Origin of the sequence: Thermodesulfobacterium sp. (assembly GCF_030445475.1) — a bacterium.
Taxonomy (GTDB): Bacteria; Desulfobacterota; Thermodesulfobacteria; order Thermodesulfobacteriales; family Thermodesulfobacteriaceae; genus Thermodesulfobacterium; species Thermodesulfobacterium commune.
Map to the genome: position 1 here is coordinate 56,874 of NZ_JASUTP010000002.1, position 55,090 is coordinate 111,963.

Here is a 55,090-nt window from a genome sequence, read left to right on the forward strand (position 1 = left end):
AACTTACGATGTTTATAGTTCCTTTTATGTCTTGTGGAGCAAGACTGCCAGTTTATGCTTTGTTTGTGGCAGCTTTTTTTGCAACCCACTCAGCAGAGGTGCTTCTTTTCCTCTATCTGTTGGGTATAGCTGTAGCTCTTAGCCTTGCTGTTATTCTTCACAAAACCTATTTTAAAGGGATTAGCGGACCTTTTATCATGGAGCTACCGCCTTATCGTATCCCTACTTTTAAAAATCTTGCCGTCCACACCTGGCTTAAGCTAAAACATTTTGTGATCAAAGCAGGGACTTTGGTTTTGGCCTTTAATGTTCTCATATGGATGGCACTAAACCTTCCCTGGAAGCCTGAAAAACCTGAAGACTCAATCTTAGGCAAAACAGGACATCTGATAGCCCCTATTTTTAAACCCTTAGGTTTTGGAGATTGGGCAAGTAGTGCCAGCCTTTTGGCAGGGTTTCCTGCAAAAGAGGTTATAGTTTCAACGATGGCACAAATTTATGGTGGAGATGTTGAAGATAATCCCCAAGAGGAACTTTCTTTTAAAGAAGACCTTAAAGAATTGATTTTGCTTTTTGCTGAAAAAACAAAAGAAGTAGGGGTTAATCTGATCTCTACTTTTAGGATCGTTACCCTCACGGCAGAGGTATCAGAAGAAGGTACAGGTATTTTATCTGAACTTCAAAATAGGTTTACCCCTGCTTCAGCTCTTTCTTTTATGGTTTTTGTACTCCTATATTTTCCATGCATGGTTTATGCAGCAACCGTGAGGATAGAAGCAGGATCCTTTAAGTTCGTTTGTCAGATAATTTTGGTTACCTTTATCGTTGCCTGGATAGTATCTTTTGTAGTTTATCATCTTGCAAGGTTAATTTTATAAAAATTATTTTTATAATAAAGGTGGCACAATTTTAAAGGTTATGTTAAAATTGTAAAAACATGTAGCTAAAACTAAATCAGGGGGGAGATTATGATAAGAAAGGTTTTTACGACCTTGTCCTTAGGTCTTTTGGTTTTTGGAGTTCCTGTTAAGGCTAAGGCTTATGAGGTAAACGAAAAACTCTCTATCGAGGCAAATTTGACAGGGGTTTACCAGTGGTTAGATAAGAGAAAGGGAGATTTTAAGGACGAGGAAAAAGGGTCTGTGGTTCTTGACGCAAGGGTTACGTTTAAACCTACAGAAAAGGATGAATTTTCTGTAAGAGGTAGTTTTGCCAAAGGAAATGGATTAAAAAAGGTTAGTCCTTTTAAACTCTCCCCTAATTCAGATGACCTCAGGGATGACCTTCACAACATCAACAACCGTTCAAGAGACCATTTGCAAGAACTTTGGTATGCAAGAACCTTTGATCTACCAGGCAACTCAACCCTTAAAACAACCTTGGGAATCATAGACGCAACCGCTTTCATCGACCAAAACCGGTTTGCAAACGATGAATTGACCCAGTTTATGAATGAGGCCTTTGTAAACAACCCGTTGACTAACCTTGTAAGTTATGACTACGGGGTAGCTGTAGAGTGGTCTAAAGGGCCTTTTAGTTTAGCCTTATTGGGGATGCAAAGTAAAACTGACGAGAATGAGGACCCGAGGTTTGACAAGAAAACTTATAATTATTATGCTGCTCAGGTAGGGTATAAATTAGAAACCTCTCTTGGAGAAGGAAACTATCGGGTTTTTGTCTTTACTACCAACAAGCGTTTCCCTGATTGGGATGGAGAAAAGAAAAAGGCCTTAAAAGGCTGGGGTATTTCTATAGACCAGGATATAATCAAAGATACCCTTGGGGTTTTTGCAAGAGCTGGTTTTCAGGATGATGACGCAGAAATAGACTACAAAAGCATGTATTCCTTAGGGTTGAACTATAAGTTTAAACCCTTTGGTGTAAAAAACGTTGAATTAGGGGTAGGTTACGCTTACCTTAAAGCCTCTTCCAAAAACGAAGAACTAAAACATACACAAGCTGTAGAAGCCTATCTTTCTGTTCCTATATACGAAAAAGAAAAACTCTTTGCCTCACATCTCACCTTTGACTGGCAATGGATGAAAGATAGGCTTAAGTACGAGGAAAACCCAGAAAATAAAGGTCATATCTTCGGGGTAAGGCTAAACTTAACTTTTTAAGCTTTGTAAGACAAATAGTACAAAGGGATAACCCCTCAAGGTTATCCCTCTTAACTTTTAAATATTAACCATATTTAAGTTGATGTTCAGTAAAAAAAAATTTCCCTCAGATAAAAACAGGTAGAAAATTTCGTATTAAAGGTCTTGAAATTTTTCTAAAATGAGTATTAATAAAAGTTAAGTTTTATATTATTTTGAGGAGGAGGTGGACTATGGGGTTGTGGAAATGTAGTAACTGCGGAGAAACAAAAGAATCAAGGTGTAAGCCTAAAAAATGCCCTAAATGTGGAGAGATGAACACGATGGTTAAAGAAGGGACAGAAGCTAATTCATCCTCTTCTTGTGAGCCTAAGAAAAGAGGATGTAAGAAAAAAGCTGGGTAATTCTATTTATCATGGTAGTTGCTACCTGGAATGTTAACTCTATAAAAGTTAGAAAAGAACAGGTTTTAGAATTTTTAAAGGAGGTCGGTCCAGACCTCCTTGCTCTACAAGAAACCAAATTAAAGACCGAAGATTTTCCTTTTCAACCCTATCAAGAAATAGGTTATCATGTAGTTCATTCTGGAGGGAAGGGGAGAAATGGAGTGGCTTTACTTTCAAAGGTGGCTCCAAAGATTATAAAACGGGGTTTCGAAAATACTTCAGAGCCTGAGAGTTTTCCTGATGCAGAAGAAAGGCTTATTGGGATAGAGGTTGAGGGCTTTGGTTTCGCTTCTCTTTGGGTTTTTTCGGTGTATATACCAAACGGAGGTCAACCTGAGTCAGATTACTATTACTACAAAATAAGTTTTTTATGGCAGCTCAAAGAGTTTTTTGAGAAAAACTTTTCTCCTGAGGCCCCTATCATCCTTATGGGAGACTTTAACGTAGCCCCAGAAGATAAGGATGTGTTTGCCCCAGGTTTGTTAGAAGGACATATCTGTTTTACTGAAAAGGAAAGAAGAGCTTTTTTTGACCTTCTTTCTTTTGGTTTTTATGATACTTTGCGAGAGAAGTATCCCGATGCCCGAGGGGTTTTTACCTGGTGGGATTATCAGTTTGGGGCTTTTAAGAAAAATCAGGGGATGCGTCTTGACCATATTCTTATCACTAGGCCTTTGTTAGAAAAGTTAGGAGACGTTTATGTAGAAAAAAGTTTTCGAACTAAACCTAAGCCGTCAGACCATGCCCCTTTAATAGCTAAATTTTTAGTCTAAAGAGTTTCCCAGTTAAGGCAAGAAGGACAAACCCAGGTTACCCCACTTCTGGTAAACATTCTCTGATTTTCTATAAAACAAGTTTGACAAATGGTAAGACCGCAGTGGGTACAGAGATAACAAAAGGACTGGGATTTTCCGCAAAAATCACAGACCCCAGCCCCAACCTTTTTCTTTAAGCTTTTTTCCTTTACTAAAGGGAGGTAACACTCCCTTTTTTGGTCTTCCATTAATGTTTTCCTACAGGAGAAAATTTTACTTTGAAAGAACCGTCAAGCCTTACAGTCTTTCTTTCGTTAAACTCTTGCTGTTTACCTTTATTCCAGTTCTGTACCGGTCTAAAATATCCAACCACTCTACTATAAACCTCACAAGGCACCACTTTTACCTTTTGAGTCTTTTCTTCTTTCATCCTACACCTCCTTGGGTTGGAGTTTTAACTTATAGCTGTATTAACAAAATTTTTAGCCAGACTAATCGGAAGCTCCATTTCTACCCCAAACCTGTTTAAGTCAGCTTCAGAATGAGGATAGGGGCAGAAGTCATGTCTCCCAGGTAGATAGCCATGTACAGGACAGACAGAAAAGGTAGGTGTGATGGAAAAATAGGGAAGCCTAAAGTTTTCTACCACGGTTTTTACCAGGTCCTTTACCACGTTGGTATCATGGATTTCTTCTCCGATAAAAAGATGAACGACCGTTCCACCAGTAAAAAGTATCTGTAGGTCATCTTGATGGGTAAGTATCTCAAAAATATCGTCTGTATAGTTAACAGGGAGATGGCAAGAATTAGTGTAGTAAGGAGCTTCTTCAGTACCTGCGGTTTTGATCCTGGGGAATTTTTTCTTGTCAATTTTTGCCAGTCTGTAGCTTGTTCCTTCTGCTGGAGTGGCCTCAAGGTTGTAAAGATTTCCTGTTTCCTCTTGAAAAAGACTTATCTTTTCTCTCATAAATCTTAAAACTTTTATCGCAAACTCTTTAGCCTCAGGATCATAGATGGGTTTCCCTAAGAAGTTTACGCACATCTCATTCAACCCTACAAGTCCTATAGTAGAAAAATGGTTAGCCCAGTAAGCACCTCTCGCCTCTTTTACCGAGCTTAGGTAAACTTTACAATATGGATAAAGTCCTTTTTCAGTAAAATCCTCGATCACTTTTCTTTTGATCTCAAGGGATACCTTAGCAAGTTCCATCAACCTTTCTAACCTTTCAAAAAGATCCTCTTCACAGGTAGCAAGATATCCAAGCCTTGGCATGTTGATGGTAACCACCCCTATACTTCCGGTCAAAGGGTTAGCCCCAAACAACCCTCCTCCTCTTTTCTTTAATTCTCTTTTATCGAGACGGAGCCTGCAACACATACTAAAAGCATCCTCTGGGTCCATGTCTGAGTTGACAAAGTTTGCAAAATAAGGTATCCCGTATTTTCTGGTCATCTCCCAAAGAGGTTCATACTCAGGATTATCCCAGTCAAAATCCCTAGTGATGTTATAAGTAGGAATAGGAAAGGTAAAAATCCTTCCCTTAGCATCTCCTGCCATCATTAACTCACAAAAAGCCCTGTTTATCATAGACATTTCTTTGTGAAACTCCTCATAGGTTTCTTCTTGAGGTTTTCCACCTATTATGACATTTGCCTTGGCATAAAGCTTTGAAGGCTTAAGATCAAAGGTAAGATTGGTAAAAGGTGTATTTCCAGTTATAAACACCTGCCCAGCTCTTCTTGCAATTACAGTTTCATTTTCGGTATGAACTGACCAGATGATACCACAGTAAGGAACCTTATCTATTTGTTGGATATAATCAGTTTTAGTCTGAGTAAAGGTTAGCTCATATCTTAATTTTTTATTATTTATTTCGGGTTTGCGTTCTCTTATGGAAACATTGTATCCTGCGAGAACTCCCACTGCCATAAGTCCATCAGTAAAATCTTTATTAGTAGTTATAATTCTTATCCTCCCTCCATCAATCCATCCATCACCCTTAGCATAAGTTTCAAGGAAAAGACGAGCCTGTCTTTTACTTAACTGATAAAGATAAAAAGGGAATATCTTTTTTGGATTTCCCATTACCGCATGAACAAACTTGCTTGACTCTGGAGAAAGTCTTATATGGATACATTTCCCCCAGGATTCCTGTTCTCTTTCCGTATATTCAAGGTTCAATTTTTCAAGTAAAGCCTTGATTTCTTCGTAATTTTCAGGATGTTTTTCCTTAGACTGATAAATACTAACTCTTTTAGATCCGTCTTTTTCTATTGAACCCTCTGAAAGAACCCAGGCACAAAGCTTTAATTCCTCATCTGAAATGGGATAATCTTCTTTTGAGTTTTCTCCTGTAACAGGTATTGGAATAGGAGATTTAAACCCAAGTATCTCCTCAATAGGCTGAAGGATAAATTTATCTGTATTAAATATTTGTCTTACAACTCTATGGCCAGGTGAGATAAGCTGATCCTGGTTGCGATTTTTTAAGTTATACATTATGCCTTCATACTTCCTTCTAAACACATAAGTAACCTTTGCAGGTTCTATAGTCCCCTTTTCAAGATTAAAAGTATAGATAAAATCTCCTTCATTAACTTCATTCCACCTCTTCCAACCATTTGGAGTTAAAATTTCTGTATCTTCAGAAAGGCATTGAAAACCTACTCTGGTTGGCACATTTACATTAAACAAAAACTCCTGCATACATTGTTTTACTTCAGGGTAGGTTAGTTTGTCATACCTTACAAAAGGAGCAAGGAGGGTATCAAAGTTAGAAAAGGCTTGAGCCCCAGCCCCTTCTCCTTGAAGGGTATAAAAGAAGTTTACTATCTGTCCAAGGGCAGACCTAAAATGCTTAGGAGGGGCACTTTCAACCTTACCACTCACCCCTCCAAATCCTCTTAAAAGAAGGTCATATAGGTCCCATCCCATGCAATAGGCTGAAAGACAGCCAAGGTCATGAATATGAAAATCTCCTTCTCTATGAGCTTCAGCTATTTCCTTAGGATAAAGCTTTTCTAACCAATAACGGGCAACGATAGAAGAACTTACATGAAAATTGAGCCCTTGAAGGCTAAAACTCATGTTAGAATTTTCCTTTACCCTCCAGTCTTCATTGCCTATATACTCCTCTATAAGGTTAATACCGTCAACTAAGGCTTGCCCGATTTCTCTTGCCTGACGCCTTTTTTCACGATAAAGAATATAAGCCTTAGCTACCTCAGGGAACCCTCTTTCCATCAAAGTTCTTTCTATGATGTCCTGGATGGTTTCCACATGAGGAATGTCTCCCTTTTTAAAATAATTTCTGTAAAGAAAGATAGACACAGCATCAGCTATTTTTTCAGCATCAGCTTTGGTTCCTATTTGGGTAGCCTTCATAGCCTTATGGATAGCGTTTATGATCCTAAAACGAGAAAAAGGAACAACTTTGCCGTTTCTTTTTCTGACTAACGGCTCCATCAAGACCTCCTGTTAGTTTAACTACAATATATTGTGTTTTTTCTTTGAAAATACCACAATATTTAGTTAATTTTAAATTTACAGCTTCTATCCTTTTTTGTCAAGTTTGTTTTTGTTAAAAAGATTTTAAGCTTTGAATTTTTTTAATGAGTTTTTTTGATACTATTTGGACTTCTCTTTTGTGGTATAATAATTTTGTATGGTTTTATATAGACCGTCAAGTCTTGAAGAATTTATAGGTCAAACAAGAATAAAAGAAGAGCTTAAGATATACATTCCTTCTGTAAAAAGCAGACAAGAAGTTTTTCCTCATACGTTTTTTATAGGTGCTCCAGGTCTTGGGAAAACAACCTTAGCAAGGATTATAGCTTTTGAGTTAAGAAGAGACCTTAAGATTACCTCAGGTCCTGTCCTCGATAAAACAGGCACCTTAGCCGCAGTCCTTACAAACCTTAAGGAAGGGGATATACTTTTTATAGATGAGATACATCGTATGCCTAAGGTATGTCAAGAGGTGCTTTATGCAGCCATGGAAGACTTTGCGTTAGACATCGTGATCGGTAAAGGTCAGGTGGCCAAAACCATCAGGTTAAGCCTTCCTAAGTTTACGCTGATTGCCGCAACCAATAAACCTAATCTTTGCTTGGCACCACTAAGAGACAGGTTTCAGCTTATTTTTAAACTTAATTTTTATACTGACGAAGAATTAAAAGAGATTATCATTAAAGTAGGTAAAGCTTACGGTCTTTACATAGACGAAAAGCCAGCCTTAAGTTTAGCCAAGGCTTCAAAGGGCATCCCCAGGCAGGCTATAAACTTATTAAGGAGGTTAAAAGATTTTGCCTGGTTAACTCGTAGCCAGTCAGAAGAACCTATAAAAGTAGACGAAGGCTTGGTAAAAGAGTTTTTAGAGCTTTTAGACATAGACGAATGGGGACTTACTCCTGAGGACAGAAAGTGCCTTTTAACATTATATAAAGAGTTTAAGGGTGGTCCGGTGGGTTTAGGGTCCCTTGCTTTATCTTCAGGTATAAGTGTTGAAGAGTTAGAAAGTATCTATGAACCAGCCCTCATCAGGTTAGGGATGCTTGCTCGCACAAGAAAAGGAAGGGTGCTTACCCAAAAAGGCTATCTTTATCTTAAAGAAAGGTTTGGTATAAATCCCTTGGAGGAAGGTTTATGTCTCTTTTCAAAATAAGCCCTTATGGTCTTAGGGAAAAAAAGGGAAAAGAGGTTATCGTGGCCTCAACTGCTTATGACTATACCTCTGCTCAGATTGCTGAGGCTGCAGGAGTAGATTTTATCCTTGTTGGTGATTCGGCGGCGATGGTGATGTTGGGGCACGAAGATACCTTTTCTATCGGAATGGAAGAGATGCTACTTTTTTGCAAGACAGTGAGTAGAGGTGCTCCTAATACGATAAGGATAGGTGATTTGCCGTTTTTAAGCTATCAGGTTTCAAAGGAACAGGCAGTTTATAATGCAGGGTTGATGATTAAGGAAGGACGGTGTCATGGAGTTAAGGTAGAGGGTGGAGAAGAGGTAGCTGAGGTGGTTGAAGCTATCGTCAGGGCAGGGATACCTGTGCTTGGGCATATAGGCCTTACCCCTCAAAGGGCGGCGGAGTTAGGTGGCCTTAAGGTTCAGGGTAAAACCATAGAAAGTGCCAGAAAGTTGATAAAGGATGCCCAGGTTTTAGAGGAGGCAGGAGTTTTTGCTATAGTTATAGAATGTGTGCCTGCAGAGCTTTCTAAGGTGATAACCGAAAAAGTAAACGTTCCTACCATAGGTATAGGTGCAGGTCCCTTTGTGGACGGACAAATCTTGGTTTTTCATGATATAGTAGGTCTTTTTAAAAGGTTCAGACCTAAGTTTGTTAAGGCTTATTTTGATGGATTTGGTGCTTTTAAAAAGGCTTTAGAGCAATATATAAAGGAATGTAAAGAAAAAGTGTTCCCTTCTGAAAATGAAAGTTTTTCCCTTTCTCAAGAGATTCTTAAAGAATTGTTAGAAGATTAAGGGGTTGTTTTTATAAAAAATTGGTGTAAAGTTTTCAAATTATAAAAATTTTATAAGGGAGTGTTGTCTTATGGCTAAGGTTAAGATGAAGACTAACCGTTCAGCTGCCAAAAGGTTTAAGGTTACTGCTAATGGTAAGATTATGCATAAAAAAGCCGGCAAAAGTCACCTTCTTAGGAAAAAGAGCAGAAAAACCAAAAGGCACCTTAAAAAATACAAAGAGATTTTTGCTGGGTTTTATGATCACGTGGCTAAGATTATCCCATATAAATTTTAGTTTGAATCTTTAAATTACAGGAGGTAAAAGTTTATGCCAAGGGCTAAAGGTGGTTTTAAGACCAGAAGAAGGCATAAAAAACTTTTAAAATTAGCCAAAGGCTACTGGGGACAGAGGAAAAACGTCTACAGAAGAGCTAAGGAAACCGTAGAAAGGGCTTTGGTTTATGCTTATAGGGATAGACGCCAAAAGAAAAGAGATTTTAGAAGACTTTGGCAGATAAGAATTAATGCTGCTGTAAGACCTTATGGTTTGAATTACAGCAAGTTTATGGGAGGTCTTAAGAAGGCAGGGGTTGACCTTAACAGAAAAGTGCTTGCCTATCTTGCGGTAACTGAGCCTGAAACCTTTGCGAAGCTGGTTGAAGTGGCTAAAGCTCAGTGGCAATGATGGTAATCGAGGAACTGGAACAACTTAAACAAGAAGCTTTAAAAAATGTTGAAACCCTTTCTACTCTTGAAGAACTTAACGCTTTTCGTCTAAAATATTTAGGAAAAAAAGGGGTCCTTACCAGCTATCTTAAAAAGCTTAAGGACCTCCCTTTGGAAGAAAAAAAACAAGTTGGAACCATCTTAAACGAACTCAAAGATCTCTTAGAAGAAATTTTAGTCAAAAAAGAGCAGGAAATTCTTTTTAAACAGGAAGATATTCTTCCAGGCTTAGACCTTACGCTTCCTGGAAGAAGGCCTGTAGTAGGGGGTCTTCATCCATTAACCCAGGTTATTAAGGAAATCTGTGAGGTTTTTGGGCGTTTAGGCTTTGATATGGTTCAGGGCCCTGAGGTAGAGACAGAATATTATAACTTTACCGCTTTGAACATCCCAGAATGGCATCCAGCAAGGGATATGCAAGCAACCTTTTATCTTAAAAACGGAAGTATCCTCAGAACCCACACCTCCCCTATTCAAATAAGGACTATGCTTGAGAGAAAGCCTCCTTTAAGGATCATCGCTCCTGGTAAAGTCTATAGATGCGATGACGATGTAAGACATTCCCCGATGTTTCATCAAATAGAAGGCTTGATGGTGGACAAAGAGGTGAGTTTCTCTGACCTTAAAGGAGTCCTTACTTATTTTGCTAAAGAGGTTTTTGGAGAAAAGACCAAGGTTAGGTTTAGACCAAGCTATTTTCCTTTTACTGAACCAAGTGTTGAGATGGACATCAGTTGTGTGATTTGTAATGGAAAGGGATGTAGGGTTTGTAGTGGTACGGGTTGGTTAGAAATTTTAGGGGCTGGGATGGTGCATCCTGAGGTGTTTAAGTCGGTTAATTATGACGTTTCTATATGGCAAGGTTTTGCCTTTGGGCTTGGTATCGAAAGGATAGCGATGATAAAATATGAAATAGATGACATCAGGCTGTTTTTTGATAACCATCTATATTTCCTTGAAAGTTTTAAGTAAAGACCTTTAAATCTTTAGCCTAAGACAGGAGAGACCTTATGAAAATCCCCGTCAGTTGGCTTTCAGAGTTCATAGACCTTCAAAAGTCTCCAGAAGAGATTGCTGAAATCTTTACGATGGGTGGTATCGAGGTTGAAGCAGTAGAAGATCCATACCAACGTTTGGGAGAGATAATCTCGGTAAAAATCATAGAAGTTTTAACTCCAGAAGACCTTAAAGAAGTAGCTCTTTGTAAAGTTACCGACGGGAAAGAGGTCTTTACAGTCTTTACCACGGCTAAAGATCAGGTAAAACCAGGACTTATTTTAGCCTTAGCCAAACCTGGGAGTAATACTTTTTCCGGAGATAAGGTAGAAGTAAAGAGGGTAAAAAAGTATCAATCTGAGGGGATGTTTCTCTCTCCTTATGAAGCTGGGACAGGCCCTGAAAAGGAGGTCTTACTGGTTTTACCAGAGGGTTCTCCGTTAGGAAGGTCTGTTTATGAAATTTTAGGAATAAATGAGGCTGTGTTAGAACTTGCGGTAACTCCTAACAGAGGAGATGTACTTTCTGTCTTGGGTGCAGCAAGAGAACTTCATTTGTTAACTTCCTGGGAGTTAAAACCTCTTCTTTTTGAGGATTACTTAAAAGAAGGTAAATATTTTAAAGGTGAGATCAAGATTTTAGAGCCTGAAGGTTGTTTTAGGTATATAGGGAGAACCTTTGAAAACGTTCAAATAGGGGAAAGTCCTTTTTATATTCAAAAGAGACTATGGGAATGTGGTTTAAGACCGATCAACAACGTGGTAGATATCACCAATTATGTTCTTTTAGAATTAGGACAGCCTTTACATGCATTTGATTGGGACAAGATAAATGGGCATGCGATAATCGTTCGTAGAGCCTATCCTCAGGAAAAATTAATGATGCTTGACGGGATAGAGAGAACTCTTACAGAAGAAGATTTGGTGATAGCCGATGCAGAAAAAGCCCTTGTGCTTGCGGGTATCATGGGAGGAGAGGAGTCAGGGGTTTCTGAAGAAACAAAAAATCTTTTTTTAGAGGCTGCCTGGTTTAATCCTAAATGGATAAGGATGAGTTCTCAAAGACACAAGGTTTCAACTGAAAGCTCCTACAGGTTTGAAAGAAACATAGATCCTGAGGGTATACCTTTAGCGGTGTTAAGGGCTACTCAGATGATCTTAGAGACAGCCAAGGCCGAGCGTTTTTCTGAGATGGTAGACCTTTATCCTAAGCCTTATGTATATCCTCAAATCGTGTTATCACAAAAAAAGGTAACCAAATATTTAGGGTTTTCTCTTCCTGTAGAGGAAATAAAAGGTATTCTTTCGAAGGTGGGTGAGGTAAGGTCTATAGGAGATAGTTTTGAAGTAAAACCTTTTTCCTACAGACAGGACTTAAAGATACCAGAGGACTTGATCGAAGAGATCGCCAGAGTATATGGATACGAAAAAATACCTACTACTTTTCCTAAAGCAGACCTTTGGGCTAAAGGGAAAAGCCCATTTTTAAGGTTAGAAGAAAAGGTAAAGGAGCTTTTTAGAGCCTTTGGATTTTTTGAGGTAATTACCTATAGTTTTATAGACCCAAAGGATTTAGACAGACTTCATCTCGATCCAGAAGACCTTAGGTCTAAACCTTTAGAGATAGCTAATCCTCTTGCCTCTAACCAGTCTGTGATGAGAACTACTTTAATCCCTGGGCTTCTCAGGACTGCTTGTTTTAACTTTTTTAGAGAGGTTAATTCTCTTGCTATCTTTGAAACAGGAAAGGTCTTTATACCTAATCAAGAACTCCTCCCAGATGAGCCTTTATACCTGGGATTTTTATTGATGGGACAAAAGAATACCGAGAACTGGCATGGTCAACCAGAAAAATTTGATATTTATGACCTTAAAGGTGTTTTGGAGGAGTTTTTTGAGATCCTAACCCTTGAAGTAGCGTTTAAGCCATATTCTGAAGAGCCTTTTTTAAAACGCGGTCTTTCTTTTGACCTTTATCTTGGAGAAGAAAAAATCGGTTTTGCAGGAGAAGTAAAAACCTTTATATTAAAGAGTTTTGACCTTAAGACCAACGTATTGGTGGGGGAGATAAACTTAGAAAAGATTTTGAAAATTTTCCCTTCTTTAGGTAGCATTAAAAAGCTTAAAAAGCCTCCTAAGTTTCCTTCTACCACCAGGGATGTAACCTGTGTAGTTGATAGAAATTTTGAGGTGGGAGAGATATTAGCTTTTATTAAAAATTTATCTATTCCTTACTTAGAGAAGGTCAGCTGTGTGAAGGTTTATGAAGGCCCACCTATTCCAGAAGGTCAAAAAAGCGTAAGTTTGAGGTTTTGGTATAGAGCTGAAGATAGAACCTTAACCGATGAAGAGGTCAATCACATTCAAGATGAGGTAGCTAAAAAGATTTTTGATAAATTTAACGCTAAACCACGATGAAAAAGACGATAACCAAAAAAGAAGTAATAAAGGTTTTGGCTGAAAAGACTGGTCTTTCTAAGAGGACCTTAGGTAGGATTGTGGAAGAAATCTTAGAAGAAATAAAACTTGGGTTAGAAAGAGGGGAAGAGGTTCAGATAGTAAGGTTTGGAAGTTTTATTCCTTATAAAACCAAGGAGAAAATAGGGAGGAACTTAAAAACTGGGGAGGTCGTCAAGATACCTTCGTTTAAAAAGGTAAGGTTTAAGATAGCTCCTCAGTTTAAAGCTGAACTTCAAGATGAAACCTAAAAAGCCTTTAGAAACCCTTTATGTTCCTCTTTCTGAGGTTGCTCAACTTTTAAATATAAAACCTCATGTGCTTTATTACTGGGAAAAAAAGATCCCCCAGCTTAAACCTTATCGAATTTCTAACAGAAAGTTTTACAAAAAAGACCAACTTGAACTTCTTTTTAAGGTAAAAAAACTGATAGAAGAAGGGTATACCTTAGAAGGGGTTAAAAAGTTTTTGAACCTTTATAAACTTGAACAACCAGCCCTTTTCAGTCCAAAAGAGGTCCTTACAAAAGAAAAAGCCCTGAGAAAGCTTATCAGGGAAGTAATCAAAGAACTTAAAGAAATCTACAAGTCTTTATAAAAATTACAATCCTTAAGTTTCCTATTTTCGGCTGGTTTTGCTAAATAAATCTAAACTTTGAGAGATTTTAAATAGATAAAAAATTTTTTTTAAATTTTTTGAAAAGGTATTGACTTTTATTTTAAAATGAATTATTTTTAATTTAAAATTTTTATAAAAAGGAGGGGGTTATGGCGGAAAAACTTGGACTTTATAAATGTCAGGTCTGTGGAAACATAGTGTTGGTGATGCATGGAGGAAAAGGTCAGTTGGTTTGTTGTGGAAAACCTATGGAGTTACAAACTCCTAATACAGTGGATGCGGCCGTTGAGAAGCATGTTCCTGTGATAGAAAAAGAAGGAGATGTCTATAAGGTAAAGGTAGGAAGTGTGCCTCATCCCATGACAGAGGAACATTACATAGAGTGGATTGAGTTGCATGCTGATGAAGATAAGGTTTACATTAAGTTCTTGAAGCCTGGGGAGGCTCCTGAGGCGGTGTTTGAGGTAAAAGCAGCCAAGGTAGTGGCTAAGGAGTGGTGTAACCTTCATGGATATTGGCAAGGCGCATAAATTTTAAAGGCAGGGGTGAAGTTATGGCTGACAAACCTAAAAAATATAAATGTAGCAGGTGTGGTTACATCTACGACCCTGAACAAGGAGATACAAAAGGAAATATACCTCCAGGGACACCTTTTGAGAAACTACCAGACAACTGGAAGTGCCCAAGATGTGGAGCTCCTAAAAATATGTTTCTACCTTTACCCGATTAATTAGTAAAATAAACAGGAATACGTTTTATGGAAAAGAAGCACAAGAAAGGAAAAAAATATAGGTGTAAATGTTGTGGTTACCTTTATGACCCGGAGAAAGGGGATCCTTCAAGGTTTGTTTCTCCTCCAGGAACTTGTTTTGAGGACCTACCTGAAAGCTGGACTTGCCCTCATTGTGGGGCTAACAAGACTACCTTTAAGGAAGAGGAAAGAGGTTTTTAAGTTGTTACTTAAACCATAAAAATTAAACCAGGAGGTTACCTATGAAAAAGTACAAGTGTAGTGTTTGTGGTTATGTTTATGACCCGGCCAACGGGGATCCTGACAATGGTATTCCTGCAGGCACTCCTTTTGAGAGTCTTCCTGATGATTGGACCTGTCCGATTTGTGGAGCAGCTAAAAGCGATTTCGTACCAGAAGATTAATTGATCAAAAGAAGGGAGGAAAATCCTCCCTTCTTTACCTTTAAAAATTTAGAGGTGATGTTATGAATAAAATAGCCTTTTTTGCCTTTAAAGAAGAGCCTATGTGTTTTATCCATGTTTTGTTAAATGCTTTGGATGCAGCAGAAAAAGGTCTTGAAGTAAAGGTAGTTTTAGAGGGTGCTTCTACCAAGTTAATTCCTGAACTTTTTTCCGAAAAGAGCGTGTTATACAATCTTTTTCAAAAATGTTTAGAAAAAAATCTTATCGCAGGTGTTTGTAAGGCTTGTGCACAAAAGATGGGGACGTTAGAGGTAGCTAAAGAAAAAGGACTTGAGATTTTGGAAGATATGTATGGGCATGCTGGTATGGCAAACTTTATAAAAAAAGGTTATACTATCATTACACTCTAACTCTAAACATATTAAATGATTGCAGGAGGGGTTTATGGAGCCAGTTAAGATTAAAGAAGGGATTTATTGGGTAGGAGCGGTAGACTGGCATGTAAGAAATTTTCATGGTTACACAACCATTAAGGGTACTACCTACAATAGTTACCTTGTGATCGATGAAAAGGTTACGCTGTTTGATACCGTAAAACACGGTTTTGAGGATGAGATGCTTGGGCGTATTTCTAAGATAATCAATCCTGAAAAGATTGATTATTTAGTGGTAAACCATATTGAACCTGACCATGCAGGAGGTTTCAGCTATATTGCTCAAAAAATCAACCCTGAAAAGATTTTCATTACCAGAAACGGAAAATTAGGGCTTTCTGCCTATCTACATAACACTGACTTTCCCTTTGAAGAGGTAAAGACGGGATACGAAGTAAAGATAGGTAAAAGAACCATCCGGTTTATAGAAACCCCGATGATACACTGGCCTGATAGCATGGTGAGTTATATTCCTGAAGAGAAGATCCTTATTTCTCAGGATGCCTTTGGACAGCACTACGCAACCAGTGTAAGGTTTGATGACGAGGTAGACTACTGTGTTTTAATCCAAGAGGCAGCTAAGTATTACGCTAACATCGTTTTACCTTTTTCTCCTCAGGTTCAAAAGCTGTTAAAAACCATAAAAGATTTAGGTCTTGAAATAGAGACCATTTGTCCTGACCATGGTGTGGTTTGGAGAAGCAAGATAAAAGACATTTTAGAACTTTATGATAAGTGGAGTTCTTATGAGGCAGATAATCGGGTGGTGATAGTTTATGATACTATGTGGAAGAGCACCGAAAAGATGGCTTATGCTATTGCTGAAGGAGTTGTTAAAGAAGGTGTAGAGGCGAGGGTGTTTAAACTTTCTGTTTCTGACATAACAGATGTGATGACTGAGGTTATGCTTGCTAAAGGTGTAGTTTTAGGTTCTTCCACCCTTAACAACAACCTGCTTCCTACCATGGCTTCCTTTGTAACCTATATGAAAGGACTTAGACCGAGAAAAAAATTAGGGTTTGCCTTTGGTTCCTACGGATGGAGTGGAGAGGCAGTAGCTCAGCTAAACGAGTATTTAAAAGAGATACAGGCTGAGGTTATCCACGAAGGTATAAAATGCAAGTATGCTCCTAATCAAGAAGTACTTAAAAGCTGCGCAGATTTGGGAAGGCTTTTAGCTCAAAAGATAAAAGAGGTATAAAAAGAGGTTGGTTTTGCCTAATCTTTACCAGCCCCAACTTAAAAAGAGGGTCCTCAAGACTTTAGAAGAGGACCCTCTTTTTAAGGCAATAGAAACTATAAAGACACTTCCCCCTTCTAAGGTGGTAAGCTTTTTAATCGGGGCTTTTTTGCATAAAGATGAAATGGTAAGGTGGAAGGCTATAGCCTGTTTTGGTGTGGTTGTAAAGAAAATAGCAGATCAGGATATAGAGAGAGCAAGGGTAGTAATCAGAAGGCTTATGTGGATGTTAAATGAGGAGTCAGGGAGCATGGCTTGGGGGGTTCCTGAAGGATTTGCTGAGGCGATGTTTTATTCAGAGGTTTTGAGGAAAGAATATCTTTCGATTTATGTTTCTTACATCTGGGACCCAAAGGATGAAAGAAAATATAAGGCAGATAATTACTTGGAGTTTCCTCCGGCTCAGAGAGGGATAATCTGGGGAATAGGGAGATTAGCTCAAGCTAAGACTGAGGACCTCATCGAAAGAAAGGCGCATGTTTATGTGTATGATCATATCTTTTCTACAGACAAGATAGTAAGCTTCTTAAGTTTATGGTCACTTTCTCAGATTTCTCCTGATTTGTCTATTCTTAACTTAGACCCAACTCCGATAAAACAACGGTTAGAGGAGTTTAAAAAAGAAAGATTTCGGCTCCTTATGTTTGATGGCCAAGATATCCGATATAAAAGTTCAGAAAGTTTAGTTTTTAGGGTTTAATTTTTAAAAAATTGTTTTATATTTATCTCGCTATGAAAACAGCGGCTCAGGTTTATAAAAACATAGACTTAGAAAAGATTTTAAATTATTTTTCTGAACAGCTTCAAGATTTAAGGGGGTGTCTTTGACCCCGATTCTATCAAAAAACGCCTTTCTCAGATAGAAGAAGTTTTTCAACAAAACAACATCGACTGGGAATCCCCTTCTATTAAGAACCTGCTTAAAGAGCGTGCAAGCCTGATAGAAAGGTTAAATCTTTTTGAAGATTTAGAAAAAGATTTTTTAAACCTTTCTGAGTGGTATGAACTTTACAAAGAGGAAAAAAATCCAGATTATTTAGAAATCCTTTTTGAAGACATAGAACGGTTTGAAAAAAAACTAAAGAAAGAAGAAAGCAAGCTTCTTCTTTCCGATGAGTATGACTATTCTTCTGCCATTTTAAGCATCCATGCAGGAACAGGAGGCACAGACGCTCAGGACTGGGCTTATATGTTGCTAAAGATGTATGTAAAGTGGGCTGAAAAAAAGGGATTTTCGGTAAAATTGGTAGACAGCCTGCCTGGAGAAGAGGCAGGGATAAAGAGTGCAGTAATTTTAGTTGAAGGCCCTTGGGCTTATGGGTATCTTAAAGGAGAAAAAGGTATTCATAGGTTGATTAGAATATCACCTTTTGATGCTAATGCAAGAAGACATACTTCTTTTGCTTCGGTAACGGTAATTCCTGAAATAGACGAAAACATAGAGGTGGAGATAAGACCTGAAGACTTAAAGATTGAAACTATGAGGGCAGGTGGCCACGGAGGCCAGCATGTTAACAAAACAGAAAGTGCGGTTAGGATTACCCATATCCCTACAGGGATAGTGGTTTCTTGCCAGAATGAGCGAAGTCAACATCTTAACAAAGCCATAGCTTTGAAAATATTAAAATCAAGATTATATCAGTTAGAAAAGCAAAAACTTGAACAGAAAAAAGAAAGTCTGATCGGTGAAAAAAAAGAAATAGGTTGGGGTAATCAGATAAGAAGTTATATCTTACATCCTTACAAGGTGGTAAAGGATCATCGTACCCAGTTAGAGGTTTTTAAGGTGGAAGATGTTTTAGATGGAGAGATAGACGATTTTATCCGGGAATATTTACTGTGGGATGCAAAGCAAAAGCTTAATCAAAAAACTTAAGGACTAAGGGGTGCTTTATGGACAAACTAAAAGCCTTGGTAATGTTAGAAGACGGAACCTACTTTTGGGGAAGGTCTTTTACCATAACCGGAGAAACCTATGGTGAAATAGTGTTTAACACAGGGATGACCGGTTATCAAGAAATACTTACCGACCCCTCTTATTATGGTCAGATAGTAACCATGACTTATCCTCTTATCGGAAACTATGGGATCAATTCTGAAGATATGGAAAGCGAAAGGATTCAAGTAGCGGGTTTTATCGTAAGAGAATATCAACCTTTTTACAGCAACTGGAGGGCTGAAAAGTCTTTAGGAGAGTGGTTGATTGAAAATAACGTTTTGGCGGTAGAGGGAATAGACACCAGAGCTTTAACCAGGCACCTTAGACTTTACGGTTCTATGAAGGGAGGAATAACCACCGAGACTTTGGATCCTAAAAAATTTTTAGAAAAGATAAAAGAGAGTCCTGATTACGTAGGTAGGGATTTAGTCCAATATGTTACTTGTAAAGAGCCTTATTACTACGGAAAACAGGGGAAGGAAAGGTTAACCACTTTTAAGGGGGAAGCTAAGTACAAAATAGCGGTGTTAGACTGTGGGTTAAAGTTTAATCAGTTAAGGTTGTTTGTAGAAAGAGATGCCGAGTGTTTGGTGTTTCCGTGCTATACCTCAGCTGACGAGATTCTTGCCCATAATCCTGACGGGATTTTCCTTTCTAACGGTCCAGGAGACCCTGCACCTTTACAGCATATCGTAAACACAGTAAAACAACTTTTAGGTAAAAAACCTATTTTCGGTATATGTTTGGGGCACCAGATCTTAGGACAAGCCTTGGGAGCTACTACTTATAAACTAAAGTTTGGACATAGAGGGATAAACCATCCTGTTTTAAACCTGATAAACAAAAAGGTAGAGATTACTTCTCAAAACCATGGTTTCTGTGTTAAAAAAGAAGAGCTTCCTAAGGATACGGTGATTACCCATGTAAATCTTAACGATGACACCCTTGAAGGGATTTTTGTCCCAGACCTTAGGGCAATGTCAGTCCAATACCATCCTGAAAACGCACCTGGTCCCCATGATTCAGTCTATCTTTTTGACAGCTTTTTAAAAATGGTGGAGGGAAAGGTTGAAAACATATACCCCTAAAGATTTCCCTTTACCTTTTGAAACCGCTGTTACTATAGGAAGTTTTGACGGTATCCATTTAGGACACAAAAACCTTTTTAGAGAAACTTTTGCCCTTAGCACCGAGTTAGGCGTAACCCCGCTGTTAGTTTCTTTTGACCCTCATCCTCGAACTGTTTTGTTCCCTGAAGCCAACTTTAAACTTTTAACCACCTTTGAAGAAAAACTTGACCTTTTTTTTCGTCTAAACATAGAACATGTTGCTATAATACCTTTTTCAGTTAACATGGCCAAGCTTACCCCAGACCTCTTTGTAGAAGAATACTTAGTAGATAGTCTTAAGGCTAAAGGAGTAGTTATAGGTTTTAACTTTAGGTTTGGCAGAAAAAGAGAGGGTGACCCAGAATTTTTAAAAAGATTAGGAGAAAGGTTCGGTTTTGTGGTAAAGACAGTAGATCCTGTTACTGTCGATCATACCACGGTTTCAAGCACTTTGATAAGACAAACCATCGAAAAAGGAGATATAGAAAAGGCCAATCTTTTTCTTGGACATCGCTACTTTCTGATAGGAAAGGTGATAAAAGGTCAAGGGCTAGGAAAAAAACTTGGATTTCCTACGGCTAACATAGAAATACCTAAAAATAAACTTTTGCCCCCCTCAGGGGTTTATGCAGTGTGGGTTTATTACCAAAATCAAAGGTTTAAAGGGGCTATGAACATTGGAGTTAAACCTACCTTTGAACAAAAAGAACTCACTGTAGAAGTCCACCTTTTAGGATTTAACCAAGAATTGTACGGAAAACAGCTTAAAGTAGAGTTTGTTAAGAAAATTAGACCAGAAAGAAAATTTGGGTCTATAGAAGAACTTAAAGCCCAAATCAGTAAAGATTGCCGATTGATAGACACAATCTTAACCGATTAAGCTTTATTTTCTTCTTTTAACATCTCTACAAACTGATCATAAACATTTTTCTTTTTACCTATTTTTTTGGGAATGTTAATTCCTCTTTTTCTTAGTTCATTGACGATTTTATTAACTTGAAATTTACTAATTCCTAATTTTTCTGCTATCTCAGATGCACTCATTTTGGCATAGTTTTCATATACAAATTTTACATCCTCAACTGTAATAAATCTACTTCTTTTTCTCATAATTTTTCCTCCTATTGTTCTGTTTTGGAATTTTAAATTATAACCTAAGAAAAAAATAAATCAATAATATAAGTAGATAAGCTTGGAACAATAATATAATAAAAACCAAATATTGTAGTTATTGAGTATAAAATAAAGTGTGTAAATAGTGTGGAGATTTTTAGGTTCAATTTTTAAAAGATTTTGTTATAATGAAAGGTATAAAATGGGTAATAAAGTTGCTGTGATATTTGATGAGATTTTTTTAAAACATGATCCTGGCAGTTTTCATCCTGAGAGACCAGAAAGAGTAAAAGTTATTTTAGAGAGATTAAACAAAGAAGATTTAAGGCCATTAATACAAATTTTTCCTCCTGAAAAGGCCGAAAAAGAAGAAATACTTTGGAACCATACAGAAAGTTTATACAACTTTATAAAGACAAGTGCAGAGAAAGGTACTTTTCAGATAGATGCAGATACAGGAGGTAACGAATATTCTTTTGAGGCTGCTTGCTATGCAGTTGGTGCTCAAAAAACTGGATTAAAGCTTATTTTTGAAGAGGGTTTTGATTATGTGTTTGCCTTGGTCAGACCACCTGGACATCATGCAGAAAGAGATCGGGCCATGGGTTTTTGCCTTTTTAATAACATAGCTCTTGCAGCCTACTATGCAAGAAATTATTACGGAATTAAAAGGATTTTAATAGTAGACTTTGACCTTCATCATGGAAATGGGACCCAAAAGTCTTTTTATCATACTGATGAAGTTTTGTTTTTCTCTACCCATCAATATCCTTATTATCCAGGAACTGGAAACTATGATGAAATAGGAACAGGTTATGGAAGAGGCTATACGATAAATGTTCCCCTGAAGCATGGATGTGGAGATGACGACTTTATTTTCTTTTATCAAAACCTTCTTAAACCTATAGCGTTTCAATATAAACCTCAGTTAATACTTGTCTCCGCAGGTTTTGATTGCATGTTAGATGATCCTTTAGGAGATCTTGAGGTTAGTTGTAAAGGAATCGCTATAATTACTGAGATATTAAGAGAGATAGCATATAATTTTTGTAATGGTAAAATTTTGTTTTCTTTAGAAGGGGGGTATAATTTAAAAAATCTTTCAGAGGGTACCGCAACTTTAATTAAAACATTGATAGAAGAAAAAAAGAGGTTTTTACATTATGAGGTTTCACCTTCTTCTTATGCTTTAGAGCTTTTTAGGAAAATAAAAGATTTGTTTGCTTTTAAAGGATTTTGGGAGATTTAAGGTTAAGTGGCTATGGAAGAAAAAGTGTTAGAATTTAAGGTAGAAGAACATGATGGAGGAAAAAGGTTAGATGTTTTTTTGAAAGAAAAAATTTCAGACTTAAGTCGAAGTAGAGTCCAAGAGTTGATCGAAACATCCTTGGTTTTGGTAAACGGTAGACCAGTAAAACCAAGTTATAAAATCAAAATACAAGACTTTATTCAGGTTAAAATCCCTGAGCCTAAACCTTTAGAGCTTAATCCTAAGGATGTTCCTTTTGACATAATTTACGAGGATGAACATATAGCTATTATCAACAAACCTGCCGGGATTGTCGTTCATCCTGCCCCAGGGCATTTGGACGATACTTTGGTCCATGGCTTATTAAAAAGACTTAAAAATCTCTCAGCCATCGGAGGGAAAATACGTCCTGGGATAGTACACCGTTTAGACAAGGATACCTCAGGTCTTATGCTGGTTGCCAAAAATGACATGTCTCATAAGTTGCTGGTAGAGGCTTTTAAACAAAGATTGATAGAGAAAAACTATTTAGCTATTCTCTACAAACATCTTAAACCCCAGCAAGGTAAAATAGAAACCTTTATCGGACGCCATCCTACCCACAGAAAAAAGATGGCAGTTCTGAAAGAAGGAAGGCTTGCTATTACTTTATATGAGGTAAAAGAGTATCTTAACAAAGCATGTCTAGTTGTTGCCAAACCTGTTACCGGAAGAACCCATCAACTAAGGGTTCATTTTTCTTTTTTAGGGCACCCAATCCTGGGAGACCCTATCTATGGAGGGTTAAAACCTGATGTTCCTAAACCACCAAGGTTGATGCTTCATGCCTTTCGGTTAAAATTTTTCCACCCTATCTCGAACATAGAGATGGAATTTGAGGCTCCTATTCCTGAGGATTTTCAAGTCTATTTAAACCTGGTTAAAAAATGAAGAAAATAGCCATTACTGGAGGAGTTGCTACAGGTAAGACTTCCTTATTGAACCTTTTACGGGAATTAAGCTGTCCTGTCTTTTCTTGTGATGAAGTAGTAAAAAAACTCTATGAGCAACCTGAGATTAGAGAAAAAATTTACCAGTTGTTTGGGACTTTGGATAAAAAAAAGATTTTAGAAAAAATCATATCAGATGAAAAGGCAAAAAAGTCTTTAGAAGAGGTTTTGCATCCAGCGGTCAAGGCTGAATTAAAAAGATTTTTTGAAACCTGTAGGCAAAAAGGAGAAAAGGTGGTTTTTGTTGAGGTCCCTCTTTTGTTTGAATGTGGATGGGAGGAGATGTTTGATGAGGTTTGGGTGGTTGTTTGTTCCTCAAAAACCCAGCAAGAAAGGATTAAGACAAGGTCAACCTTTCCTGAGTTGGTTTTAAAACTGGCAAGCTTACAATTCCCCTTAGAAGAAAAAGCCAAAAGGGCACATAGGCTTTTTTCTTCAGAAAAACCCTTAGAGGTTCTTAAAGAAGAAATTAAGACTATTTTAAAGGAGTTTCGATAAGACTAATCCCTTGCTCTGTGTACCCATGAAACATATAAGAGTCTCCTAATTTTTTAACATTTAGCTCATGAAGGCGTACAGCCTCTTTAAGAGTTGGTATTGGATCTCTCTCTATCGCAGAAATTCCTTTTTTATCTCCAATAATCACAGGGCCGATCATGTAACAGACCTCATCTACCAAACCTTCTTCTAAAAAACTCCCATGGACTCTGGCGCCTCCTTCAACCATTATTGAGTTGATACCATGTTCTAAACATTTTTCCATCAAAAAGTTCAGGTCTATTTTGCTATTTTTTAACGGAAGTTTCCAAACAAGAACCCCTGCGTTTTGAAAGGCTTTTTCTTTTTCTTGGGGCACCTTTTCCTGGCAGACTATAATCGTTTGAGCTTCATTTAAGGTTTGAAAGACCTTATAATCCAAGCCAAGACTTAGATTGGTATCAAGAATAATCCTTATAGGGTTTTTTCCTTTTTTTAACCTACAGGTAAGAAGGGGGTTGTCTTTAACTACCGTGTTTTTCCCAACCAGGATGGCATCAAACATTCCTCTTAGCTTATGGGCGTATGCTCTTGCTTTTTCCCCGGTTATCCATTTTGAATCACCGGTAGAAGTAGCAATTTTGCCGTCTAAGCTTGCCGCAACTTTTAGTAAAATCCAGGGTCTTTTTCTTAGGATTCTGCTAAGAAAAAAACGGGTTAAAACTTTTACTTCCCTTTCTAATACCCCGGCGTTGACTTCTATTCCTTTTGAAGCAAGAAACTCAAGGCCTCCTTTAGCTACAGGGTTTGGGTCCCTTATTCCACAGACCACCTTTTGGATACCACTTGCTAAAATTTTTTCGGTGCACGGAGGGGTTTTCCCATGATGGTTGCAAGGCTCTAAGGTAACATAAAGGATAGCCCCTTGGGTTCTCCCCTTTGCTTTTTCTATGGCTACTACTTCTGCATGAGGTCCTCCGTAGTGCTTATGATAACCTTTGGAGATTACTGTGTGAGTAACAGGATCTACCAGGACCGCCCCTACCACTGGATTAGGAGAAGTGTAGCCTAATCCTTTTTCTGCCTCTTTGATAGCAAGTTTCATGAAAAATTTGTCAGACAATTTTTCCATCGTTTATTTTTTTCTTGGCTTTAAAGAAGAAATGTATAGAAAAGTTTGAAGTTTCATCCAGTCGATCTCTTTCTTTTCTGCAGGTTCTTTGCTACTTTCTTTAGCCAGCTTGATTTTTTCAGCTACTTTGCAAAAATATTCGTCAGGAATGTTTATAGGGCCTTTTCTTATTTGGTTTAGATGAAAAAGAAGGGCCGAAAGTTTTTTAATTTTTGAATAAGCATCTTGCAAGTCTTCCTCTAAAAGTTCTTCTAATTTAGAGATCTCTTTTCGGAGTTCTACTTCCTTAGGTAGAAACCCTGCGTTTTGAAGTATTTTATAGACTACCCTTAGGTCTTCAGGAACAAAAGGATTTTCTTCAAGTTTAAGGGGTTTCCCTTTAAGCTCAAGATGGTCAAACTCTCCGTTTTCCATGGCTTCTCTTATTTTTTCTTCGGCCAACTTTTTAAAAATAAGAAGGCTCATGGTTTAGTTTAGGTTTTTTATTTTGGTTTCGGCAATGCCTTTTAAAACCTCATCTTGAGTTTGATTTAGAGCCTTTTGATAACACTCTTTAGCTATCTGGGTTTTACCGATTTTTTCAGCCGCCCGACCTAAGTCTAATAATATTAGATTTTGAAGGTCAGGATATTTCTGGTCGATTTTTTGATAAAGTTCGAAGGCTTGGTCCCATTTACCTTGAGATTCGGCTATTTTAGCTTGATAATACCAAACAAGTCCTTTGATTTTTTTAGGATATTTTTTCTCTAAAATAAGTAAAAGTTCTTGGGTTTTGTTAAAATTCTTCTGTTGATAATAATAGTCTGAGAGGATTATAGCAGATATTAATCCAGCTGAGGTGTTTTTATGTTTTTTGGTTACCTCTTCTAATGAAGGTATCAAGTTAGGGCTGCTTACAGCTTTTAAAAGTTCAAGAGCAGCTTCTTTTTCTTTTTTAGCAAAATAGTATTTAACCCCACTCCATAAAATTCCTATACCTATAAGAATTACCACACAAGCTAAGATAAGCCTTAGATAGCGATCAAAAAAATGTTGCAATCGTTCTGTATAGTATAAAAGTTTGTCTCCTAAGTTCATACTCTATCCCTCAAGTCCACCAAAATAATCATCCCAGTTAAAAATAAGAGGCTCTTGCCCTTCTTTTAAAATCTGATAATCTTCAACCTCTCCGATTACTATGATGTGGTCTCCTGCCTTACATTCTCCGTAGAGCCCGCACTCAAAGTAAGCTATTGCGTCTTTTAACACAGGCATCCCGTTTAACGAAAAGGTATAAGGTATGTTTTCGAACTTATTATAGTTTTTTCCGCTTTTAAACCCAAAGTGTTTAGCAAGGTCCTGTTGCCCTTTACCTAAGACGTTGAGGCAAAAAAATCCAGATTCTTTAATAAGTTCATAGGTATACCTTTGAGGAGCAATCGAGACGGCTATAAGTCTTGGTCTGAAAGATACTTGAGACACCCAAGCTGCTGTCATTCCGTTTATCTTATCGTTAGCCTTAGAGGTAACGATAAAAACGCCTTGTGGAAGATATTGAGTTATTATTTTTTGAAGCCCCATCGTTTCCCTCCTTGATGAAATGTAAAGCTTGTATAATCAATTTTACTATAAAATTAGAAAAAGGAAAATGCAGTTTCGATTTAGAATATAGTATTAATTTATTTAAATAAACTTTTAAAAGGAAGGTTTTATGGTTAAGGATTTTAAGAAAAAGAGGTACAGAAATCTGGATGGTGTTATAGATTTAAAAGTAGTTGGTTGGTTTTTAACGAAGAAAGGTCAGAGGAAAGGGTTGAGGCGATAGTTTTGATTGACGGAAGAACCTGTAACTGAGGGGGTAGTCGATCGGTTTAGAGAAGACCTAAGATGATTATTATTCTTGTAGAGATGTTTTGTTTTCACCTGACTGTCCTCTTAATCGTTGTGTCACTCGAGGGAGGGCAGTTGCTTAACCTACCCAACCAGGCTTATCAGAGAGCAAGCAGGTGGCTTTTAAGATGCCAGACGGAACGGTAAAAATAATAGGTGATCCCGAATATTATTGGTAATCCTCAGGACCCAAAAATGGATCTTTAGTTACCTGGAAATACGGGTATGACTTACCATACCTTATTCAAAAGGGAACAGGATTTGATGGAGAGGTCTTTAAATTTCAATCTTTTGAGATTGCTGTGTATGAGTTTTATACAGAGGTTTAAAGCCGGAAATGCCGGGGGCGGGAGTCGAACCCGCACGGGGGTGAACCCCAGTGGATTTTGAGTCCACCGCGTCTGCCAATTCCGCCACCCCGGCGGAAAATTTATTAAAAACCTATTTTAATAGAGTTTGAATTTTTGGCAAGACCTATTATACTTATAAAAAATTTTAAAGGGGTGGTATTATGGCTGGACATTCCCATTGGGCACAAATAAAAAGAAAAAAAGCGGCTCAAGATGCTAAAAGAGGTCAAATATTTACTAAACTGATAAGAGAAATCGTGGTTGCTGTAAGGACGGGTGGAAGTGGAGACCCTGATTTAAATCCAAGGTTAAGGGCAGCTATCCAGGCGGCAAGAGCAGCTAACATGCCCAAAGAAAACATCGAAAGGGCCATAAAAAAAGCCTTAGGGCAAGAAGAAGGGACTAATTATGAAGAGGCGGTGTTTGAAGGGTATGGTCCTGGTGGGGTTGCCATCTTGGTCCATGCTATCACCGATAATAGGAGAAGAACTGTTTCTGAGGTAAGACATATTTTTAGTAAACATGGGGGTAATTTGGCAGAGCCAGGGGCAGTTTCTTGGATCTTTGAACACAAAGGATTGATCGTTGTACCTAAAAAGGATGAAGAGAAGGCTTTAGAGATAGCTATAGAAAAAGGGGCAGAGGATACCAAAGAGTATGAAAGTGAGGTCGAAATCATCACAGAACCTTCTCAGTTTGAAGAGGTTAAGAAGGCCTTAGAAGAGGCTGGGATTGAAATCCTTTCTGCCAAGCTTACTTTGGTACCAAAAACTCTTGTTCCTATCTCAGATGAACAAACCGCAAACACCCTCTTAAAACTTATCGAAGCACTGGATGATAACGACGACGTCCAGCAAGTATATGCTAACTTTGATATCCCTGAAAATATCATGGGAAAACTTAATAGATGAAAATTTTGGGGATAGACCCTGGGCTCAATCATTTAGGTTATGCCTGTGTGGAAAAATCTCAGCAAAGATTTAAGGTGTTAACCTGGGGGACCATCAGCCCCCCTCCAACCTTATCCCTTCCTCAAAAGCTGGCTTTGATCTTTGAGAGCCTTAAAAACATCATAAATAAAATTTCCCCAGATTATTTGGCGTTAGAAGAGGTTTATACCCGAGGGGTTGGAAATGCTACCCTAAAGCTTTCTCAGGCTCAGGCTTTGGTGTTGCTTCTCTGTGGGCTTTATAATCTTAGGTTTAAAACTTTTGCTCCTAAGGAAATAAAAAAGTTTTTGACCCAAAATGGAAATGCTGAAAAACAGGATATGGTTTCTCAAATTCAGTGGTTGATTAAACACGGGGTTTTATCTTTTGTAGAAGATTTTGAGGAAGATGGGTTAGACTCTCATAAGGTGGATGCCTTAGCAGTGGCTCTTTTACTTGGTTTTGAACTAGGAGGTTAATTTTGTTTTTTGCAGTCTCAGGGGTTCTAAAAACTGTAAATCCCCCTAATAAAGCAATCATAGAAATTTTACAGGTTTTATCCATAGAAGTTTTTGTGCCTTTAAACTTGGTAGAGCCGCTTAAAACTAAGTTTATTGATAAACCGATAACCATGTATTTGGTGAGTTTTATAAGAAAAAACGAATTTTTAGAGCTTTATGGATTTTTAGACAAAGAAACCAGAGAGCTTTTTATCAAACTAAACACCCTTTCTAAGGTTGGTCCTAAACTTGCGTTAAACGTACTTTCTGTCTTTTCTCCTGAAGAGCTAAGACAAGTAATCCTCGAAGCACGTTGGAAGGAGCTTGCAAAAGTTCCAGGTATAGGCCCAAAAAGGGCAGAAAAACTGTTTTTAGAACTAAAGAACCTATTTTTAAAACCCAGCCTCAAAGGAATAACCTTACCTCCAGAAAAAGAAATGGTCTTTGAAGAGGCAAAAAGCTGTCTTTTATCCTTAGGATTTAGTTCTAAAGAGATAGACTCAGTTTTGTATAACGTTTTTGAAGAAGGGGCTACCTTAGACGAATTGATAAAAAGGGCTTTAAAGGAACTTGCACCAAGTGTTAAAGAAGAAAGGTTTGACTAAAATTACAGGGGGTTAAGATGGACTGGGAAAGGTATTTTATCAGGCCCGAAGAGGCAATTCTGATTGTGGTAGATGTACAGGAAAAATTGGTTAAAGCGATGGAAGAAAAGATAGTTTCTAAGATAATAAAAAACATAATCATCTTGGTTGAGGTGGCTAAAGTCTTAGGAATACCTGTTATCCTTACCGAACAATATCCTAAAGGGTTAGGACAAACCATAGAGGACTTAAAAAAGGTCCTTCCCGAATATCATCCTATTGAGAAGATAACCTTTGATTGTTGTGCCGAAGAGAAATTTTTAGCTACTTTAAGGTCCTATGGACGTAATAAAGTAATTCTGACAGGGATGGAAACTCACATTTGTATCTATCAAACTGCCTTAAGCCTTCTTTCGAAAGGATATTTTGTGTTTTTACCTAAGGATGCTGTATGTAGTCGTAAAGAGGAAAACTGGAAGACAGGCCTTCAGCTTAGCATACTTGCAGGGGCTTTGCCTGGTGATACCGAAACCATCACTTTTCAACTTTTACAAAAAGCAGGAACCGAAGAGTTTAAAAAATTATCGGTTTATTTTAAATAAAAATGGATAAAAAGAGACGAAACTTTTTAAGGCTTTTTTCTTTGGGTGTTTTGGGTTTTTTAACCTATGGAGCTTTTAAAAACCTAACTAGTTTATCTTCTCCCCCACCTAAAAAGGTTATCGTTCTTTTTGAGGAGATAGAAAAAGCTAAAGATATATTATTTAAAGAAAACTTTATTGTGATGAAAACAGGCTCTAATTTTAAGGTTTTTTCCAGGAAGTGTCCTCATTTAGGCTGTTTGCTTAACTATTCTCCTGAAGAGGCTCTGATCGTCTGTCCCTGTCATCAAAGTAAATTTAATCTTTCAGGAAAGTTTCTCTCTGGACCTGCTAAAAAAGACCTTACTACATACAACTACAGACTTAATTCTCAGGGTTTAGAGGTTGAGGTTTTTTAGCTTTTCTACCTCTTCAAAAATCAACCTGTTTATAGCCAATCTCTGTTTGATAAGCCTTATAATTTCTATTTTATCTGGGATGGTGGTTAGTTATCATTACTTTTATACCGAACCTCTCTACAGTGTGATTCGGTTAGAGTCATCGGTGCCTTTTGGCAGGTTTTTTAGAAGCCTTCACTACTTTTCTTCTCAACTTGCTTTAATCTCAACTTTTTTCCATCTGATAGATAGCCTTTACAAAGGATGGCATCATAAAAAGAATTTTGTTGCCTGGTTGTTTTTGGTGTTAAGCTTTATCGTCCTTATTTTTATTACCTTTACCGGTTATGTGATAAGGTTTGATGAGGTAGGGAAGCTTGCAGGAACCATAGCTGAAAATCTTTGTTTAAGCATACCTTATGTAGGAGAAGTCTTAAGAGACCTTTTGTTCCCAATCTCTAAAGGAGGTCTTTATAGAGTTTATTTAGCCCATATTTATGGTTCTTTTTTATTAGCCATAGGGCTTTTTGTTTGGCATGCCTCGATTAAACGGGTTTTAAGCCTTAAATATGCCCCTTATCTTTACCTAAACCTGATTTTGCCTCTCATCTTTTATGTTCCTCTTGAGTCAGAGAAAGGGAAAACGATAGTTACTGGTCCATGGTTTTTTTGGGGAGCTCAGGGACTTTTAAAGTTTTTACCCCCTTTGGGAGTGCTTTTTTTACTTTTTTTAGCGGTTTTTTGGCTTGTTCTTTTAGGTTTTAAGCCTGCAAGAAAGTTTAGCCTCTGGATAGTTGGGGCTTTAATATGGTGGTTGTTAGTTTATGTTATTTTTAGTCTTATCATCTACAGAGATGCCCACACTTAAACGTTTAGCTAAGACTAAGTCATTTTGGATTTTATTAGGATTAGTTATCTTACTCTGTTTGTTCTATTCTGAAGCTAAAAAAGATAGACGGGAGGTTGCTAAGTTAACCTCAGGTGAAGTAGAGTTATGTATTACTTGTCATCAGGAGGTAGTTCCTGAAAAGGTGCACGACAAAAAGGTCGTTGGTTGTTCTTCCTGTCATTTAGGAAATCCTTATACTTTAGACCTTAAAGAGGCCCATAAAAACATAGTAAAAAACCCTGGAGATCTGAGATATGTTAATCTTACCTGTGGACAACCAGGATGTCATCTTACGGAGATATCGAAGGTAAAAAATTCTCTTATGGCTACCAACCATGGAATGATAAAAAGAGTGGTTGAAGTTTTTGAAGAAAAAGAGGTTTTATCTTTATATCCTAAGTTGAGTGTATCTCAACTTTATCATCAAGAGGTTTATCATAAAACCAAAAACAGTTTAGGTTTAGACTATTATCGAAAACTTTGTGGTAGTTGTCATCTTTGGTTAGAAAAGGGAAAACTTCCCTATTTTTTGAAAGAAAAAGGAGGGGGATGTACCGCCTGTCATTCGGTAAAAGAGAAAGATGAGACCCCCAATTCTTCTCGAAAAGTTCATCCTAAACTGGTTAGATATCCTCCGATGGAAAACTGTGTAAGGTGCCATAACCGAAGTGGGAGGATAGGATTCACCTATCAAGGACTTTATGAAAATGAGCAAGGTGGGATAGGGGATGAAGTTTGGGTTGACGGAAGATGGTTAGATCGGGTTTCTCCTGATATTCATTTCCAAAAAGGGTTATCTTGCATAGACTGCCATACTAAAGAAGAAGTGATGGGAGATGGAAATTTTTATTACAGTTTACATGAGGCTTTAGAAATTGAGTGCCAAACCTGTCATGGAGGAGATGGTACTACTAAAAAAGGAAGAAAACTCAAAAATTTTTATAAAAAAGGTAAGCAAGCTTATTTAGAAAGTAAAGGTTCTGAAAAAAGGGTTTTAATCAAAAAACCAGTTAAAGCTTGTAGTCTTTCTTATCATAAACGATTAACCTGTGTAAGCTGCCATGCCAAACATATGCCTGATTGTTACGGCTGTCATATCAAATATGACCCAAGAGACACCCATCTTGACAAAATACTTGCTAAGGAAACGAAGGGGCTTTGGATAGAGCATGAATCTTATAGAAGACTTGCACTTCCTACTTTAGCGGTGGAAGATAATCAAAGAGTGGTTACCGTTACCCCAGGCTGACAGGATTTTATCACCATCCTCTCAGAGACAGGAGAGGTAAAAAAAGAAATAACAAGTCTTACCTTTGCTAAACTTAACCCTCATAGCACAGGGAAACAAGGACGCTCCTGTAAAAGCTGTCATCAGAACACAAAAACCTTAGGGTTAGGATATGGAAAAGTGGTAAAAACCAAAAATTCAATAGAGGTAGTAAACTTAGAAAAAACTTTTATAAAATCCCCAAGGGTTTGTCTTTCTCAAATGGTTAATCTTAACGGAACTAAGCTGGTCAATTTTTCTCGGCCAAATCTTCGTCCTTTTACTCAGGAGGAACTGGTAAAAATTTTAAAGGTAGGTTTTTGTCTAAACTGCCATTCTGAAAAGGATAAGATTTTTAAAAAATGGCCTCCTAAAAGGGTTTGTCCTTATGCTAAAAAATTTCAAATTAATTTCTAAGAGCCTTCCGAGTTTAGATGTTGTGTAACCTTAGGTATCAGAAGAAAAACAGGGAGAGAAACCAGAAAGGTTAGACCAAAAAATAAGGTATACCCTAAATAGGTGGTTAAAACCCCTGATAAGCTTCTTGATAAGGTTAAAGAAAGGCTAAACAGAGTAGAAAAAACCGCATACTGGGTTGAAGAAAACTCTTTCTGGCAGAGTTTGGTAAGAAAGGTAACAAAGGCTGCTGTGCCAAGGCCTCCGGTAAAGCTTTCGATTACAGAGGCTAAATAAACGGTCTCTTTGGGAAGGGCTGAAATAGAGGCAAAGGTATAACCTAAGTTGGAAAAGGCTTGAAATAAGCCTAATGTTAGCAAGGATTTTTTGGCCGTCCATCTGCTGGAAAGATATCCTCCTAAAAGGGACCCAAGGATGGTAAGAAGGCTTCCGATAGAGCCTGCAACTAACCCTATTTCTAACCGAGAAAAACCTCTGTCCACCCAAAAGGGATAAACCATCGCTCCAAGCAAAGAATCCCCTATTTTGTAAGTAAAGACAAACAAAAGAAGGGTGAAAACCCCTTTCCTCTTTAGTATCTCAACAATGGGTAGAATAAACTGGTCTTTTAGAGAATAGGTTTTTTTAGGTAGGTTGTGTTTAAGGAAAGGGTTGAGTAATAAAAATAGCCCTATGGATAAACTTACCAGAAAAATTAGATAAAATATCGATTTAAAACCCAAGTAATGGCTTACTGCCACTAACCCACCTCCAAAAGTAATCAAGGCTAAACGATAGGCAGCAATCCTCAAACCATTAGCTTTTCCTAAGGTAGCAGAAGGGATCCACTCTACCACAAAACCATCGGCAGCGGCATCAAACACCGAGGAAAAAAAACAAAGCAGGATAAGCAAGATGAAAAAGGTGATCCCTTGAGGAGGAATAAAGGCTAACGATAAGATAACTATTCCGATGCTTATTAAAGATATGCCCATCCAAAAAGTTTTATTAAAATACCGGTCTATCAAAGGAGCCCATAGAAGTCTTAGGCTCCAGGGCAAACTGGCTAAGGAAAAAAGTCCGATGTGTACTAAACTTATTCCTTCTGTCCTTAAAAATACAGGAATAAAGGTATAGAAAAAACCAAAGGGAAGGCCTGAAAAAAAATAGATGAGAGATAAATAAAAAAATTTTTGAGTTTCTTCTGAGAGTTTACGCATATGGAAACCTATTTTACAACCAATTTTGAAGATTGGCACCGGATTGATTTTTATTTGGGTAAAATCCAAAAATGCTTTAAAATATGATCGAAAAACAATTAGGAGGTTCATTTAAATGCTATATGAAATAACCGTAAAAGTTCCTAAAGAAAAAGAGGAAGAAATAGAAGAAGTGCTTTATCAGTTGCTTTCTCAAGGTTGGGAAACAGCCTATCAGGGAGACAGGGTAGTTTTTAGGTTTTACCTTAAAGAGGATAGTCCAGAGTTAGAAGAAATTGAGAAGGCCCTGGCTAAATACCCTTTTGTGGAGTTAGAATATAAAGTTTTTGAAGAAAAGAACTGGGCTGAACTTTGGAAAGCAAACTTTAAGCCTTTAAAAGTAGGAAAGCATCTTTGGGTTATTCCTCCCTGGGAAGAAGGTTTTAGCACACAGGGTGAGGTGGTGATCGTAATAGAACCAGGACAGGCTTTTGGGACAGGGCATCATCCTACCACCCAGATGATGCTTGAATACATAGAACATTTTGCCTTGACTAAGGGACAAAACGGTCTTTATAAGGTGCTTGACCTTGGCTGTGGAACAGGTATCTTAGCCATAGCCTGTGCTAAGCTTTTACCTAAAGCCAAAATCTGGGCAGTAGACATAGATGAAGAAGCTCTAAAAACCTGTCTAGAAAATCTTCAGTTAAACCAGGTAGAGGAAAGGGTTTCGGTAAGCAATGAAGTTCCTGCCGAAAAGTTTGATCTGATACTGGCTAACATAGGCTATAGAGAGCTTAAAAACCTTTCTCAAAAGATGGTTGAAATATCAGAGAAAGGAAAAACAAATATATTTTTAACAGGTATCTTAACTGAAGATGCAGAGGAGATGGTAAGAATATATGAAGCCTTAGGTTATCGGTTGGTAGAAAAAAAGTTTTTAAAAGAGTGGGCCTTTCTGTGGATGGAGTTTTAAACTGTTGATAGCCTATGTCTTATGGTTCTTGCTAAATTTTTTATCCTTTCGATATCTTCCCAAACAGGGTTTTTTAAGGCAGGAAACACCGAGTTGTTATGGAAGATAGGGTCATCTTCTATGGGATAGCGGGAGTAAGTTTTAGCCATTTCAAAGAAAGGAGTCCCTGGGATAGGTGAAAACTCTGCTAAATAAGGGCTTACTCCTATTTTTTCAAGGAAAAAGAGGGCCTTTTCCACTTCTTTAAAGTTTTCTTCAGGAATACCGTAAAGGATATAAGCCCCTATTTCTTTAGCAGTAAATCCTGCCTGTTTAAGGTAAGAGACTGCCTCTATAAATTCTTCAAGAGTAACTTTATGGTCAAACCGATTTTCTACCCTTTCAAGCCCAAGTCTTATGGTTTTAAATCCTGCCTGTTTTAAAAGTAAGGCGACTTCTTTATCTATAAACCTTGCATGCACTGCATTAGGGGTATGAAACCTTATGTTAAGTTTGGAATCGATAACCTTTTCTAAAAAGGGTCTTAATTTTTTTTCAAAATTAAAAAGTAAGGCATCGTCATAAAAAGCAAAATCCTTAACTCCGTAGGTTTTGTGCCAAAAAATTACTTCCTCCCAAAGCCCTTCAGGAGATCTTTCTTTATAGTAAGGATAAAGCCTTTTAGAGGCACAGTAAGGGCAGTTAAACGGGCACCCCAGACTGGTCATTATGATTACGTAAGGTATTCGGGTTTGCAGGTCAAACACAGGATAGTCATGAATAAAAGCTGGGCCAGAAGGAAGGAACTCTTTTTGGACCTCGGCGAGGAATTCTTCCTCTTCTTGGGTAACCACAACAGTTTTTGTGTCTGGATAGTGTGATAAAAAATGTAGGAGGTGGTCTTTACAGAGTTTGGCGTAGATTCCTCCTATGTAAATCGGGGTTTGAGGATAATTTTTAGCAAAAAAATCTATCAGACAAAAAAGCCCAGGATACCAGTAGGTAAGGGTGGTGGTAATAAAGACTGCTTTAAATTTAAGACGAGATACTTTATGTTTAAAGATTTCGAAAGGAAGTCCATAGCGATAAAATCTTCTTGGAACGTCTTGAAAAAAATAAGGCTTTGGCACAGGCTGTTTGTAAAAATGTCCTGTGCCAAAGTCCCTTCTCTTAGGAAGTTTAGGTAGTTCTTCTGCAAAGGGGTCAAGCAGGTCTAAATAATAAATTTTATATCCTAACTTTCTTAACTTACCCCCTATATATAGTAATCCATAAGGTTTAAGCCAGAAATCATAGGCAGAAAAGTCATATATCCAAGGATTGATGAGTAAAAAATCTACTTCCAACTTTTACCAGTGAATCCCTACTACACTTCTTCCGGCTGCTTTGGCAAGCTCAGAAATACCGCCATCAAGGACTACAGTTTTATACCCAAGCATGTTAAGAGGCAAACTGGCAGCAATCGCTCTGGCTCCAGTGTGACAAACTACCACTATTAATTTATCCTTGGGAAGTTTTTTAAGGTTTTCCTCTTTAAAAAGTTCATGCATCGGTATGTCTATCGTGTTAGGAAGGGAAATGCTAACAAATTTTTTTTCTTGAGGAGTTCTTATGTCCAAAACCACAAAAGGTTCTTTTTTCTCAATCATCTCAAACAGATTTTTTACACTTATCATACAGGGTTTCTTAGCTATTACCTCTGGAGTAAGTTTAGAGAAAAAACTATCAAACTTTTTAGCAAGCTCTACATCATAACCCCAACCATGCCCTAAGTATCCAAGAAAAACCAACAAACCTATCGCAAATTTTTGCAAAATCCCTTTCATAGGCTCCTCCATTTTATTATTTCTTTTAAAAATTATAAAACACAAATTATTCTAATTCAAGAGGGTAGGGGTTTAAAAATACCTGGTTTTTGAGGTAATGGTCTTCAAACCTAAATGTCCAGGCTCTAAGAATTTCAAGAAGGGTGTTTTTGGAAACTTTTCCTTTTTTGTAGCGTTCTATCAACCATAGAAAGTGTTTTTTTTCACCAGGTGTTAGTTTAGAAGAAAAATGGCCAAACACGTGAAGAAATACGTTTGTAACTTTTCCTTTTGTAGGAGGTTGAGATAAGACTTTTTTAAAAAGGGTTTTGTATTTTTGTAAGGTTTGATTAAAAGGAAATTTATTTCCACTGGCTACCAGTTGACCTAATTCTTTAAGTCCTTCTGGTGAATAGCTCATCAAAAGATACTTATATCTTTGATGAAAGACTATAAGGTCTTTTAAAGATTCAGCTGTAGTTGAAAACTCTCTTAAGTCTGCTAAGCTAAAAATTTTAGTGAGAAAGTTTTCTCTGATAAAAGGGTCATGAAGCCTTCCGTCGTCTTCGACAGGAATTTCAGGAAACATTTTTTCTGCCTCTATCGCAAAAAGACCCTTTCCTCTACCGATAGGAAAGGTGCCTTCCCTATCCTTATACCAGCGTGTTCCAGAAACTCCGCACGAAGGAGAACGACTCTTTAACAAAAAGCCGTCTATATCTTTAAGGTTCTCAAGAAATTTTTTAGAAAAGTTTAACATTTCTTCTGTCAAATCTTTTTTTTTAGCCGGTTGAAAGACCCCAAGTTTTTCTTCTTTTCTGTAGACAATAATCCTATCTCGTGGTACAGGAAGACCTATGTCTACTTCTGGGCAAACCTTTACAAACTCACAGAACTTGGAGAGTTTTTGGATTAAAGGGAATACAATGGGATTTCCGTCATATCTCGTGTTTTCTCCTAAAAGGCAGGCGCTTATGACTAGTCTTGGTTTGGGATAATTGGTCCACATTTTTAAAGGGCTCATCCCTAATTATATAGAAGATATTATAAAACTTATTTACCTAAATGAAAAGTTTTGATAAAAATTAGAATATCTGAGGTTTACGAAGTTAAAACCTTATTTTTTGAGAAGACGTTGGCAAAACCAAAAATTAAGATAAAATTTTTACTTAAAAAATCTTATTAAGGAGGGTTACCTTGAATCCCAAAATAGTGTTTTTCGATACCACCCTTAGAGATGGAGAGCAGTCTCCTGGGGTATCATTGGACTTAAAACAAAAGATAGAGATAGCCAAGGCTTTGGAAGAGTTAGGTATAGACGTAATAGAGGCAGGGTTTCCAATAACATCTCCCGGGGATTTTGAGGCAGTAAAAAACGTGGCTAAGGAGATAAAAAGATGTACTGTTGCAGCTTTGGCCAGGGCTAATCAAAAAGACATAGAGGTAGCTTGGGAGGCTATCAAGCATGCTGTGTCTCCGCGAATTCATACCTTTATAGCTACTTCTGACATCCATTTAAAGTATAAATTGAAAAAAGACAGGTCTCAGGTGTTAGAAATTGCCAGGGAAGCTGTAAAATATGCCTGTTCCTTGTGCCCTAACGTTGAATTTTCTGCTGAAGACGCAACCAGAAGTGATTGGGAATATTTGGCTCAAGTGGTGATAGAGGTGGTGAAAGCAGGAGCTACCACCATCAACATTCCTGATACCGTGGGTTATACAGTACCTCAGGAATATTATAACCTGTTTAAATTTTTGGTAGAAAAATTGATAGCGGCTGGATACGAAGAAGACTTGAAATCTGGGCGTTTAAGACTTTCCGTTCATTGTCATAACGACCTTGGGCTTGCTGTTTCTAATTCCCTTTCTGCCATCTTGGCCGGTGCTACCCAAATAGAAGGCACGATAAACGGTATTGGAGAAAGGGCAGGAAACGCCGCTTTGGAAGAAGTTATAATGGCTTTAAAAATTAGAAAAGACTTCTTTGAAAGGTCCTTAGGGTATCCTTTAGAGGTAAACATTGCGACTGAAAAAATAGTGCCTACCAGCCAGCTTGTTTCCAAATATACCGGAATGTTAGTCCAGCCAAATAAGGCTATAGTTGGAGCCAATGCCTTTGCTCATGAATCTGGTATCCATCAACACGGTGTTATCTGTGAGCGCACGACCTATGAGATTATCAAGCCAGAAGAGGTAGGTTGGACCGGTTCTGCTATCGTTCTCGGTAAACACTCAGGAAGACATGCCCTGTCTTTCAAACTAAAAAGCAGAGGCTGGCAGTTTGATGATACCGTTTTAACTAAAGTTTTTGAAAAGTTTAGAGAAGAAATAAAGGATGTTTTAAGAAAGATAGACGAAGAACATTTAGAAGGAATTCTTCTTGATCTCTTTTGTGACAAAGAGTATCGTTATGAGTTGGTTTCCTCTCAGGTGATAAGTGTGTTGAGTGGCTCACTTAAGCCGGTTGCTCAAGTAGAGATAAGAGATAATCTTTCAGGAAATAAAGTAGCTGTAGGTTTAGGGATAGGGCCTATAGATGCAGCCTATAAAGCAGTAGCTCAAGCCTTAGGGTATAGCTTTAATGGAGAAGAGAAGGATAAAAAACATCTCAAACTCGTAGATTTTAACATCAGTGCCCTTACAGGTGGAACCTCTTCTGAGGGAGTCTGTAGTGTGATCATAGAAGACGAAACAGGGTTAAGAACCGCAGGGCTTGGTAAAGACGGAGACATCGTTATAGCAAGTATTAAGGCTTTCTTAAAGGCTTTAAACCGGTTAGAGGTTTTAAAAACAAAAGAAAAAGAACTGAAAAGCCAGGTATTAACCTTAGCAAATTAAGTTTTTAGCCCTTAGCCTCAAAACTTAGCTTTGAGGCTAAGGGTTTGGTTTTCCAAGATATTTTCTTTCTAATAAATACAACCTTTCAGAAGCTTTGTTAGCCCATTCAGAATTCGGTTCAAGTAAAACAATCGAATTCCATAACTCTTTAGCAAGTTTAAAGTCGCCTTCTCTAAAGGCTATTTCTCCTAAATAAAAGCGTGCTTCACTGGAATATTTGTCTATTCCTAAGGCCTTTTTAAAATAGAACTTGGCTGAGGTAAGGTCGTTTTCGTTAAGATATACATAACCAAGATAGATTACAGCCTTGGGATATCTTGGGTTTTCTCTAAATGCTTCGATCAAAATGCTTTTAGCTTTTTCCTTTTGGTCTAAGAGAAAATAAGCCCATCCTAAATTGGTTTTAGCCATGTAAGCATTGGTATAGTAAGGATTCTGAATCGCCTTTTCCAGATATTCTATGGCTTTATGATAGTTTTGTTGTAAAATCATCAAAGAACCAAGATTGTTATAGGCCTCTGAATAATCAGGTTTAATGCTGATAGCATCTTTAAAGGCCTGTCTGGCCTTTTCGTAGTCTTTTTTCCCTATGTAGGCTAAGCCTAAAAGATTATAAACCTCTGGGTCACATTTTTCTCTTTCGTTTTGCAAGGCTTTTTTAAGATCTTCTATCGTTCCTGGAGTGGTGGCGTTTTCTAAAAGTTGTAAAATTCTTCTTATTTCACAGATATCACACTGGCTTGATTTTTCTGCTAGTTCAAGTTCCTTTAAAGCCTCGGTATAACGTTTTTCTTGGATAAAGGTCTGAGCGATTTCTTTATGAGAAGAGATTTTTTGCTCAAAATATTGAGAACTTGCTCTACATCCTCCTAAAACCAAAGTAAAAACAACACCTAACCCTAACCAGACTAAATGTTTTTTCATAGACTTAACCCTCTAAAAATTTTAAAAATACCTTTCTTGTCCTTGGTCCATCATATTCTGCAAAAAAAATCCTTTGCCAGGTACCTAAAATGGGCTTTCCTTTTTCTACGATAAGAGTTAAAGAAGGTCCTGTTATCGAAGATTTCACATGTCCTGGTGAGTTTCCTTCCAGATGTTTATAAGGAAGGGTTTCTGGTGCTATCCTTTCGAAAGCCATGATCAGGTCTTCTTTAACAGCTGGGTCAGCCCCTTCGTTAATGATAATACCTGCTGTGGTGTGAGGGACATAAAGCACACAAATCCCATCCTTAGGAGGGAGCCTTTTTAAGACTTCTTCAGTTATGTCAATCAATTCAACCTTTTTGTGAGTTTTAACCGTGATAACTTCCATGTTATTTTCTATATACCTAAAATTTAAAAAAGTCAATGCCTAAAAAATCAAAAAAAGGGTTAAACCCTCAACAAACCTCCGTTAACATGAAACACACATCCTGTGATATAACTTGCTTTTTCGCTGGCTAAAAAAGAAACAAGATAGGCTACTTCTTCCGGGGTTCCTGGTCTTTTTAAAGGGATTTCTTGCAAAAAAGCTTCTCTAACCTTTTCAGGTAACTGTTTCGTCATGTCAGTTTCTATATAGCCTGGAGCCACGGCATTAACCGTTATGTTTCGCGAAGCAACCTCTAAAGCTAAAGCTTTAGTAAAACCTATGATCCCAGCCTTAGCTGCTGCATAGTTGGTTTGCCCAGCATTTCCGCTAAAGGCTACTACCGAAGAGATGTTAATTATTCTTCCCCATTTAGCTTTGGTCATCATCGGAAGTACTGCCTTAGTCACATAAAAAACCGAATATAGGTTGGTTTTAATAACCAAATCCCAGTCCTCTTCTTTCATCCTTAAAAACAAAGCATCTCTGGTGATCCCTGCGTTGTTTACTAAGATTTGAATAGGTCCGACAGCTTCTTCTAATTCTTTTATGGCCTTTTGAACTTCCTCAGGGTTGGCTACGTCAAACTTAGAAAGATAGGCCTTGGTCCCAAGCTTTTCTATTTCGATAGCCAACTCTTTAGCCTTTTCTTCGGATCCTTTATAATTGATAACTACCTCCGCTCCATCCTTTGCAAGTTGATAGGCTATCGCCCTACCTATCCCTCTTGAGGCTCCTGTTACTAAAGCTACCTTTCCCTTAAGCTCCATGTTTAGTTCCCTCCTTTTGTAACAATTTAGTGGTTATATAGTTAGCTACAATAAAACCTAAGGTAGCCTCCTCTTCCATCGCTTGCTGGATGTAGGTTAGGTTAGCATGACCTAAGTGTTTGACCAGTTTATCACAGAAGAAGTTTCTACAAAAAATAGGGGTAAGGATAAGGCTACACCCTTTTTCTCCTAAGAAGAGACAGTCTTCCTTTCGAGAAGTATTAAAAGCAAGGGGTAAACTATAGGTTTCTGCAAGCAGAAGATTTATCAAAAACTCAGCAGGACTTAGTTTCCATTCTAACCCAGCTTTACAACACTTCTCTCCTGAGTTTGCACAAGCACTGCAAAAAGCAAAAGACCCTTTTTCTATAAATGCCTGACGACTCTTTTCTATGGCTTTTTTTAATAATTCGAGTTTTTCCTGAATAAAAGGGTCTTTTAAAAATAAATCCTTTTTTTCGTAGTAAAAGGAAAGCCAGTGGTTAAAATAGGCTAAACTCTCCTTCATAACTTAAAGTCCAGAGGTTTTCCTCTTACTTCATTTAAAACCAACCCTGTAAGGATTTTAGGATAAAAAAACGTGCTTTTATGAGGCATTCTTTTCCCTTGCAATGCAACCTCTTTTAAGATTAAGGGAGAAAGCTCAGGGAAAATTACTCCGATTTCTTGATCTTTGACGTGGTTAAAAACCTCTCTTACCTCAGAGATAAATTCAACCTGATTTTGTTCCTTTAAGCTTTCTTCTTTTATCTGAAAAGCTTGTTCCATCAGGGACAAAAAGTTGTAAAGGGTTAGTTTTGAAAGCACCGGATCTTTCTGTTGGAAACGCTCATACACTTCTTGTTTTATCCTGAAAATCATCACTTTATTTTTAAAGCAAATACCAAAATCCCTTTCTTTTATTTTAAAAAAATTCTGAGAAAAATTAATAGGCTCTGTGGTGTAAACTTTTTCTGCCCAATTTTTTAAGGCTTGAATTAAATCTTCAGGGTTTGGTAAACGATAGATTCTATGAGTAGGAAGCATAAGTAGGTTTGGCTCTTCTATAGGGCAAACATACATGGCTATGTAATGATAATCCCTTGGTGGGGTTGTGCCTAACTTATTTTCCATGTATTCTTTATATCTCAAGGCAGTAGTGTATCTGTGGTGTCCATCTGCTATGTATATTTTTTGATGTTTAAGATAGTCAGTCACTTCTTTTATTATGTCCACCTCAGAAACTTGATAAAGGTGATGGGTTTGTTGGTCAAGGGTTACTTCATAAAGTAGATTTTTGGGACTATAAGAAATGGTAAGAAGGTCCGGGTCTTCATACAACCCAAAAATCTGACTAAACTGAAACCCGGTAGTCTTAAGCAATTCAAACCGATCATCTGTTACCTTTGGAAAAACCTTCTCATGGGGTAAAACTATCCCTTCCTCAAAGTGATGTAGCTTTACCAGTAGAATCCACCCTTTTCGAGAAAGAGTTTTTTGTTCTCTTACAAAGGATAGTTCATAAAAATAGAGACAAGGTTTAGGTTCTTTTACAAGGATTTGTGACCTTATCCACTCTTCCAAAAGGTGTTTGGCTTTTTGGTAGGTTTCAGGAAGCTCCAGATGAAAGATGTTATAAGGACTTTTTTTCTGATAAAAAGCTTTTTCTTCCTCGCCAACCACATCGTAAGGAGGGGCAACCACTTCTTCGATTTTTACTTTTTCAGGATTATATCTCCACCCATAAAATGGAAGACAATCAGGCATGATTTTGATCTCCTTCCTAAAAAATTAAAAAAGTTTTTCTAAATCTACCAAAAATTTCAGGTTTTACAATAAGCCTGTTTTTTTCATCCTCTGGAAAAAAAACAGAAAGAATTTAAACTTTGAAACATGCTAAAGAAAAAATGGGGGCAACATCTTTTGGTTTCATCAGGTGTATTAGATCGACTGGTTGAACTAGCTGAGATAAAAGAAGAGGTGGTAGTAGAGATAGGTCCAGGGACAGGAAACCTTACCAAAAGACTGCTTAATACCCCTCTAAAGCGCCTTTATCTTCTAGAAATAGACCCAGAAATGGTAGAGAAACTTAAAGTTAGTCTAAACGACCCTCGGGTGGTGATCTTTCAGACCGACGCTACTACCTTTGATTTTAACACCTTAAATGAAAAAGAACTCAAACTTATAGGTAACCTCCCTTATAACGTTGCCAGCCTTATCATAGAAAACACGATATACCATAAACATCTTATATACCAGGCTTTTTATATGGTTCAAAAAGAGGTAGCTGAAAGACTTATCCAGCAAAAATCCTGGCTTTCTGTTTTTGTAAATACCTTTTATCAGCTTGAATACCTAATGAGTATCCCCCCAAGGTTTTTTGTCCCCCCTCCTAAGGTGAATTCAGCCTATCTTAAGTTTACCCGGAAAAACTTTGATGAAATAAAAGATTTGAAAAGATATAAAAGTTTTTTAGTGCAAATTTTTAGCCAAAAAAGAAAGATGTTAAAACATAAAGTGCCACCTGAAATTTTAGAAAAAGCCTCTATTTTACCTCAAAAAAGGGTAGAAGAACTTAATCTTTTGGATTTTATAACTTTGTATCAGATTTGGGTTCAGTAGAAGGTTTATCAGAAGGAGTTTTATAAACTAAATTTTCTGAAGTCTGGTTAGAAACAGAGTTTTTAGGGGTTTCTCTTATTTTGTTAATAGCCTCTAAATGTTCTTTATAGGTTACAGAAAACACGTGAGAACCGTTACCTGCAGCCACAAAGTAAAGATAGGGTACTTTAGCCGGAAAAAGTACTGCTTTTATGCTTGCTTCTCCAGGATTTCCTATGGGGGTAGGGGGTAGGCCAGGATTTAAGTAGGTGTTATAAGGACTTTTTACTTGATAATAATCTTTGTAAGTTAAACGTCTAAAAGATTTTAAGGCATAGTTGATGGTAGGGTCAGCTTGGAGAGGCATTTTTTTCTTTATTCTGTTTAAATAAACTGCAGCAATTACTGGTTTTTCTGAGTTTAGATAAGCCTCTTTTTCTACGATAGAGGCTAAAGTAATTACCTCCTTTAAGGATTTTTTTTGTTTTTTAGCTACCTCTTCATATTTTTTCCAGTGTTTCCAGAAGTTATCTACCATGGTTTTTATTACTTGCCCTGGATGAGAGTTTCGGTAAAAATAATAAGTATCGGGAAAAAGATATCCTTCTAAGGTAGGACCAGGTAATCCATATTGTTTAGCTGTTTGAGGGCTTTCACCCAACTTTAGAAAATCTTCTTTGCGGCAGATTTCATTCTTTTCGAGTAAATCAGCGATTTGCCAAAGAGTGTACCCCTCTGGTATGGTTATCTTTTTGGCTAAAACTTTTCCTTCTACTAACATGGTAAGAATTTCTGACAGAGATTGGTTAAGGTAAAAGCCATATTCTCCAGGTTTTAGTTTATGATAATAACCTTTTCTTAAGGCTTCTAAATAAAATACTACAGAACTCTTGATAATCCCGTGGTTTTTAAGCTTTTGAGCTATAGCCCAGGCACTTTCACCTTTTTTGATTTCTACTACCTTAAATTCTTTGGTAGGGCCTTTTACTACAGGTTCTAACCCTTCAAAATAGTAACCCAAGAAACCTAAGATCAAAACACAAAAAATTACCAACCCAAAGGTTAACATCCATTTCTTATTTTTACGTCTTGAGAACTTCATAATTGATGGTATCCTTTAAAAAGTTTTAAAAGGAGGAAAAGATGATAGACGAAAAAGCTTTAAAAATTTTAGAAAAAGAAGCCATAGAAAACCCTCATTCCCCTTTTGCACAACATAAGTTAGCTATAGCTTACTTTAATTTGGGAAAATTACAAGAGGCTAAAGAGGCGTTTAAAAAGGTGTTAAAGCTTGATCCTTACCATTTTGAGGCTATGGTTAACCTTGGCATCATATTAGCTCAAGAGGGGGAACTTGAGGAGGCTAAAAAGGCCTTTACCTTTACCCTTAACTTTTATCCCAAATCTGTAGAGGCCTGGGTAAACTTAGGGTTGATAGAGTTTCAGTTAGGTAACCTGGATGAGGCAGAAAGATGTTATAGGAAAGCCTTAGAGATAAATCCTGATTTTATCCCTGCTATGATAAACCTTTCTACCATTTTGATAGAAAAGGAGCTTTTTGCAGAGGCTATAAGTATGTTAGAAAAAGCAAAATCCCTTGCTCCTCAAATGGCTACTCTTTACAATAATTTAGCCGTAGCTTATTTCTACCAGGGAGATATAGATAAGGCTAAAGAAAATTTAGCACAAGCTAAAAGCTTAGGTTATCCAGTAAGTCCAGAGTTTGAGGAGCTTTTAAATGAAAAAGCCCGTTCCTAAACCTCCTACCTGTCCTTTTTGTGGTAGGTTTATCAAAAAACCAGAGCTTTTACCTATAGGTCTTTCTGACTTAGAGGCTGGTGTGTGCGAATGTGGTAGTGTTTACGTATGTGATGTGACTGGACACAACCGAGGAAATGCCTTTATAGAGGCTCTTTTTCTTGCTACTGCAGGTGATTGGGATTTGATGTGGGAGTTGATTCCTGAAGAAGACTATAAAGAAGTTTGGATTGAAAATTATGATTTAAAAACCCATACCATCCTTCCTATGCCAGCTACCTCAAGGATAGTCTCTAAAGGAGCGCTTTGTTTTTTAAAAGTAGCAGATGACATTAGAGAATTAAAACACGTAAAACTAAGTCAAGCTTTGCAAAAAGAACCTCTCTCCGAAAAGGACTTTAACAAACCTAAGAGAAAGCTTTCTAAAAGGGAATTAGAAGAGTTAATCGAAAAGGAAGATTTCAACACTCTCAATATCTATATAGTTTCAGAACCTTTAAACCTCAACGTGCTTCAGAAGTTTTTCTACCATCCAGACCCTGTTTTTCGTAGAAAAGCGGTAGTTGCTTTGGGTAAAGTATCTCCTGCCTTAGCTAAGGTCTATCCAGAAAGATTGTTAGACTTTATAAAAAGGCTTCTTTATGCTGCTGCTGATTCTGCGTCTTCTGCCTGGGGAGCCCTTGAAGCAGTAGGAGAGATCATAAGAGAGACAGGAGACAGATATGCTATTTTTATAAAAAACCTGTTAGCTTTTTTAAAGTTTCCTGAATATCACGGCTATGTCCTTTATGCGCTTTACCGGATTTCCGAAAAAAATCCCGAAGTTTTAAAAAAACATAGCTATTTCTTGCTTTTAGACCTGATAGAACGTTCTTCTTCTGAAATAAAAGCTTTGATTTTAAAGACTTTTGTTAATCTTGGGGCTAAGGAGATATCTCCTTATTTAGATAAACTAAACCCTGAGGAAGAAACCGAAGTTTTTAATCACGAAACCTTTTCATACGAGAAGGTTAAATTAAAAGAGATCATACAACAAATACAAAGGGGTTAACATGGAAGATAAAAACTTTATCGAGAAAAGAAAAGAGCTTTATTTTAAACAACTAGGGGTTTCAGAGGAGTTGAAACCAGGATATGAACTCTGTATAGAAGCTCATAAGTGTTGGACTGAAGGAAAAGTCCTTGATACCATAGAACTTATGGAAAGGGCCTTAGAGTTTTTTCAACAACATCAGGCTTATAAAGAAATGGCTAACATCTTAGACTTTTTAGGAGATGTATACCATATGAGAGGAAATATAGAAAAGGCTTTAAGGTGTTATAAAGCCTGTTTAGATGTATGTGAAACCGCAGAAGATGAATTTAGTGTGGCGGTTATAGTAGAAAAGATCATACATGTTTATCGTACAAAAAATGAATACGATAAGATGCTTCCTTATCTTTACAGAAACTTAGAGATAGGAGAAAAATATAGAGATGCCCATCGAGCAGCTCGTTCCTTGGTAGGGATAGGGGATGTGTATAGACTCCAAAATAACTTTGAGGCAGCTAAAGAGGCTTATTCTTTAGCCTATAAAATATACAAAGGAATAGGAGCTGGAGAGCTTGCAGAAAAGGTAAAAGAAGGGTTAGAAATTTTAGAAAAGGAACAATCTAACTTAAATACCAAAGATTAATCTCCATAACCAGGTAGTTCTATATGGGTGCAAGTTCCTGACGGACAGGAATGAGATTCTGTGATCCTTGGTTTGTCTGAAGATCCCACTGAACCACTAACGATAGAGTTTACCACACTCATCAGTCTTTTAACGTTTTTGCTTTTACAGTTTTTACACTCTATTGAGCCTAATTCCTCTTTGTTTTTCAAAAAAACTTCAAACTCAGTTTTACAGTCTTCACACTTGAACTCATAGATAGGCATTAACACCACCCTCCATTTAGACTTTTTTGATGTTTAATTATATCAAAGATTTTAAGAAAACCAAACATTACTGATAACTACAGTTTATCTTTACTCTGATAAAGTTATGAGTTTTAACTTCACCAAGGATTTCTTTTATCACCACCTTTTCTCCCAAATTCACCCTTAGAGTACTTAAGGGAAACAAAGAAGAATTACATTTTTCATTTTCTATTTTAATCATAATACCTTCTGGTAAGTATTTTATGTTTGTTATCATCCCAGAGATAGGAGCTCTAATAAAAACAGGAGGGGTTAGTTTAAAACTATATTCTCCTGGGTTAATAGCCTCTCCAGAAACAGGATTTATAGCTTGAGAAATAATTTGTTTGTTAAACAAATACATGTTGATAAGCTCTGCTTTTTTAGTTTCTAATCTTAACCTTTCTTGGTTTAGTTGGATTATTTTTTTGAGTAAGGTTTTTTCTAAAAACCTGTTTAAAGGATATTCATCCTTTAAATAAGAAATCTGATGGTTTTTGATAAAAAGTTTTAGATATTCTCTCAAAACCTCTTTTTTAGTTTGTTTTATGTCTGTTAATCTTCTTTCTATGTCTGTTAATCTTCTTTCTATGTCCTTTAATTTTAAGTCTTGAGCAGGAAGACATAAAGCATTATTTTTTGAGAGCATCAGAATAAGACAACCTAAGATAGTTAAAATTTTTCTATATTTCATAACTCCAAAAACTTATCCACACACTTAAAAAAGGTATTAATACTACTAAAAAAATAAAATACACCAAAGAATACCAGGAATTTACCCAAAATATATCTAAAAGAGGAAAGTTTATGATACTTGTTAAAGAATTTACCGCTAAGTAAAAGGTAGCACCTGAACTAAAGAATCCTAAGGTTATGAGAGAAACCAAAAAACCCAACCTGATGAATTTTAGATAAAAAGGATTACCTCCTAAAAGAAGGATCAGTTTATATTGTTGATAAAGCAGGTTGTTTAATAAGTTATTTATAAAAAAAATAGCCCCGATATAAACTATTATCCAGCTGCACCAAAACCCGATTATCCCTGATTTGAGAAAAAAACTTAGTTTTAGAAACTTAAAATATTTAGGGTTTTGAAGCTCTAAAGCAGGGGTTGAGGCGGAGATTAGTTTTAAACGCTCTGTAAGTTCTATATAACTTCCTAAAGATTTAGGATAAATTTTGATGAGAAAAGGTAAATTTTCCTTGAGCTCTTCTTCAGTAAAAATTTGGGTTATTTCCTTGGGAAGGGTTTTTTGAGCTTGTTTTAGGACCATTTCTGGAGTAACTACTTCAATTTTTTCTGTGAAAGAAGAAAAACTTTCTCGGAGTTCTTTAACAAAGTTATTTAACTGTTCTTGGTCTTTAGGATAGTAAAAAATACTTAAGGTTATTTGATCTTTCCAATGTTTTTCTAAGGTAAATAAACCTACATAAGCATAAATAAGCACCAAAGAAAAAAAGTTCCAAAAAAAGAAAAACAGAACAAAAAAGAGATAATAAAGTAAACCCTTTTTAATTTCTAACTTAGCAAGAAGTTTGAACATTTTCTACCAACCTTCCCATTTCTAATCTAAGGATTCTCCCTGCATTAAGTTGTAGAATCACCGGGTCATGGGTAGCAAGGATTACCGTTTTTCCTGCTTGTTGATATTCTTGAAAAATTTTAATGATTTCTTTTATGCTTTCAGGATCAAGATTACCTGTAGGTTCATCGGCTATCAATAATTCAGGCTCTCTAATAATAGCTCTTATAATACCTACTTTTTGTTGTTCCCCTCCTGAAAGTTCTTTTACTTTTTTAAAGGCCTTAGGTGCAAGATTAAATCTTTCGAGATAGTTTAAGATGTGAAATTTTATCTTAGGGACTTTTTTTTTGCTTAGGATTAAAGAGATTTTTATGTTTTCGAAAACCGTTAAGTCTGGTATTAGTTTGTAATCTTGAAAAATGATCCCCCAATTTTGTCTTAGATGTAGAAAATTTTGTTGTTTAAGCTTAGAATAAGGGAGGTTTTTGTAAAATATTTCTCCATCAGTAGGTTTTTCTTCTCGGTAAAGTAACTTTAGAAGGGTGGTTTTACCTGCTCCAGTCGGTCCGGTTAAGATCAAAAAATCTCCTTCTTTTACGATAAAAGATACTTCATCTAACACTTTAAAATAGGGGTTATAAACTTTGGTTACCTTTTCTATAACAAAAATTTCCATAACATCTTTGAGTATATCTAAAAATTTATCTAAGGCAACCAAAATTTTACAGTAGCAAAAGATAAAAAAAACTAAAAAAACAAAGTAAAAAAGAAAAATTTAAAGAATTAATTAGAAAATCAACCTTAATTTAAATTTTTTATTCTTGACATATAATTCAAGATCAATAAAATGTATTCTATACAAAAACTGTAGGGAGGGTACAATGGGCGAGGTGAAAAAACATGATACACCAAAAGTAGACCAGCTTAAGACTGGTCCTTGGCCAAGTTTTGTTGATGACATTTATTCTTATGGTGAGAAGCACAAGAAACAAGCCTGTTTTGACATAATGGGGCAGATGGAACTTTCCTATACCCACAAAGAGACCCATTGGAAGCATGGTGGTATTGTTGGTGTGTTTGGTTATGGTGGTGGAGTTATTGGGCGTTATTCTGACCAGCAGGAAAAATTTCCTGCTATCTGGGCTTTCCATACTATCCGTGTGCACCATACCGCAGGAAAGTGGTATCATACTTCAGCTTTAAGGAAACTCTGTGATATGTGGGATAGCAGGGGTAGCGGTATTGTTAACTTTCATGGTTCTACCGGTGATATCATTCTTTTAGGTACGGTTACTGATCAGCTTGAGCCTATCTTTTTTGACTTAACTCATCAGCTTCATTGGGATCTTGGTGGTTCTGGTTCTAACTTAAGAAGCCCTGCTTGCTGTATGGGTAAGTCCCGTTGTGAGTGGGCTTTGATAGATGTTCAAGAATTAGACTATGAGTTAACCATGGCTTTCCAAGATGAATTGCACCGTCCTGCATTTCCATATAAGTTTAAGTTTAAATTTTCTGGATGTCCCTTAGATTGTGTGGCTGCTGTAGCAAGAGCTGACATGTCTTTTATAGGTACTTGGAGAGATGAAATTAGAATAGATCAAGAAGCAGTAAGGGCATATGTAAGGGGTGAGCTTAAACCTAATGCCGGAGCTTTTTCTGACAGAGACTGGGGTCCTTTTGATATTAAGAAGGAAGTTATTGACCTTTGTCCTACCAAGTGTATGTACTGGGATGAAAACGAGCAGAAGCTTTATATCAACAACAGTGAATGCAACAGGTGTATGCACTGTATAGCTGTTATGCCAGAGGCTTTAAGACCTGGTCAAGATACCGGTATCGCTATATTGATCGGAGCTAAAGCCCCGATCTTAGAAGGTGCTCAGCTTTCTACCCTTATTGTTCCTTTTATGAAGGTGGAACCACCTTATGATGAACTTAAAGATTTTATCTATAAGGCCTGGGATTATTGGATGGAAAATGGAAAGAACCGTGAACGTATCGGTGAACTTATCCAGAGAATTGGTTTGAACAAGTTTATCACCGAGGTTATGGGACTTACACCTATTCCTCAGCATGTAAGAGTACCTCGTGACAACCCATACATCTTCTGGAAGGAAGAAGAGGTTGAGGGTGGTTGGACCAGAGACGTGGCTGAATTTAGAAAACGCCACCCTGCTTAAGGTGAGGATGGATTTGATGAATAAAGACCTAAATATTTTAAAATAAAAGGAGGGTAAAATGGGAATTGAAAAATTTAAAGAGTTAGACCCGATTTATACACAGCCCTATGACCCAACTTTGGCAGAAAAGTTGTATAACCCTGAAAAACCCATGGAAAACAGAATTACCGATATAGGACCTCCTTATTTCTGGCAGTTTATGCCACCTGTTATTCAGAAAAACTATGGTAAATGGGTTTCTCATGAGATAATCCAACCTGGGGTTTTAAAGTATAAGTCTGAAACAGGTGATGTAGTTTATGTGGTAAGATGTGGTACCCCTCGTTTGGAAACTACAGACTACATCAGAGAAATTTGTGAGATCGCAGATAAATATTGTGGCGGTTATGTACGCTGGACTACCCGTAATAACGTAGAATTTCATGTAACTGATGAAGAAACTTTAAAGGCTCTTATAGAAGACTTGAAAAACAGGAAACATCCTAATGGTTCTTATAAGTTTCCTATCGGTGGTACAGGGGCAGGTATTAGCAACATAGTCCATACCCAGGGATGGATCCACTGTCATACTCCTGCTATCGACGCTTCCGGTATAGTTAAGGCTATCATGGATGAACTATTTGAATACTTTGGATCTCATAAACTTCCTGCAAAGACTAAGTTAGCCCTTGCCTGTTGTCTTAACATGTGTGGTGCTGTGCATTGTTCTGACCTTGCCTTGGTTGGTATTCACAGAAAACCACCTTTGGTTGAAGACGAAAGGTTAGAACATGTTTGTGAAATACCATTGGTTATAGCTTCCTGTCCTTTAGGTGCTATCAAACCTGCTACTGCTGAAGTAGATGGTAAGAAGAAAAAGACAGTTAGAATAAATGTAGATCGTTGTATGTTCTGTGGTAACTGTTATACCATGTGTCCAGCTTTACCTATTGCTGACGGAGAAGGTGATGGTATTGCTATTGTGGTCGGTGGAAAGGTTTCTAACAGGATTACTCCTCCTGAATTTTCAAGAGTAGTAATACCTTATATTCCTAATGAACCTCCTCGTTGGCCAACCACTGTTAAATGGATTAAAAAGATTATTGAGATCTATTCTCAGCATGCTAATAAGTACGAAAGGATTGGTACTTGGATTAACAGAATTGGTTGGGAAAGATTCTTTGAATTAACCGGTATTCCATTTACTGAAAAGTGTATTGACGATTACAGACTTGCTTATACTACCTACAGAACTTCTATGCACTTTAAGTTCACCAAACATGTAGATGAAGTATTTAATGCTCCGGAAAATTATAAAGTAGAACTTTTTAAGTAAAATTAAAATAAAAAACTTTGAAAAGGAGTGTGTTATGGATAAAGAAGAATTGAAACAGAAGATACTTCAAATAATGGAAGAAAAGGTTAAAAAAGGTGGTAAAACTAAGATCTATTTAAAAGATTTACAAAGAGAAATTCCTGATGCCAACCCCCGTGAGATTAAGAATGCTGCTAACGAGTTGGTAAGAGAAGGGAAGTTAGAGTATTTCTCTACTGGTAGTACGGTTATGTTTGGATTACCTGGCGTAGGTATGGGGTTGGAAGCAGGAGTAGAAAAACCTAAAGAATAAAGTTAGCCAATAATTTAATAAAACAGGGGGGACTTAAAGTCCCCCCTGTTTTATTTTTGAATAAATTTTTAAATTTTAAAAATAAAAAATTTAACCTGAAAAAAAGTGATCAAAATCAAGAGATTATTAAGATTTAAACTTTATTAGAAGTTTCTTGAGTTTTAGATTTTTCTTCTTTTTGATTTTCTAATTTTTCTAAATCTTCTTTGACGTCGGCAGAACGAAGAGCTTCTTTAAAGGATTTTATACCTTTCCCTAACCCTGCTCCTACTTCAGGTAAACGTTTAGCCCCAAACAAGAGTAAAGCTAAGAAAAGTATTATAAAAAGCTCTTGACCTCCTAAGCTGGGTAACATATCAGAAAGCCTCCTTTTTATTTAAGTGTTTTAAATAACCTGATTAAAATTATACCTGTTTCATATAATAGTGTCAAGGGTATGGCTAAAATAATTTGGTTAAAAGGATCTCCTCCACCAGTTAGTATAGCGCTTATAAAAAAGGCGAGAAGGATTGCATAAGGTCTAAATTTTTTAAATCCTTCGTAGTTTACTATTTCTAACCGATTAAGTAAAACCATAAAAGATGGTATTTGAAACACCGCCCCTATGATTAAAAAAAAACGAAGACAAAAACTTATATAGTCTTTTAAAAAAGGTTTAAAAACCAGAAATTTTTCCCCAAAAGAATAAAGGAATTTAAGAATAAACGGTAAAAAAAAGAAATAAGCCAAAAGGTCTCCTAAAATAAACGCAAAAGAGGTTAAAAATACTGCAGTTTTTACCCATTTTTGTTCATGAGGATAAAGTCCAGGGGCGATAAAGGACCACAGTTGATAAAAAATATAAGGACTACCAAAAATAAAACCTGTTATTATAGAAAGTTTAAGATAAGAAGCAAAAACTTCAGGAAAGGTACGGAAAAATACATAATTCTGTTGAGGTATAGCTTTCATTAAAGGTTTTAATAATAAATCTATGATGTGGTCTGCTAAAAAATAAGCAATTACAGAAGCAATAACCCAACCAATAAATGCCTTTATTAGACAAGCTCTAAGTTCTAATAAGTGTTCAATTAGACTTAGTTTTTTCTCCTCTACTTCTTTAATCTGGGAATTCATTATTTTAACATTTGTTTCATGGTATGAGCAATACTTTCTGGGTCTAACCCTGCTTGTTTAAAAAGTTCCGAAGGTTTACCAGAGGAGCAAATAGTTTTATGTCCTAATAGTTTAAGATTTACTTTAATTTGTTTGAGCCCAAAAAAACTGGCTATCCTTGTACCAAGACCTGTTTCTACCAGATGATCCTCTACGATGATAAGATTTTTTAATTCAGAGGCTTTTAATAAGTCTTTTTCTGGAAAAGGCCTTATAGAGGCTACATTTAAAAGGCTTACTTTAATTCCTTCAGAATTTAGAATTTCCCAAGCTTTTAAAGCATAAGGTATCATCGTACCGTAGGTAATAATAACTCCTTTATCACCTTGTCTTATCCAATCAGCCTTGCCAGGAATAAAGGTATAATTTTCGTCAAAGTAAGGACTTCCATCTTCCTTGGTAACCACCGGCAGTTTAGACCGCCCCATTCCTACGAAGATGTTACGAGGTTTGTCTGCTATATATCTTATGATATGGTCTGTTTGGTTGGGGTCAGCAGTAATGTAAATTTCAAAATCATAAAGATTTAACAAAAGACCTATATAATCTATACACTGATGAGTAGGCCCATCTTCTCCTACGTCAGCTCCAAGGTGAGTAGCTACCACCTTTAACGCTGTACGATTGATACTGTTTATTCTTAGTTGGTTGTAGACTTCATCTATCGCAAACACTCCAAAGGTAGAGAAAAATACTGAAAATCCTTCTTTAGAGAGGGCGCCTGCTACAGAAGCTGTATGATGTTCTTGTATTCCTGATTCAAAAAAAGCCTGAGGAGACCATTTTTTAAAATCTGTCATTTTTACCGAACCTTCAAGGTCACAGGTTAAACCCAAAATTTTTGGAGTTCCTGTTGGAGGGTTGTTTTCTTTAGCAAGGTTTAACAATGCCTTACCATATGCACTTCTACAATCTGTATTAACCTCAGGTGGATAAATCGTAGGAGCTGGGATTTTTAGTTCTATTGGTAGAGGATCATAATTTTGGTGTGGAAAACTGACGTTCCAGGTTTTTCTTTTTTCTTTTAAAACATCAAGTTCACCAGGGTCAAACCCTAACTCTTCTAAAGCCTTCTTAGCTAAATCTTCTGGGAGAGCCATCCCATGCCACTTAGGATCATTTTCCATAAAAGAAATTCCTTTGCCCATCACCGTGTGGGCTATGATAGCTGTAGGATGTTCAGGATTAGATACTTTTTTTTCGATGGCAACCTTGAGTGCTTGAAAAATCTGTTGAAAGTCGTGTCCGTCGATCTCTAATA

63 protein-coding genes, 1 tRNA gene and 2 pseudogenes (2 of these 66 only partly in view) are annotated in these 55,090 nt (G+C 37.0%); 42 read left to right on the top strand and 24 right to left on the bottom strand.

Features of this window, described 5'->3' with window-relative positions; all coding sequences use genetic code 11:
- From feoB to xth, 4 genes and pseudogenes are all read left to right on the top strand, one after another.
- Positions 1–878 carry the end of a ferrous iron transport protein B gene (gene feoB / locus PWP26_RS01705; RefSeq protein ID WP_301398849.1) on the top strand. Its footprint begins 1,267 nt before the window's first position, so only the last 878 of its 2,145 coding nucleotides appear in the window; its start codon lies off the left edge, out of view; the stop codon is at positions 876–878.
- A 90-nt stretch (positions 879–968) separates the two neighbouring features.
- Positions 969–2,120 carry a carbohydrate porin gene (locus tag PWP26_RS01710; RefSeq protein WP_301398850.1) on the top strand — a complete coding sequence of 384 codons (1,152 nt, stop codon included), beginning with the start codon at positions 969–971 and terminating at the stop codon, positions 2,118–2,120.
- A 212-nt stretch (positions 2,121–2,332) separates the two neighbouring features.
- Positions 2,333–2,422, top strand: a pseudogene (locus PWP26_RS08190) (RCKP-type rubredoxin-like domain-containing protein); the annotation flags it as partial.
- A 92-nt stretch (positions 2,423–2,514) separates the two neighbouring features.
- A complete protein-coding gene (gene xth, locus PWP26_RS01720) occupies positions 2,515–3,318 on the top strand; it encodes an exodeoxyribonuclease III (RefSeq protein ID WP_301398851.1) in 804 nt (267 codons plus the stop codon).
- A 229-nt stretch (positions 3,319–3,547) separates the two neighbouring features.
- On the opposite strand, the pseudogene PWP26_RS01725 reads toward xth, so the two are convergent.
- A pseudogene (locus tag PWP26_RS01725) lies at positions 3,548–6,766 on the bottom strand (ribonucleoside triphosphate reductase).
- A gap of 199 nt (positions 6,767–6,965) precedes the next feature.
- On the opposite strand from PWP26_RS01725, the gene ruvB reads away from it, so the two are divergent.
- From ruvB to PWP26_RS01815, 18 genes are all read left to right on the top strand, one after another.
- Positions 6,966–7,964, top strand: a complete 999-nt coding sequence (ruvB, locus tag PWP26_RS01730) for a Holliday junction branch migration DNA helicase RuvB (protein ID WP_051754533.1) — start codon at positions 6,966–6,968, stop codon at positions 7,962–7,964.
- A complete protein-coding gene (panB, locus tag PWP26_RS01735; protein ID WP_273010793.1) occupies positions 7,946–8,785 on the top strand; it encodes a 3-methyl-2-oxobutanoate hydroxymethyltransferase in 840 nt (279 codons plus the stop codon). The genes ruvB and panB overlap by 19 nt, the downstream gene beginning before the upstream one ends.
- Positions 8,786–8,855: 70 nt before the next feature.
- Positions 8,856–9,062 (top strand): 50S ribosomal protein L35, encoded by a 207-nt coding sequence (gene rpmI, locus PWP26_RS01740; RefSeq protein ID WP_022855457.1) that lies wholly within the window; start codon positions 8,856–8,858, stop codon positions 9,060–9,062.
- 33 nt (positions 9,063–9,095) lie between these two features.
- Positions 9,096–9,452 (top strand): 50S ribosomal protein L20, encoded by a 357-nt coding sequence (gene rplT / locus PWP26_RS01745; protein WP_038060172.1) that lies wholly within the window; start codon positions 9,096–9,098, stop codon positions 9,450–9,452.
- A complete protein-coding gene (pheS, locus tag PWP26_RS01750; protein ID WP_028843067.1) occupies positions 9,452–10,465 on the top strand; it encodes a phenylalanine--tRNA ligase subunit alpha in 1,014 nt (337 codons plus the stop codon). Before rplT ends, pheS begins: the two co-directional genes overlap by 1 nt.
- Before the next feature lie 38 nt (positions 10,466–10,503).
- Positions 10,504–12,906, top strand: a complete 2,403-nt coding sequence (gene pheT / locus PWP26_RS01755; RefSeq protein ID WP_273010792.1) for a phenylalanine--tRNA ligase subunit beta — start codon at positions 10,504–10,506, stop codon at positions 12,904–12,906.
- A complete protein-coding gene (locus PWP26_RS01760) occupies positions 12,903–13,196 on the top strand; it encodes an HU family DNA-binding protein (RefSeq protein ID WP_022855461.1) in 294 nt (97 codons plus the stop codon). The genes pheT and PWP26_RS01760 overlap by 4 nt, the downstream gene beginning before the upstream one ends.
- Positions 13,186–13,542 (top strand): MerR family transcriptional regulator, encoded by a 357-nt coding sequence (locus tag PWP26_RS01765; protein WP_051173040.1) that lies wholly within the window; start codon positions 13,186–13,188, stop codon positions 13,540–13,542. Before PWP26_RS01760 ends, PWP26_RS01765 begins: the two co-directional genes overlap by 11 nt.
- 170 nt (positions 13,543–13,712) lie before the next feature.
- Positions 13,713–14,093 (top strand): desulfoferrodoxin, encoded by a 381-nt coding sequence (locus PWP26_RS01770; RefSeq protein WP_038060174.1) that lies wholly within the window; start codon positions 13,713–13,715, stop codon positions 14,091–14,093.
- 23 nt (positions 14,094–14,116) lie between these two features.
- The gene (locus PWP26_RS01775; RefSeq protein WP_081890666.1) at positions 14,117–14,293 is read left to right on the top strand and encodes a rubredoxin; all 177 of its coding nucleotides are present in this window, start codon (positions 14,117–14,119) and stop codon (positions 14,291–14,293) included.
- Positions 14,294–14,320: 27 nt separating this feature from the next.
- Entirely contained in the window at positions 14,321–14,515 is a 195-nt protein-coding gene (locus tag PWP26_RS01780; RefSeq protein ID WP_038060175.1) for a rubredoxin, read from the top strand.
- 41 nt (positions 14,516–14,556) lie between these two features.
- Positions 14,557–14,718 (top strand): rubredoxin, encoded by a 162-nt coding sequence (gene rd, locus PWP26_RS01785; RefSeq protein WP_081856490.1) that lies wholly within the window; start codon positions 14,557–14,559, stop codon positions 14,716–14,718.
- 62 nt (positions 14,719–14,780) lie between these two features.
- Positions 14,781–15,128: a hypothetical protein gene (locus PWP26_RS01790; RefSeq protein ID WP_038060177.1), complete on the top strand. Its 348-nt coding sequence runs from the start codon at positions 14,781–14,783 to the stop codon at positions 15,126–15,128.
- Between the two features lie 34 nt (positions 15,129–15,162).
- Entirely contained in the window at positions 15,163–16,353 is a 1,191-nt protein-coding gene (locus PWP26_RS01795) for an FprA family A-type flavoprotein (RefSeq protein WP_038060178.1), read from the top strand.
- A 13-nt stretch (positions 16,354–16,366) separates the two neighbouring features.
- Positions 16,367–17,092, top strand: coding sequence for a DVU0298 family protein (locus tag PWP26_RS01800; RefSeq protein ID WP_051754532.1), 726 nt, complete (start codon positions 16,367–16,369; stop codon positions 17,090–17,092).
- Positions 17,093–17,124: 32 nt separating this feature from the next.
- A protein-coding gene (prfB, locus tag PWP26_RS01805) for a peptide chain release factor 2 (RefSeq protein WP_273010795.1) occupies positions 17,125–18,268 on the top strand; the annotation gives its coding sequence in 2 pieces (ribosomal slippage) (positions 17,125–17,217 and positions 17,219–18,268; 1,143 coding nt in all).
- 17 nt (positions 18,269–18,285) lie between these two features.
- Positions 18,286–19,419: a glutamine-hydrolyzing carbamoyl-phosphate synthase small subunit gene (gene carA / locus PWP26_RS01810; protein ID WP_287568086.1), complete on the top strand. Its 1,134-nt coding sequence runs from the start codon at positions 18,286–18,288 to the stop codon at positions 19,417–19,419.
- Positions 19,400–20,320 carry a bifunctional riboflavin kinase/FAD synthetase gene (locus PWP26_RS01815; protein ID WP_287568085.1) on the top strand — a complete coding sequence of 307 codons (921 nt, stop codon included), beginning with the start codon at positions 19,400–19,402 and terminating at the stop codon, positions 20,318–20,320. The genes carA and PWP26_RS01815 overlap by 20 nt, the downstream gene beginning before the upstream one ends.
- On the opposite strand, the gene PWP26_RS01820 is transcribed toward PWP26_RS01815, so the two are convergent.
- Entirely contained in the window at positions 20,317–20,550 is a 234-nt protein-coding gene (locus PWP26_RS01820; protein WP_038060183.1) for a winged helix-turn-helix transcriptional regulator, read from the bottom strand. The two genes, PWP26_RS01815 and PWP26_RS01820, sit on opposite strands and share 4 nt — an antisense overlap.
- Before the next feature lie 205 nt (positions 20,551–20,755).
- Here PWP26_RS01820 and PWP26_RS01825 point away from each other — a divergent pair, with 205 nt between their 5' ends.
- Genes PWP26_RS01825 through coaE form a run of 3 tightly spaced genes read left to right on the top strand, consistent with a single transcriptional unit; the run spans position 20,756 to position 23,289 of the window.
- On the top strand, positions 20,756–21,802 hold the full coding sequence (locus tag PWP26_RS01825) for a histone deacetylase (RefSeq protein WP_301398853.1): 1,047 nt from the start codon (positions 20,756–20,758) through the stop codon (positions 21,800–21,802).
- Positions 21,803–21,814: 12 nt separating this feature from the next.
- Entirely contained in the window at positions 21,815–22,732 is a 918-nt protein-coding gene (locus PWP26_RS01830) for an RluA family pseudouridine synthase (RefSeq protein WP_287568084.1), read from the top strand.
- Positions 22,729–23,289: a dephospho-CoA kinase gene (coaE, locus tag PWP26_RS01835; RefSeq protein WP_287568083.1), complete on the top strand. Its 561-nt coding sequence runs from the start codon at positions 22,729–22,731 to the stop codon at positions 23,287–23,289. The genes PWP26_RS01830 and coaE overlap by 4 nt, the downstream gene beginning before the upstream one ends.
- Here the strand turns inward: coaE and ribD are convergent.
- The 5 genes from ribD to PWP26_RS01860 all read right to left on the bottom strand — a co-directional run bounded on the left by ribD (position 23,267) and on the right by PWP26_RS01860 (position 26,692).
- Positions 23,267–24,400, bottom strand: a complete 1,134-nt coding sequence (gene ribD, locus PWP26_RS01840) for a bifunctional diaminohydroxyphosphoribosylaminopyrimidine deaminase/5-amino-6-(5-phosphoribosylamino)uracil reductase RibD (RefSeq protein ID WP_287568082.1) — start codon at positions 24,398–24,400, stop codon at positions 23,267–23,269. The genes coaE and ribD overlap by 23 nt on opposite strands.
- A 3-nt stretch (positions 24,401–24,403) precedes the next feature.
- The gene (locus PWP26_RS01845; RefSeq protein WP_273019014.1) at positions 24,404–24,865 is read right to left on the bottom strand and encodes a DUF1992 domain-containing protein; all 462 of its coding nucleotides are present in this window, start codon (positions 24,863–24,865) and stop codon (positions 24,404–24,406) included.
- Between the two features lie 3 nt (positions 24,866–24,868).
- Positions 24,869–25,477, bottom strand: a complete 609-nt coding sequence (locus PWP26_RS01850) for a tetratricopeptide repeat protein (protein ID WP_273010914.1) — start codon at positions 25,475–25,477, stop codon at positions 24,869–24,871.
- 3 nt (positions 25,478–25,480) lie between these two features.
- Entirely contained in the window at positions 25,481–25,960 is a 480-nt protein-coding gene (locus tag PWP26_RS01855; RefSeq protein ID WP_273010912.1) for a flavin reductase family protein, read from the bottom strand.
- A gap of 647 nt (positions 25,961–26,607) precedes the next feature.
- Positions 26,608–26,692, bottom strand: a tRNA-Leu gene (locus PWP26_RS01860).
- Positions 26,693–26,780: 88 nt separating this feature from the next.
- Between PWP26_RS01860 and PWP26_RS01865 the strand changes: the two genes are divergently transcribed.
- The 8 genes from PWP26_RS01865 to PWP26_RS01900 all read left to right on the top strand — a co-directional run bounded on the left by PWP26_RS01865 (position 26,781) and on the right by PWP26_RS01900 (position 32,184).
- Positions 26,781–27,530 (top strand): YebC/PmpR family DNA-binding transcriptional regulator, encoded by a 750-nt coding sequence (locus PWP26_RS01865; protein WP_273010910.1) that lies wholly within the window; start codon positions 26,781–26,783, stop codon positions 27,528–27,530.
- On the top strand, positions 27,527–28,027 hold the full coding sequence (locus PWP26_RS01870) for a crossover junction endodeoxyribonuclease RuvC (protein ID WP_273019013.1): 501 nt from the start codon (positions 27,527–27,529) through the stop codon (positions 28,025–28,027). The genes PWP26_RS01865 and PWP26_RS01870 overlap by 4 nt, the downstream gene beginning before the upstream one ends.
- Positions 28,028–28,029: 2 nt before the next feature.
- On the top strand, positions 28,030–28,653 hold the full coding sequence (ruvA, locus tag PWP26_RS01875; RefSeq protein WP_273019012.1) for a Holliday junction branch migration protein RuvA: 624 nt from the start codon (positions 28,030–28,032) through the stop codon (positions 28,651–28,653).
- 17 nt (positions 28,654–28,670) lie between these two features.
- Positions 28,671–29,234: a hydrolase gene (locus PWP26_RS01880; RefSeq protein ID WP_287568081.1), complete on the top strand. Its 564-nt coding sequence runs from the start codon at positions 28,671–28,673 to the stop codon at positions 29,232–29,234.
- A gap of 2 nt (positions 29,235–29,236) precedes the next feature.
- Positions 29,237–29,632 carry a ubiquinol-cytochrome c reductase iron-sulfur subunit gene (locus PWP26_RS01885; protein WP_038060197.1) on the top strand — a complete coding sequence of 132 codons (396 nt, stop codon included), beginning with the start codon at positions 29,237–29,239 and terminating at the stop codon, positions 29,630–29,632.
- Positions 29,619–30,479 carry a cytochrome b N-terminal domain-containing protein gene (locus PWP26_RS01890; RefSeq protein ID WP_301398854.1) on the top strand — a complete coding sequence of 287 codons (861 nt, stop codon included), beginning with the start codon at positions 29,619–29,621 and terminating at the stop codon, positions 30,477–30,479. The genes PWP26_RS01885 and PWP26_RS01890 overlap by 14 nt, the downstream gene beginning before the upstream one ends.
- Positions 30,436–31,749 (top strand): hypothetical protein, encoded by a 1,314-nt coding sequence (locus tag PWP26_RS01895; protein ID WP_273019427.1) that lies wholly within the window; start codon positions 30,436–30,438, stop codon positions 31,747–31,749. Before PWP26_RS01890 ends, PWP26_RS01895 begins: the two co-directional genes overlap by 44 nt.
- Positions 31,750–31,908: 159 nt before the next feature.
- Positions 31,909–32,184: a hypothetical protein gene (locus PWP26_RS01900; RefSeq protein WP_038060204.1), complete on the top strand. Its 276-nt coding sequence runs from the start codon at positions 31,909–31,911 to the stop codon at positions 32,182–32,184.
- On the opposite strand, the gene PWP26_RS01905 is transcribed toward PWP26_RS01900, so the two are convergent.
- Complete coding sequence (locus tag PWP26_RS01905; protein WP_301398855.1) at positions 32,181–33,383, bottom strand: MFS transporter; 1,203 nt, start codon at positions 33,381–33,383, stop codon at positions 32,181–32,183. The genes PWP26_RS01900 and PWP26_RS01905 overlap by 4 nt on opposite strands.
- A 115-nt stretch (positions 33,384–33,498) precedes the next feature.
- Here PWP26_RS01905 and PWP26_RS01910 point away from each other — a divergent pair, with 115 nt between their 5' ends.
- Positions 33,499–34,338, top strand: coding sequence for a 50S ribosomal protein L11 methyltransferase (locus PWP26_RS01910; RefSeq protein ID WP_273019425.1), 840 nt, complete (start codon positions 33,499–33,501; stop codon positions 34,336–34,338).
- On the opposite strand, the gene PWP26_RS01915 is transcribed toward PWP26_RS01910, so the two are convergent.
- Genes PWP26_RS01915 through PWP26_RS01925 form a run of 3 tightly spaced genes read right to left on the bottom strand, consistent with a single transcriptional unit; the run spans position 34,335 to position 37,131 of the window.
- Complete coding sequence (locus PWP26_RS01915; RefSeq protein WP_301398856.1) at positions 34,335–35,663, bottom strand: radical SAM protein; 1,329 nt, start codon at positions 35,661–35,663, stop codon at positions 34,335–34,337. The genes PWP26_RS01910 and PWP26_RS01915 overlap by 4 nt on opposite strands.
- 3 nt (positions 35,664–35,666) lie before the next feature.
- Positions 35,667–36,143 (bottom strand): rhodanese-like domain-containing protein, encoded by a 477-nt coding sequence (locus tag PWP26_RS01920; protein WP_081856487.1) that lies wholly within the window; start codon positions 36,141–36,143, stop codon positions 35,667–35,669.
- Between the two features lie 46 nt (positions 36,144–36,189).
- Positions 36,190–37,131, bottom strand: coding sequence for a DUF523 and DUF1722 domain-containing protein (locus PWP26_RS01925; RefSeq protein ID WP_301398857.1), 942 nt, complete (start codon positions 37,129–37,131; stop codon positions 36,190–36,192).
- Between the two features lie 188 nt (positions 37,132–37,319).
- Between PWP26_RS01925 and PWP26_RS01930 the strand changes: the two genes are divergently transcribed.
- Positions 37,320–38,960: a 2-isopropylmalate synthase gene (locus PWP26_RS01930; RefSeq protein ID WP_038060212.1), complete on the top strand. Its 1,641-nt coding sequence runs from the start codon at positions 37,320–37,322 to the stop codon at positions 38,958–38,960.
- 36 nt (positions 38,961–38,996) lie between these two features.
- Here PWP26_RS01930 and PWP26_RS01935 read toward each other — a convergent pair whose 3' ends face one another.
- From PWP26_RS01935 to PWP26_RS01955, 5 genes are read right to left on the bottom strand one after another with little or no spacing between them, the layout of a single operon-like run.
- Positions 38,997–39,884, bottom strand: coding sequence for a tetratricopeptide repeat protein (locus PWP26_RS01935; protein ID WP_287568068.1), 888 nt, complete (start codon positions 39,882–39,884; stop codon positions 38,997–38,999).
- A gap of 4 nt (positions 39,885–39,888) precedes the next feature.
- Positions 39,889–40,275 (bottom strand): secondary thiamine-phosphate synthase enzyme YjbQ, encoded by a 387-nt coding sequence (locus PWP26_RS01940; RefSeq protein ID WP_028843052.1) that lies wholly within the window; start codon positions 40,273–40,275, stop codon positions 39,889–39,891.
- A gap of 59 nt (positions 40,276–40,334) precedes the next feature.
- Positions 40,335–41,081: a 3-oxoacyl-[acyl-carrier-protein] reductase gene (gene fabG, locus PWP26_RS01945; RefSeq protein WP_022855340.1), complete on the bottom strand. Its 747-nt coding sequence runs from the start codon at positions 41,079–41,081 to the stop codon at positions 40,335–40,337.
- Positions 41,071–41,589: a hypothetical protein gene (locus tag PWP26_RS01950; protein WP_038060220.1), complete on the bottom strand. Its 519-nt coding sequence runs from the start codon at positions 41,587–41,589 to the stop codon at positions 41,071–41,073. The genes fabG and PWP26_RS01950 overlap by 11 nt, the downstream gene beginning before the upstream one ends.
- Entirely contained in the window at positions 41,586–42,827 is a 1,242-nt protein-coding gene (locus tag PWP26_RS01955; RefSeq protein ID WP_301398858.1) for a DUF1015 domain-containing protein, read from the bottom strand. Before PWP26_RS01955 ends, PWP26_RS01950 begins: the two co-directional genes overlap by 4 nt.
- 126 nt (positions 42,828–42,953) lie before the next feature.
- Here PWP26_RS01955 and rsmA point away from each other — a divergent pair, with 126 nt between their 5' ends.
- Positions 42,954–43,682, top strand: a complete 729-nt coding sequence (rsmA, locus tag PWP26_RS01960; protein ID WP_038060224.1) for a 16S rRNA (adenine(1518)-N(6)/adenine(1519)-N(6))-dimethyltransferase RsmA — start codon at positions 42,954–42,956, stop codon at positions 43,680–43,682.
- Here the strand turns inward: rsmA and mltG are convergent.
- On the bottom strand, positions 43,651–44,763 hold the full coding sequence (gene mltG / locus PWP26_RS01965) for an endolytic transglycosylase MltG (protein ID WP_301398859.1): 1,113 nt from the start codon (positions 44,761–44,763) through the stop codon (positions 43,651–43,653). The genes rsmA and mltG overlap by 32 nt on opposite strands.
- A 41-nt stretch (positions 44,764–44,804) precedes the next feature.
- On the opposite strand from mltG, the gene PWP26_RS01970 reads away from it, so the two are divergent.
- The 3 genes from PWP26_RS01970 to PWP26_RS01980 are packed head-to-tail and all read left to right on the top strand — an operon-like array spanning position 44,805 to position 47,095.
- On the top strand, positions 44,805–45,419 hold the full coding sequence (locus PWP26_RS01970) for a tetratricopeptide repeat protein (RefSeq protein ID WP_287568062.1): 615 nt from the start codon (positions 44,805–44,807) through the stop codon (positions 45,417–45,419).
- Entirely contained in the window at positions 45,400–46,470 is a 1,071-nt protein-coding gene (locus PWP26_RS01975; RefSeq protein ID WP_301398860.1) for a DVU0298 family protein, read from the top strand. Before PWP26_RS01970 ends, PWP26_RS01975 begins: the two co-directional genes overlap by 20 nt.
- Position 46,471: 1 nt before the next feature.
- A complete protein-coding gene (locus tag PWP26_RS01980) occupies positions 46,472–47,095 on the top strand; it encodes a tetratricopeptide repeat protein (protein WP_287568060.1) in 624 nt (207 codons plus the stop codon).
- On the opposite strand, the gene PWP26_RS01985 is transcribed toward PWP26_RS01980, so the two are convergent.
- The 4 genes from PWP26_RS01985 to PWP26_RS02000 form a co-directional block, all read right to left on the bottom strand.
- The gene (locus PWP26_RS01985) at positions 47,092–47,340 is read right to left on the bottom strand and encodes a zinc ribbon domain-containing protein (protein ID WP_287568059.1); all 249 of its coding nucleotides are present in this window, start codon (positions 47,338–47,340) and stop codon (positions 47,092–47,094) included. The two genes, PWP26_RS01980 and PWP26_RS01985, sit on opposite strands and share 4 nt — an antisense overlap.
- Positions 47,341–47,407: 67 nt before the next feature.
- Positions 47,408–48,055 carry a hypothetical protein gene (locus PWP26_RS01990; protein ID WP_301398861.1) on the bottom strand — a complete coding sequence of 216 codons (648 nt, stop codon included), beginning with the start codon at positions 48,053–48,055 and terminating at the stop codon, positions 47,408–47,410.
- Positions 48,045–48,905 (bottom strand): hypothetical protein, encoded by an 861-nt coding sequence (locus PWP26_RS01995; RefSeq protein ID WP_301398862.1) that lies wholly within the window; start codon positions 48,903–48,905, stop codon positions 48,045–48,047. The genes PWP26_RS01990 and PWP26_RS01995 overlap by 11 nt, the downstream gene beginning before the upstream one ends.
- A complete protein-coding gene (locus PWP26_RS02000) occupies positions 48,886–49,563 on the bottom strand; it encodes a cell division ATP-binding protein FtsE (protein ID WP_287568056.1) in 678 nt (225 codons plus the stop codon). Before PWP26_RS02000 ends, PWP26_RS01995 begins: the two co-directional genes overlap by 20 nt.
- Positions 49,564–49,768: 205 nt before the next feature.
- Here PWP26_RS02000 and dsrA point away from each other — a divergent pair, with 205 nt between their 5' ends.
- The 3 genes from dsrA (at position 49,769) to PWP26_RS02015 (ending at position 52,674) form a co-directional block, all read left to right on the top strand.
- Positions 49,769–51,067 carry a dissimilatory-type sulfite reductase subunit alpha gene (gene dsrA, locus PWP26_RS02005; RefSeq protein WP_287568055.1) on the top strand — a complete coding sequence of 433 codons (1,299 nt, stop codon included), beginning with the start codon at positions 49,769–49,771 and terminating at the stop codon, positions 51,065–51,067.
- 151 nt (positions 51,068–51,218) lie between these two features.
- Positions 51,219–52,382 carry a dissimilatory-type sulfite reductase subunit beta gene (gene dsrB / locus PWP26_RS02010; RefSeq protein WP_051754629.1) on the top strand — a complete coding sequence of 388 codons (1,164 nt, stop codon included), beginning with the start codon at positions 51,219–51,221 and terminating at the stop codon, positions 52,380–52,382.
- Positions 52,383–52,416: 34 nt separating this feature from the next.
- A complete protein-coding gene (locus PWP26_RS02015) occupies positions 52,417–52,674 on the top strand; it encodes a dissimilatory sulfite reductase D family protein (RefSeq protein WP_038060237.1) in 258 nt (85 codons plus the stop codon).
- Positions 52,675–52,807: 133 nt separating this feature from the next.
- Here the strand turns inward: PWP26_RS02015 and tatA are convergent, their stop codons facing one another.
- The 3 genes in view from tatA to PWP26_RS02030 are tightly spaced (at most 17 nt apart) and all read right to left on the bottom strand, a layout consistent with a single transcriptional unit that may run on beyond the window.
- The gene (tatA, locus tag PWP26_RS02020) at positions 52,808–53,029 is read right to left on the bottom strand and encodes a twin-arginine translocase TatA/TatE family subunit (protein ID WP_038060239.1); all 222 of its coding nucleotides are present in this window, start codon (positions 53,027–53,029) and stop codon (positions 52,808–52,810) included.
- 17 nt (positions 53,030–53,046) lie between these two features.
- Complete coding sequence (tatC, locus tag PWP26_RS02025; RefSeq protein WP_051754524.1) at positions 53,047–53,790, bottom strand: twin-arginine translocase subunit TatC; 744 nt, start codon at positions 53,788–53,790, stop codon at positions 53,047–53,049.
- A protein-coding gene (locus PWP26_RS02030; RefSeq protein ID WP_301398863.1) for a transketolase crosses the window boundary here: on the bottom strand, positions 53,790–55,090 show its 3' portion. 643 nt of this gene lie beyond the right edge of the window; 1,301 of the gene's 1,944 nt are visible here — the last part of the coding sequence; its start codon lies beyond the right edge, outside the window; its stop codon occupies positions 53,790–53,792. The genes tatC and PWP26_RS02030 overlap by 1 nt, the downstream gene beginning before the upstream one ends.

Coding starts and splice junctions, on each gene's coding strand:
- rplT (WP_038060172.1), top strand. CDS start 9,096: ATGCCAAGGGCTAAAGGTGGTTTTAAGACCAGAAGAAGGCATAAAAAA.
- PWP26_RS01905 (WP_301398855.1), bottom strand. CDS start 33,383: ATGCGTAAACTCTCAGAAGAAACTCAAAAATTTTTTTATTTATCTCTC.
- PWP26_RS01985 (WP_287568059.1), bottom strand. CDS start 47,340: ATGCCTATCTATGAGTTCAAGTGTGAAGACTGTAAAACTGAGTTTGAA.
- fabG (WP_022855340.1), bottom strand. CDS start 41,081: ATGGAGCTTAAGGGAAAGGTAGCTTTAGTAACAGGAGCCTCAAGAGGG.
- PWP26_RS01995 (WP_301398862.1), bottom strand. CDS start 48,905: ATGTTCAAACTTCTTGCTAAGTTAGAAATTAAAAAGGGTTTACTTTAT.
- carA (WP_287568086.1), top strand. CDS start 18,286: ATGGACAAACTAAAAGCCTTGGTAATGTTAGAAGACGGAACCTACTTT.
- xth (WP_301398851.1), top strand. CDS start 2,515: ATGGTAGTTGCTACCTGGAATGTTAACTCTATAAAAGTTAGAAAAGAA.
- PWP26_RS01950 (WP_038060220.1), bottom strand. CDS start 41,589: ATGAAGGAGAGTTTAGCCTATTTTAACCACTGGCTTTCCTTTTACTAC.
- pheS (WP_028843067.1), top strand. CDS start 9,452: ATGGTAATCGAGGAACTGGAACAACTTAAACAAGAAGCTTTAAAAAAT.
- PWP26_RS01765 (WP_051173040.1), top strand. CDS start 13,186: ATGAAACCTAAAAAGCCTTTAGAAACCCTTTATGTTCCTCTTTCTGAG.
- PWP26_RS01935 (WP_287568068.1), bottom strand. CDS start 39,884: ATGAAAAAACATTTAGTCTGGTTAGGGTTAGGTGTTGTTTTTACTTTG.
- PWP26_RS01795 (WP_038060178.1), top strand. CDS start 15,163: ATGGAGCCAGTTAAGATTAAAGAAGGGATTTATTGGGTAGGAGCGGTA.
- pheT (WP_273010792.1), top strand. CDS start 10,504: ATGAAAATCCCCGTCAGTTGGCTTTCAGAGTTCATAGACCTTCAAAAG.
- PWP26_RS01780 (WP_038060175.1), top strand. CDS start 14,321: ATGGAAAAGAAGCACAAGAAAGGAAAAAAATATAGGTGTAAATGTTGT.
- PWP26_RS01920 (WP_081856487.1), bottom strand. CDS start 36,143: ATGAAAGGGATTTTGCAAAAATTTGCGATAGGTTTGTTGGTTTTTCTT.
- PWP26_RS01865 (WP_273010910.1), top strand. CDS start 26,781: ATGGCTGGACATTCCCATTGGGCACAAATAAAAAGAAAAAAAGCGGCT.
- PWP26_RS01925 (WP_301398857.1), bottom strand. CDS start 37,131: ATGTGGACCAATTATCCCAAACCAAGACTAGTCATAAGCGCCTGCCTT.
- tatC (WP_051754524.1), bottom strand. CDS start 53,790: ATGAATTCCCAGATTAAAGAAGTAGAGGAGAAAAAACTAAGTCTAATT.
- PWP26_RS01910 (WP_273019425.1), top strand. CDS start 33,499: ATGCTATATGAAATAACCGTAAAAGTTCCTAAAGAAAAAGAGGAAGAA.
- PWP26_RS01830 (WP_287568084.1), top strand. CDS start 21,815: ATGGAAGAAAAAGTGTTAGAATTTAAGGTAGAAGAACATGATGGAGGA.
- tatA (WP_038060239.1), bottom strand. CDS start 53,029: ATGTTACCCAGCTTAGGAGGTCAAGAGCTTTTTATAATACTTTTCTTA.
- PWP26_RS01825 (WP_301398853.1), top strand. CDS start 20,756: ATGGGTAATAAAGTTGCTGTGATATTTGATGAGATTTTTTTAAAACAT.
- PWP26_RS01775 (WP_081890666.1), top strand. CDS start 14,117: ATGGCTGACAAACCTAAAAAATATAAATGTAGCAGGTGTGGTTACATC.
- PWP26_RS01845 (WP_273019014.1), bottom strand. CDS start 24,865: ATGAGCCTTCTTATTTTTAAAAAGTTGGCCGAAGAAAAAATAAGAGAA.
- PWP26_RS01850 (WP_273010914.1), bottom strand. CDS start 25,477: ATGAACTTAGGAGACAAACTTTTATACTATACAGAACGATTGCAACAT.
- PWP26_RS01980 (WP_287568060.1), top strand. CDS start 46,472: ATGGAAGATAAAAACTTTATCGAGAAAAGAAAAGAGCTTTATTTTAAA.
- PWP26_RS01895 (WP_273019427.1), top strand. CDS start 30,436: ATGTTATTTTTAGTCTTATCATCTACAGAGATGCCCACACTTAAACGT.
- PWP26_RS01820 (WP_038060183.1), bottom strand. CDS start 20,550: ATGAGAAAAAGAAGTAGATTTATTACAGTTGAGGATGTAAAATTTGTA.
- PWP26_RS01760 (WP_022855461.1), top strand. CDS start 12,903: ATGAAAAAGACGATAACCAAAAAAGAAGTAATAAAGGTTTTGGCTGAA.
- PWP26_RS01710 (WP_301398850.1), top strand. CDS start 969: ATGATAAGAAAGGTTTTTACGACCTTGTCCTTAGGTCTTTTGGTTTTT.
- PWP26_RS01955 (WP_301398858.1), bottom strand. CDS start 42,827: ATGCCTGATTGTCTTCCATTTTATGGGTGGAGATATAATCCTGAAAAA.
- panB (WP_273010793.1), top strand. CDS start 7,946: ATGTCTCTTTTCAAAATAAGCCCTTATGGTCTTAGGGAAAAAAAGGGA.
- rsmA (WP_038060224.1), top strand. CDS start 42,954: ATGCTAAAGAAAAAATGGGGGCAACATCTTTTGGTTTCATCAGGTGTA.
- rpmI (WP_022855457.1), top strand. CDS start 8,856: ATGGCTAAGGTTAAGATGAAGACTAACCGTTCAGCTGCCAAAAGGTTT.
- ribD (WP_287568082.1), bottom strand. CDS start 24,400: ATGGAAAAATTGTCTGACAAATTTTTCATGAAACTTGCTATCAAAGAG.
- dsrA (WP_287568055.1), top strand. CDS start 49,769: ATGGGCGAGGTGAAAAAACATGATACACCAAAAGTAGACCAGCTTAAG.
- mltG (WP_301398859.1), bottom strand. CDS start 44,763: ATGAAGTTCTCAAGACGTAAAAATAAGAAATGGATGTTAACCTTTGGG.
- PWP26_RS02000 (WP_287568056.1), bottom strand. CDS start 49,563: ATGGAAATTTTTGTTATAGAAAAGGTAACCAAAGTTTATAACCCCTAT.
- PWP26_RS01885 (WP_038060197.1), top strand. CDS start 29,237: ATGGATAAAAAGAGACGAAACTTTTTAAGGCTTTTTTCTTTGGGTGTT.
- coaE (WP_287568083.1), top strand. CDS start 22,729: ATGAAGAAAATAGCCATTACTGGAGGAGTTGCTACAGGTAAGACTTCC.
- PWP26_RS01790 (WP_038060177.1), top strand. CDS start 14,781: ATGAATAAAATAGCCTTTTTTGCCTTTAAAGAAGAGCCTATGTGTTTT.
- PWP26_RS01975 (WP_301398860.1), top strand. CDS start 45,400: ATGAAAAAGCCCGTTCCTAAACCTCCTACCTGTCCTTTTTGTGGTAGG.
- PWP26_RS01990 (WP_301398861.1), bottom strand. CDS start 48,055: ATGAAATATAGAAAAATTTTAACTATCTTAGGTTGTCTTATTCTGATG.
- PWP26_RS01770 (WP_038060174.1), top strand. CDS start 13,713: ATGGCGGAAAAACTTGGACTTTATAAATGTCAGGTCTGTGGAAACATA.
- PWP26_RS01970 (WP_287568062.1), top strand. CDS start 44,805: ATGATAGACGAAAAAGCTTTAAAAATTTTAGAAAAAGAAGCCATAGAA.
- ruvB (WP_051754533.1), top strand. CDS start 6,966: ATGGTTTTATATAGACCGTCAAGTCTTGAAGAATTTATAGGTCAAACA.
- PWP26_RS02015 (WP_038060237.1), top strand. CDS start 52,417: ATGGATAAAGAAGAATTGAAACAGAAGATACTTCAAATAATGGAAGAA.
- PWP26_RS01870 (WP_273019013.1), top strand. CDS start 27,527: ATGAAAATTTTGGGGATAGACCCTGGGCTCAATCATTTAGGTTATGCC.
- dsrB (WP_051754629.1), top strand. CDS start 51,219: ATGGAAAACAGAATTACCGATATAGGACCTCCTTATTTCTGGCAGTTT.
- PWP26_RS01940 (WP_028843052.1), bottom strand. CDS start 40,275: ATGGAAGTTATCACGGTTAAAACTCACAAAAAGGTTGAATTGATTGAC.
- rd (WP_081856490.1), top strand. CDS start 14,557: ATGAAAAAGTACAAGTGTAGTGTTTGTGGTTATGTTTATGACCCGGCC.
- PWP26_RS01880 (WP_287568081.1), top strand. CDS start 28,671: ATGGACTGGGAAAGGTATTTTATCAGGCCCGAAGAGGCAATTCTGATT.
- PWP26_RS01855 (WP_273010912.1), bottom strand. CDS start 25,960: ATGGGGCTTCAAAAAATAATAACTCAATATCTTCCACAAGGCGTTTTT.